Below are 57671 nucleotides of genomic sequence, written 5' to 3'. Positions count from 1 at the left end.
GGTTTTCTGATCAACCTGCCGGTGGTGAGCTATTTCGAAGTGGGCACGATGCTGACGCCCAATCACGGCCACGCGGCGATGATGGGCGTGTTTGGCATGCTGGCGGTGGCGATGATGGTGTTTGCTTTTCGCCACCTGACTTCGGAGTCGCAATGGCCGGCAATCGAGAAGTACGTGCGAGTTTCGTTCTGGGGCCTCAACGGCGGCCTGGCTCTGATGGTTGTGCTGACCCTTTTCCCCGGCGGCGTCTATCAATTGCGCGACGTGATCCGGCATGGCTACTGGCACGCGCGCAGCGCGGCCTTTGAGCTTAACGGTCCCATGCACATCATCGAATGGCTACGGCTGCCAGCCGATCTGACCTTTATTCTCCTGGGTACCCTACCGCTGGTGGTCGCGGCCCTGAGAGCTTACCGCGCCATGAAACCCGCGCCGGCGAGTGAAAGCCTTGGATCGGGAGCCGACGCGGCGGCCTGAGCCGCTCGCCGCCCACGGGCGCGCGGTATTCAGCGCAAGGCCAACGCCTTGAAGACCCGCACCTTAAGAAAGTCCACCGCGACCAGGTAGCCGGCGACCAGGAGCAGGAGCCCGCTCACCATGGCGGGCGCGATCGGGGCCATCAGAATCCCCTCGATGGCGAGCGTGCTGACCACCGCGATGTCGGCCAGCGAAGCGGTGATCAGCCAGGGGCCGGGTCGCGAGCGCCAGAAGTGCTCGCGCTCGCGGACCAGGTAAACGGTACCCTGGCCGCTGAACACCAGCATCAGGAAGATCAATGTCTGCAATTGCCCCAGAGGCAGATGTAAGCGGTCGCGGGCGGTAAAAAACACCGCGAAGGACAGTATCAGGATGGCCGCGGCGATCGTGGCGCCGTTGAGCAACAGGTTGCCGACGTGCCAGCGATCGGGCTTGCGGGAGAATGTGACGCTGTCGCTGGCGATCGACATGGTGACAAAGTCGTTGGTGAACAGCAGCAGCACGATCAGCAGCGGGGTAATGACGAACACTCGGGTGAGCATCACTCCGACGCTGAGAAAAACGGCGATCTCCAGGGTTTTGATGATCTTGTTTAGCGTATAGGTCAGCATCCGCTGATAGATCCGCCGACTTACCTCGACCGCCGCGATCACGTTGGTCAGCCCCGCCGCGGTGAGCACGATACTGGCGGCGGCGCGCGCCACGTCGGTGGATTCGGACACCGCGATCCCGACCTCGGCCTGCTTGAGCGCGGGTGCGTCGTTGACTCCGTCGCCGGTCATCCCGCAGACGTGGCCGCGGCCCTGGAACAACCGTACCAGGGCGAATTTGTCCTCGGGGAAGACTCCGGCGAAGACGTCGTGCTGGTCGAAGGAAGCGGGAGCCGGCCCGCGCAGAATCTGCGCCGGCGCGACGCGCTCGCCGATCCCGACCTCGGACGCGATCGCGCGCGCGGTGGCCTGGTCGTCGCCGGTCACCATCACCACGCGAACTCCCAGCGCCGACAGGCCGCCGATAAGCTCGCGCGAGTCGGCGCGGGGCGGATCGTGCAGCCCCAGCAGGCCCATCAATTGCCAATGCTTCTCGGGACCGGCCGCGACCGCCAGCACGCGATTTCCGCGCGCCGCCAGGGCGGCGATTTGGGCCTCGAGGTTCTCGCCCGGTGCGCACAGTTCGGTGATCGTTCGGGGCGCGCCCTTCGCCACTCGCCACGGCTCGCCGTCCATGAGAATCGAGGCTTCGGAGCGCTTGGTAGCGGGGTCAAAAGGGGTAAACCCAAGCCGCCGCGTGGAGGGTAAAAGTCCGCGCTGGCGCGCCGCCTTCAGGATCGCCAGGTCGATTGGATCCTGGGTGGCTTCGTCTGAAGCCAGCACGGCCAAATCCAAAAGCTGATTTTCCGAGACCTTGGCCAGCGGCACCATCGCGGCCAAGGTCAGGCGATTTTCAGTAATCGTGCCGGTCTTATCCACGCACAGCACGTCCATCGCCGCGGCCTCTTCGATCGCCGATAGCCGGGTAATCAACACGCCGCGGCGGGTCAGCTCCAGGGCGCCCAGCGTGGTCGCCAGAGTAAAGGTTGCAGGCAGCGCCACCGGCACCGAAGCAACCAGCAAGATGAGCGCGAAAGGCAGTGCGTCGGTGGCCGGCATCCGCGCGTAAACCGCATAGATGAGCAGTGCGGCCACCAGCACGGTATCGAAGGCTACCAGGTATCTGACGATGGCGAAGATCACTTCACCCAGGTGACTGGCGGTCGTCGCCGTGCTGACCAACTGAGCTGTGCGGCCGAAAAAGGTATGAGACCCAGTGGCTTTGATCTCGCCGCTGGCTTCGCCCCGTTTGACCACGCTGCTGGCGTACAAGGTGTGGCCGGCGCCGGCCTCAACCGGCAGAGATTCTCCGGTCAGCGCCGACTGGTCCAGCAGGACGCTGCCCTCGCTGACCGCGAGGTCGGCCGGAACTACGTCGCCGGCGCGCACATGCACGATATCGCCAGGAACCAGTTCCTCGGCATCGATCGAGCGCCAACTGCCGTCGCGCAGTACGCGGGCCCGTACTGTCAGCCGCTTGCGCAGCAGATTGAGGGCGCTGTGAGCGCGATCCTCCTGCCAAAAGCTCAGGGCTGAATTGAAAATCAGCAAAAACCCGATCACCACCGCTTCGGTGATTCTGCCCAGTCCCAGCTCCAGCGCGATGGTGGCCTCTAGCATCCAGGGAATCGGAGCCCATAGTTTGCCGAGATACCGCATCACGGGATGGTTCTTGGGCTCTGCCAGAGCGTTGCGGCCAAAGCGCGCTAACCGCACACTGGCCTCCTGGCTGGTGAGGCCGCCAGAATTGCCCGATTGGTTGACGGTTGGGTCAGACATGAGGTTGACTGGCGCAGCGGTGGTCTCGGCGCTCAACGCCGGCGCGAGCGTTGCAAACTGGTTTGGCGTATGTTCCCGGCGGCGCTTTTAAGAGTCAACAGGCCGAACATGGTTTCGGCTAGGCCGCGCCAGCCTGGCAAATAAGCGGATGTTGGCACGTACTGTGCTCTATGGGATTTGATTTTATTGCTTCGGGAGACCTCGCATGAAGAATCCTTTTGCTCGAATTTTATGCCCAGTTGATTTTGACGAGTATGCTGTCGGCGCCATGGAGCTAGCTTGCCGTCTGGCCGAGGACAGCCCCACTGTAGTCTACCTCCTGCATGTCCTGGTCCCGGTTATTCCGGCTCCCGAACAGATCGGGGTCCCGCTGGAACCTTTTCCGCTGAGCGAGCCCGAGGTGCGCAAGCAGTTGGAGCAACTCGCCCGCGAGCATCTGGCCGGACACGTCAAGTATGAGGTCCGCACCGGGATTGGCGACCCCGCACACGTGATCCTGGGGCGCATCGAGGAGATCGGAATCGATCTGGTAATCATGCCGACCCACGGCCGCCGCGGCCTTGGCCGTATGGTTCTGGGTAGCGTGGCCGAGCAGATCGTCAGGCGGGCGAACTGCCCGGTGATGACAGTCCGGCCAGCCTTGGCTGAGAAAGCGGCCAAGTCCACAGGGCGCTAGCTCAATGATGCGGCCGGGAAGAATAGCCCAGTGTGACCGGTCAGCGAGTGTTTCCTATGGAACCATTGCGCCCCGCCTTATGCTGCTATCGGCGTCAGCTCACGCCGCTCAAAGCAGCGCCGAGAGCATCAATTGATCCGATAACCGCCGATTTGATTGAGAGCCAAAAAACGCGTTCGGGCGGACGCTCACCGCGCTTTTTTCACCGGGCCGCAAATCTAACCGGCGCAAGATACCAAACCTGACCTCGGCTTTTTGGCCGGGACCTCGCGCGGGCGGGGACCGCGCACAGCGGAGCTGACTTTGGCGTACTGCGACGTAATTCGGCTACCCCCCTGGTAGCATTGGACCGGCCCGATCCCCAGCTTGCGCCGCAGGGCGTCGGCGTCGATACTGAAAAGTTCGCAAATGGTCTGAAAATCAAAGAGGAAATTGGTCTGCCGCGATTCGAACCAGCGGCGAACCTCCCAATACTCGTAGCAGCGCTTGCCCGAAGTCGAACCGCGGTTGGTCAAATAGGTGCGAAGAGCTTCTTGCAGCACCGCCATCAGCAATCGGTACTCGCCCCTCTGACCGGTGAGAAAACGATGCTCGTAGAACTGCTCCGGCAGCACCAGTAAGGAATCAAAGTGGATTGCCGAGTTCGAATCCTCAAGCGTCGCAATAGCAGCATCTTGGTCTGACATATTCCCGCCTTATCCAGTCGCCTTAGGTCTTGCGGTCAGGTTGAGAAGCGAAAAACGTGCCGTAGCCCGACGTGCGGCGCGCAAGTCTATCGCCGCCCGGGCTGCCGGCAAGCGTGGTTCTTGCCAAGTCTGGCGTGAAATTTGCGTCTTCTTGTTAGTCGGAGATAGCTCAAAGGCCAAGTGGAAAGGAAACTGCCATGATCACAGGCGCCCGAAATGTCCTATGTCCAATAGAGTTGGACGACAGTTTTGCCAGCGCGCTAGCCTTGGCCAAGATGCTGGTGGTGCGCAACCAGGGCAAGCTCTTTCTACTTCACGTCGTGGCGCCGGTTAACGACCCATTGTTGGTCGCCGGCTCGCTTAAGACCCATCGCGATCTGGCTGCCTCGGAGCGCGGGCTCAAGGAGATCGCAGCCCGCGAATTGGCCGGCGTCCCGCATGAGCTCGTGCTGCGTGTCGGCGACATCGTGGACGAGATTCTCAAAGCTGAAGTCGAGTTTGCGATCGATCTGGTCGTCATGCCTACCCATCGTCACAGCCAGATCTTTCGCCTACTCGCGGACGGGGTCTCGCAGCGCGTCGTGCGTGACTCCATCTGTCCGGTGACCACGCTGTCGGAAAAGGCCTGGACCAACGCTCGGTTGCTCAGCGACTTAACGTGACGTGGGAGTGCGGCTGGTGGCACCCATGTGCGACCTCGAAACCCGGGTCAGCTCCGCTTGCAACGTCACCGGCGAAGCCATCGCGACTCATCAGCGCGGCAATAAGTTGATCGACGCCTAGCCTTCCCGTCAAGTACGGGTGGGCGCGCGGTGCACGGCCTGTGCCGGCAGACGGTATTTTTCAAGGACGCGCGCCCCGCCGTTGATAGGCAAAGCAGCTCCCCGCTTTACAAGAGAATCTTCGCCCGGGAAGAAGCGATCGAACTTAGCGAAGCCTTCTCCGCCCGCTGCTTGAAAACTGAGGCCCGATTGGTAAACGGCAGGGCGCGTAAAGCTCCGCTCCCACAGTGATCAACGCAGTTTAGAGACCGCCTATTTGAGATTTCCCTGCCACTGCGACCGGTCGCCGCGCCAAGCTTACCCTCGCGACGTTACGATCAGAGCACGGCGCCCGCTCCCTCGACTATGCTCGCGATGACACTCCGGTGGAGCTTGAGACAACCCCGGCCTGACGTCCTCGCTGGCAGTCGTCGCTTTGCCCGGCGGAGCTACTTCAGACTGGTTGTGCGCCGATCGGAGCGGTGGGCTGGTTCGGGCCGAAGCATTGCTCCCTTTCAATGCAGCGACTGGTCACATTACCGCAATCCCGGTCGCTTAAGTCCACAATAAGACTGCCATCAAACCTCATTTTTTACCCGAATAATCGGCTGATTTCGCTCTCCTGCCACGGGCCGGTGGCCGCATCCGCGGGCACGGAAGATGCTGTTTGGCTCGGCGTGGGCGACATCAGCCACTGCGAGGAGCGGCTCAAATGCTGAATCAGGCGGAAAACGAACTGTTGTGTAGGGTGGGCGCGGGCACCGCGATGGGCGAGTTGCTGCGCGAGTACTGGGTTCCGGCGCTGCGCTCGGAGGCGCTGGAGGCCGACGGGGCCCCGGTGCGGGTGCGCTTGATGGGCGAGAATTATGTCGCCTTCCGCGCCAGCGATGGCCGGGTGGGTTTTTTCGACGAAGGCTGTCCCCATCGCTGCGCCTCGATGGCGCTGGCGCGCAATGAAGACAACGCGCTGACCTGTATCTTTCACGGCTGGAAGATCGACGTCACCGGCAAGGTGGTCGAGGTGCCCTCGGAGCCGGCGGAGCGGCGCGCAGAATTCGCCGCCAAGGTACGCGTGCGCCATTATCCGGTGCGCGAGGCCGGGAGCGTGGTGTGGGTGTACCTTGGGCGGCGCGATCAGCCGCCGGCTTTCTTGGACTTCGAGTTCAACCACCTGCCCTCAAGTCACGTCCTCGCGCGCCGCGCGATCATGCATTGCAACTGGTTCCAGGGACTGGAGGCGGTGCTCGACTCGGCGCACTTGGGAATTCTGCACCAAGGCTTTCTGCCGGTGGCGCAGGCGCGCGATGTCCCCGATTTGGAAATGGCCTGCGCCAACAGCGGCCCGAGCTTTGAGTTTGTGCCCACGCCCTACGGTTTTCGCGAGGGCGCTTTGCGCGCGCAGCGCGACGGCGGAATTTACGCCCGCATCCGCGAGATGGTCCTGCCCTTCTATTCGTTTATCCCGATGGGCCTGACTCAACCCTGCCTGATGATCTGCTCGATTCCGATCGACGATGAGTGGACCGCGCAGTGGTACTTCAATTACGACCCCAACCAGCCCCTGGGCGAATATCGTAAGCTCGCCTGCCAGGGCGACTCCGGCAATCCCGACAATTTCTGCTCCGATCTCGGCGGCTGGGACAACATGTGGCATCAGGACCGCAAAGCGATGAAGGAGGGGCATTGGACCGGCATCACGCGCCATCTGCCGTTCGAGGACTTCGTGGTTGAAGAGGCGATGGGGCCGATCGTCGACCGCACCCGCGAGTACCTGGGCTCCAGCGATACGATCATCATCCGCACGCGCCGGATGCTGTTGGAAGCGGCGCGCGCTCATGCCAAGGGCAAGGGCACCGCGTGGCTGGATCGAGGCGTAGACTACCGCCGCATTCGCGCCCTGGCGATCAAGTATCCCGAGCGCCAGAACTGGCGCGACATCGACCCCTTGAACCCGCCGGCGCCGATGGTCTGAGCAAGGCGAAGGCAACCAGCGGCTGCACAACGGGAAAGGATCGGAAGATGGGACTGTCACGGGAAGCCAACGATCAACTGACGCAGACCGGGCGCGGCACGCTGCTGGGCGATTTGATGCGCCGCTACTGGATACCGGCGCTGCTCAGCGAGGAGCTAGCCGAGCCCGATTGTCCGCCAGTGCGCCTGAAGCTCCTGGGCGAGCGGCTGATCGGGTTTCGCGATTCCCAAGGCCGGCTGGGAATCCTCGATGAGTTGTGCGCCCATCGGCGCGCCTCGCTGTGGTTCGGACGCAACGAGCAGTGCGGACTGCGCTGCGCCTATCACGGCTGGAAGTTCGACGTCGAGGGGCATTGCGTCGATCTGCCCTCGGAGCCGGAGGAAAGCGGGATGCGCCGGCGCATCCGGCTGAAGTCCTACCCGGTGCTGGAGCGCGGCGGCGTTATCTGGGCCTACCTGGGGCCGCCCGAGCAGCGGCCCGAACCGCCGGCGCTGGAATGGGCGCTGGTGGCGCCCGAGCGCCGCTTCGTCTCCAAGCGGCTGCAGGAGTGCAATTACCTGCAGGCGATGGAGGGTGGGATCGATTCCAGCCACGTCTCCTTTTTGCACTCGGGCGCGCTCAACAGCGACCCGCTGTTCGCCGGCTCCAAGGGCAATCAGTACAACCTGGGCGATCGGATGCCGCACTTCGAGGTGACGGAATTCGATGGCGGCCTGCTAATCGGCGCCCGCCGGCGCGCCGAAGGCGGCAAGTTCTACTGGCGCATCACACCCTGGATCATGCCGTTTTACACCCTGGTCGCGCCGCGCGCCGACCATCCGATCAACGGCCACGCCTGGGTCCCGATCGACGACCACCACTGTTGGGCCTGGAGCATTAGCTACCATCCCCATCGCGCGCTGAGTGCGGCCGAAGTGGCGGCGATGAAGGACGGCCAGGGAATCCACGCGCGCTACGTGCCCGGGACGTTCGTGCCTCGCGCCAATCAGGGCAACGACTACCTGATGGATCGCGAGGCCCAGCGCGCCGGCCTGAGCTTCAGCGGGGTGGAGGGGATCGCGATGCAGGATGCCTCGCTGCAGGAGAGCATGGGGCCGATCGTCGATCGGGCGGAGGAAAACCTGGTCTCCACCGACAACGGGATCATCATGGCCCGGCGCAAGTTGCTCGCCGCGGCGCGGGCTAATCGGCTCGGCCAGCCGATCCCGGGACTGAGCGCGGCCTCGCAACGGGTGCGTTCATGCGCCATCGAATTGCCCGACGAAGTTGATTTCAAGCATGGCGCCGAGCACGGACTGTTCGGCGATATCGGCAGCGCTCCGGTCAGCGTCTAGGCCGCGGTTGGCGGAGCACGGCAAGAACTTAGCCGAGGATAGGACGATGCTGAAAAAAGAGGACAACGAGCTTTTGTGCAGGGTGGGGCCCGGGACGGCGATGGGCTCGTATATGCGGGAGTTCTGGATTCCCGCGCTACGCGCCGAGCGGCTGGAGGCTGACGGCGCGCCGATCCGGGTGCGGCTGTTGGGCGAAGACTTCGTAGCCTTCCGCTCAACCGATGGTCGGGTGGGTTTCTTCGACGAAGGCTGTCCTCATCGCGGCCCCTCGCTGGCCTTGGCGCGCAATGAAGACAACGCGCTGACCTGCATCTTTCACGGCTGGAAATTCGACGTGTCCGGAGCCTGCGTCGAGGTGCCGTCGGAGCCACCCGAGCGGCGCGCCCAATTCGCGGCCAAGGTGCGGATTCGCCATTACCCGGTGCGCGAGGCCGGCACCATCATCTGGGTGTACCTGGGCAGCCGCGCCCAGCCGCCGGAGTTCCCTCGCTTCAACTTCACCGACTTGCCCCAGGGACACGTCACCAGCGCCTTGGCGGTCATTCCGTGCAATTGGTTCCAGGGGCTGGAGGGTCAGCTTGATTCCGCCCACGTCGGCATCCTGCATTCGGACTGGGTGCAGAAGAGTCTGTACCATGACACCGGTCCGCGCTTCGAATTCGAGCCTCAGTCCTACGGTTACCGCGAGGCGGCGGTGCGCCGGATGCCTGACGGGCAGCATTACGTCCGCGTGCGCGACTTCGCCCTGCCCTGGTATTCTTTCATCCCGATGGGCAGCCGCGCCGACGACCACATGCTGACGATGTCGGTGCCGGTGGACGATACCCATTCGGCGCAGTGGGACGTGACCTACAACTTTTCTCGTCCGGTCGCCCGCTATCGCCGCGCCGCACCGCAAAACCTCGACAATATGGCCGACGGCATGGCGCTGGACGACTATTACGGCCAGAGCCGGCCGCGGATGCGCGAGGGGAGCTGGAGCGGCTTTTCCTTTCTGCGCTTCGAGGACTTTGCCGTCGCGATTGCCCAAGGGCCGATCGTCGATCGCTCACGCGAGTACCTGGGCTCCAGCGATACCTCGATCAACCGGGCGCGCCGAATGCTGCTCGAAGCGGTACGCCGCCACGCCAAGGGCGAGCCCACCGTGGGGCTGCAGCAACCCATCCGCTGGGATACGCTGGAGGCTCAGGACGCGATCATCGCGGCCGATGCGGACTGGCGCGCGGTCGCACGATAAGCTTGGCTTCCTGACCTCGCGCGGTTGACGGAGCCAAGGCTGGCGCTTCGCTTGGCGCGAGGCACTTCCGACCGCGTGCCGGGCGAAGCGACCGCTGGGCGGAAGCGCAAGCCTGATGCTTTTTGGAGGGCCTTAGAGGTGAAAGTCTGTCTGGCGGGCGAAGGCGGAATGGGCCTGACCCATATGCAGGTGCTCTCCAAGCTGGAGGGTGTCGAAGTAGTGAGCCTGGCCGGGGGTATCGAGCAGGACACGCGGGCCTTTGCCGAGCAGTGGAAAATTCCCCACTGGTCGCTCGATTTGCGGACCTGCCTGAGACAACCCGGAGTCGAGGCGGTAATTCTGGCTACCCCCACGGGGCTGCACGCCGAGCAGGCGCTGCTGGCGATGTCCATGGACAAGCACGTGCTGTTGGAAATTCCGATGGCGCTGTCCCTGGCGGATTCAAAACGGGTGGTGGAAATGCAGCGTAAGAGCGGCCTGACGTGCATGGTCTGCCATTCGCGCCGCTTTTCCCCCGCCCATCGCGAGCTGCGCCGGCAAATGCACGAGGGACGCTTTCACCTCTATCACCTGGTGGTTGAAACCTATTTCATGCGCCGCACGGACTTGAACATGTTCGGCAAGCCGCGCACCTGGCGCGACCATCTGCTGTGGCATCACGCCTGCCATTCGGTCGATCTGGCAGCCTGGATGCTCGAATTCCCCCACTTCGAGGTTTGGGGCCAGCGGGGGCCGGATCACCCCAACCTGAAAATTCCAATGGACATGTCCATCGCGATGCGCTCGGCGAGCGGGGTCCTTGTCACGATGGCAATGTCGTTCAACAACCGCGGGCCCTTCGGCGCCTTCTACCGCTATATCGGCGAGGAAGAGACCTATCACGTCTTCCGCGACGAATTGGCCGACGGCGACCGCAAGCCCGTGACGCTGCAGGGGCTGGGCGCGTTCGAGGCTCAGGATCGCGAATTCTTCGCCGCCCTCCAAGGCGCGCGGCTCCCCGAGGCAAGCGTCGGGTCATGCCTGCCGGCGATGGCGCTGTTGGATCGTATCGAGGCCTGCTTCGCGCCTCGCTGAGCCACGGCTCTCTCCGGTTCGGCAAAGGCGCGGACCCGCGGATGGCAAGCGCCGGCGGCGGAGATAGGCAAACTACCTCCGCGCCTGACCGCGGCTTAATTCCAGCGCGCGAACGCAAGCCCGATCCCGGTGCCCGCGGGGCTGCGGTAGACCGGCACGTACTCGCACCAGCGCATCCGCAATCCCAGCCCGGCGATTGCGCCGCCCATCACGATCCAGTTACGGATTTCCGAATTACCCGAGTTAAGCAGCTTGGTGGGTAGGGTGCGCAGCGTGCGCTCATCTCCGTCGCACAACGCCTTGAGCACTTTTGCATCCAGGGTTTCGTCGGTCACGAAGTGGCTCAGCCCACCCGAGGCCAGAACCAGCACGCGCAACGGCTCGGGGTAGCTTTCGACCGCGCGCCGCAGCGCCCGGCCGAAATCGAAGCAGCGCGAGGGCGTAGGTTGGTTGGGCGGATAGAAGGTGTTGAGCAGAATCGGCACCACGGGCACCCGCCGTTTGCCCATCAGACGCAACAGCGGATAGGTGATGGCGTGGCCGAAACCTTGGTAGGGGCCACCGGCGGGTACGCCCCGGCTGCTGCTGACGTCGATGTTTTGCTCGATCAGGCTGGAAATCAGGGCGCGCGCGAATTGTGGCGCCGCCTCGAACTCATGATGGGAATCGGCACCGTAGCCTTTATCCGCATCCAGTACCCATTGCGGCGTGTTGCCTTGATGAGGCGTGCGCTCGGTTATTATCTTGTCGCCATAAAAGATCGATACCGCGGGCTGGTTGTTGGGACCGAACATTTCCTCCTGGTCGTCGCCCACAATCAGCACCAGGTCGGGCGAGAGCTCGTCCAGGTCTCGCGCCAGATGGTCGAGCGCGCGCTGGGCCCGATCATCCCATTGGATGAAATTGTCTACGGTGGCCACCGCGGCGTATCGATCTCCGACCTGCCGGGCCAGTTGTCGGTAGCTCAGGTGGTTGCCGTCGAGGTCGTAAAGATCCTCGGACTCCATTTCCTGGACCACGCGGTCGGGCCACTGCTGCGGCTTGATGACCAGAATTGGACTGTGTGATGTGCCGATCCCGGCGACGATTTTGGCCATCTGGGGAATCCTCCAATAGTCAGTGGCGCTCTTGCCGACCAAGCGAAGCACTCGCCATGCCAAAGCCCAGGCAGGTGACAGCCCAGGCTGATTCAGATTAGCCATTGCGGAGCTATCCGATGGGTCTTCTGGATGCGTCGATCAGAAACACTGTTCCCGATCGTGGCAGCGGGATCCGACCGCGAGGCACATCAGCCGATGACCCCGATTCGGCACGGCGCTTGCTGCCCAGGCGGCTGAATCTTCGGGTAACCGAAGCTGCGGAGGAGCAAGAAGATGAGAGCATCCGAGGTGACTTTGAGCGGGGTGATCCGGGAAGCGGGAGGGAAGCCGGCGGCGAGCTGCAAGATTGCTTTCCTGTGCGACTTCCAAATGGTCGGGGAGCAGTTTGTCGACGCCGTGACCAAGGAAGTGGTCACGGACAAGGAGGGCAAATTCTCCGTGATCTTCCCCCAGGGGGCCAACTTGCAGGTAATGCTGCCGGGTGGCGCGCGGGCGTCATTTACGCTGCCCGAAAAGACCCGGGCCGATCTTGATGAGTTGCTGAAGTAGCGGCCGTCGCGGGGGAGAGAGAAGCGCGACCACGGGGCCGCGCTTCTCCTTGTGAGAATGCCTTCGAGATATCCAGATATTTTTTCCCGATATCCGGACTAACTAGACCGACTAAGGCTACTAAACACGGAAGTAGGTAACGCCTCCGCAGACAGATTGAGCAAAGCCGAAGTCAGACATTCAAAAAGCTTCCCGAGCCGGCGGGACGAAGCGGGCTTGGCGAAGAGCCGCGCCTGGCAGAGGGACGCACAGCCGGCAGAGGCCGCGCCAAATCAAACAGGACAAGGGCAGGGCAGCCAAGCCTGCGCGGTTTCATCCAATCGGAAACAGCGCTATTTGCCTTGCTCCAGCTCTTTGCCGCGCCGCTGCATCAGTTGGCCCATCTGCTCCATCATCCGCCCCTGGATTTGCATCATCTGACCCCGCGTCTTGGCATCGGCGTTCATCATCAACATCATCATTCCCGGATCGCCCATCATGCCGTGCCCCATCGACCCGTGCCCCATCGGCGGCATCATGCCGCGGCCCATCATCATCCCGCCCATTCCTTTGGACATCATGCCGCGACCCTGCATCATCCCACCGCCCATGCCTCCCATCATACCACCTCCGCTAGTTGCACCGGTTTAGGGCGTGGCGCTCTGGGTGGAAGCTGGTTGGTCTGCGGCGAAAGCAGCCCCAAGTGCGGTTCCCAGGAGCGCAACAGTAATAATCATGGTAAATGCCAGTAATCGAGACCGTGCAGATTTCATTTCGGACCTCCTGTTAAAATAACCTCAATATCGTGCAGGCGGGCCTACTTTTATCGGCGTGGCAATCGCCGGCGAAGAAACAACGACAAGATAGGCATCGGTTGCACGCTTATAGCAACATTGTGACCGGGTGCGAGCACGATTGTCGTAGCATACAAGCTACCGGACGGTTGCACTACCAATACGGCGTCACACTTGGCGCATACGACGACTATATTTCACCTTTCGGACTTGGCCAATAACGAATCGTCGCAAGATTTTAGTGGTCCGTGTCGCTAATAGAGGCGACGGCGGAACAGCCATCCCGCCATCGCGAGGGTCGCAACTCCGATGACAAGCATCGGCCAGTATTGAGAGCTGAGCGACAAGGTCGAGGCCCCTTCCAGAAACACACCACGCACCACCACCAGGAAGTAACGCATCGGATTAAGAAAAGTGATGTCCTGAATTATAGGCGGCATGTTTGCGATCGGCGTGGCGAATCCAGAAAGTATTATCGATGGCACCATGAATAGAAAGGTGCCCAGCAACGCCTGCTGCTGCGTCACTGAAAGCGACGAGATCATCAGACCGATACCTATCACGGAAAGCAGAAACAGGAACAAGCCAAGGTAGAGCGCGACAAATCCGCCCCTCAGCGGTACGTCAAACCAAAGCACGCCGGCCGCGATGATGAAAGTGGCTTCGGCGCTGCCAATGAGCAAGCCGGGGATGCTCTTCCCGAGCAGGATGTCGATGGGACGCATTGGCGTGACGAGGAGTTGATCGAAGGTGCCGGCTTCGCGCTCGCGCGCCACCGAAAGCGCGGTTACCAATAGGGTGACGACTTGAGTAAGCAGCGCCACTATCCCCGGAACAATGAACCATCTGGATTCAAGGTTCTCATTGAACCTGGCGCGAATATCAAGCGTGGCCGGTGGTGTGTACCCGCCGTGGCGTGCCTCCCACCAGCTGTTGAAGTCGTTCACGATCGTGTTGGCATAGCCCATCACCAGCAACGCGGTGTTGGAATTGCGGCCGTCAAGAATCAACTGCACCGGACCGGGCGACCCCGCGAACAGATCCCGGCTGAAACGGCGGTCGATGTGCAAGACCATCAGTGCCTTGCGCTGGTCGATAAGCGCAGCGATCTCCTGATCGCTGTGAATGCGCGTCACCTCCTGGAAGGCGGGCGCGCCTTCGAATCGAGCGACCAATTCGCGTGAGGGTTGGCTCGGGTCCTCGTCGTAGACGGCGAAGGGTACGTGATTAAGGTCATAGGTCGCCGCGTATCCAAACACGACAAGCTGAATGATTGGCGGACCAATCAGCACCATCCGGCTCTTCACGTCTCTAAGGACTGCCAGCAGCTCCTTGACGACCAGGCCGAATACCCGATGCAACATCATGGCCTACTCCAGGCTCTTGCGCGCCGACCAGCGCGCCAGACCGAGAAACACCGCCGCCATCGCAATCAGCGCCAGGATGTTCGGCAACACCACCGGCCAGACGTTGCCGGCGAGAAAGAGGCTTTGCAATATGGTCACGAAATACCGCGCCGCCACAAGGTGCGTGATTAGCCGAATAGCCGCGGGCATGCTGCGGATGTCAAACACGAAGCCGGAAAGTATGAAGGCCGGCAGAAATGTGACGATAATGGCGATCTGACCGGCAACGAACTGGTTCTTGCTGACCGTGGAGATCAGCAACCCCATCCCGAGCGCACACAACAGAAAAGCCGACGACGACGCCATCAGCAGCCACAACGAGCCGCGCAGGGGCACGCCGAAGAGCCAGATAGCCATCGCTACCGAGAGCGCCATCCCGCCCATCCCAAGGACGAAATACGGAATCAGCTTGCTCAATATGATTTCGTGGATGCTGGCGGGGGTCACCAGCAATGCTTCCATCGTGCCCCGCTCCCATTCGCGCGTGACCACCATCGCGGTCAATAGCGCGCCGGTCAGAGTCATGATGACGGCTATGAGTCCGGGGACGAGGAAATCGGTGCTGGTGACCGCGGGATTGAACCAGACCCTTGCGTCAACCTGGACCGGAGTCTTGAGCGGCAGACCCCGGCTGGCCGAGAATCTCGCGATCCACCCCGCCCAGACCTGCTGCAGGTAGCCCTCGACGAGACGCGCGTTGTTGGCGTCGACGCCATTGACGATCAGACCGATGGGCGCGTTACCCTGGCTGAGCATTTGGCGGCTGAAGTCGCTGCGCAGCCATACGATACCGTCTACCAGTCGCGCTCGCATTGCCGCATCGGCCTCCTGTACGTTGGGGAAGAAGACCGGCACGAAATACGGCGAGCGGAAAAATCCCGCGGCGAAACTAGCGGTATCCGTGTTGGGTTGCTCCACGACCAGGGCCAGCGGCACCCGCTTGGCATCGAGCGACACCCCGTAGCCGAAGATCAGCAAGAGGATGACCGGCATGACGAAGGCGATCGCAATGCTGGAGGGGTCGCGCAGAATTTGCAGCGCCTCCTTGCGCAGCAATCCGCCTAGTCGCATGATCACCGCCCGGTTCATGCGGCTGCTCCCGTGGGATGATCTTCGCTTGCGCTGATGAGCGCGACGAAGGCGTCCTCCATGGTCGGATTGGGCAGCGCGCTGGAGCGAAAGCGCTCGCGCATCGCTTCAGAAGTACCTTCGGCCAGAATCCGCCCCTGTGCCATGATCACCAGACGATCGCAGTACTCCGCTTCCTCCATAAAGTGGGTCGTGACCATCACCGTGATACCGCCTTCGGCCAGGGCGTTGATGCGGCGCCAGAAATCGCGCCGCCCTAAGGGATCCACGCCCGAGGTCGGCTCGTCGAGAAACAGGATGTCTGGCTCGTGCATCAAGGCCACCGCGAGCGCGAGGCGCTGTTTGAAGCCCAGTGGCAGGTCGCGACTGGTAGAGTCGGCGAACGGTCGCAATTCGAATTGCTCCAGCGCCCAGTCGAGCCGCTGGCGTTGGCGCGCGCCCTTGAGTCCATAGGCGCTGCTGAAGAAGCGCAGATTTTGCAGCACCGAAAGGTCGCCGTAGAGCGAGAACTTTTGCGCCATGTAACCCACCCGCTCACGCGCGTGTGCCGCCGCATGCCGCAGATCCACGCCGGCGACCTGAAGCCTGCCTTCCGAGGCCGGCAGCAGGCCACAAAGCATGCGAAACGTGGTCGATTTGCCGGCGCCGTTGGCCCCCAGCAAACCGAAGATTTCTCCGCGCTTGACGCTGAAATTCACGTCGCGCACCGCGTAGAAGGCGCCGAAGCGGCGGCTCAGATTGCGGACCACGATCAGGTCTTCGTGGCTTGCCGCATCGGAGGCTCGCGTCGGACCGGGTGAGGGCGCTTGATTTGATGAAGCGGCGGGTTGAGAACCCTTCAGCAGGCTTACGAAACTGTCCTCGAAGCGCGGGGCGACGGGCGTGATCTCCAGATCATGCTCGCCGCTAAGCAGTTGGGTGGCGGTGGGCGCCGCCGGTTGTTCGGTGACGACTCTTACACGCGATCCCTGAATGATAGCGTCGAGGATGCCCGGCGCCCGGCTTACGCGCTCCTGTAATGCACGCTTGGAGATTCCGGGCGCAAAGATCTGAAAGCTCCGTCCCGCGAGCCGGCGCGTAAACACCGCGGGATCATCCTGGCCAAGCAGCTTGCCGTCGTGCATCAGGATGACTTCGGTGCAGCGTTCGGCTTCGTCGAGATAGGCCGTGCTCAGCAGCACCGTCGCGCGGCGCTCCTCGACCAGGCGATGAATGATCGACCAGAGTTCGCGGCGCGAGACCGGATCGACCCCGACCGTCGGCTCATCCAGCAGCAGCAGCGGCGGTGAGCCAACCAGCGAGCATGCCAGCCCGAGCTTCTGCTTCATTCCGCCGGAGAGCTTGCCCGCCAGCCTGCCTGTGAACGGTGCCAGCCCGGTCATGTGCATAAGATCGGCATAGCGGGCGGCACGCTCTCCTTGCGCTACCGCATGCAGGTCGGCGTAAAGGTCGAGGTTTTCCTGCACGCTGAGGTCCTCGTACAGACCAAACCTTTGCGGCATATACCCGAGCAATGACTGCACTCGCTGAGGCTGAGCGCGGACGTCGATTCCCAGTACGGCGATGTTTCCTTGGTCCGGGGCAAAGAGGCCCGCGATCAGGCGCATCAGGGTGGTTTTACCCGCGCCGTCGGGACCAATCAGGCCCGTGACCATGCCCCCTTTAACTGCAACGCTCACGTGGTCGAGCGCGCGGACGCTGCGACCGCCGGCATGGAAGCTCTTGCTGACTGCTTCGAGTCGCAAGGCAATTTGGGGGCGTAGGCTCACGGCTTTTCGCTGGCGTGATTGTGCTCTCCGCAGCCAAGGCCGTTAACCTGACTTGCGCTCGGGATGGGCTGGTCGAGCGCCACCGTCACCGTGGCCGGCATCCCGAGGCGCAATTCGTTTTGCGGATTGCATGCATACACCCGCACCTGGTAGACCAGGCGGGTCCGCAATTCCGGTGTCTCGACATTTTTCGGCGTAAACTCAGCGGTTGGAGATATGTATCCGATCCAGCCCTTGAAGACCTTGCCAGGAAAACTATCGGTCGTAATCGATGCTTTCATGCTCAGGTATATGCGGGCCATATAGGTTTCGGGAACGTACGCGCGCACCCATAGCGGATTTGTCAGCGCCATCGTAAAAGCTGGGACCCCGGGTGAAGCCATGTCGCCGGGTTCCAGAATGCGGTCCTCGATGATCCCGTCGGAGTGCGCATACAGCTTCGTATCGGCAAGTTCACGCTGCGCAAAGGCGAACGCGGCCTCGTCCGCTTTGAGCACCGCGCGGGCGTTCTCGATGTCCTCGATGCGCGGCCCTTTGACGGCCAGAATCCATGCTTGGCGGGCGGCATTGTAGTTGCCGGTTGTTTCCTTGAGTTTGGACGCCGCGTCGTCCAGCTCTTGCTGGGGGATAAGGTCTTTGCGCCGCAGCCTTACGTCGCGCTGGTAGGTTACCTCTGCGTCGCGCATCGTCGCGTGCAGGGCTTCCATCGTGGACCGCGCCTGCACGATTTCCTCGGGCCGCGAACCGTTTATCAGCCTGGCAAGCACCTGCTGCTGGGCCTCGATGTTGCGCCGCGCTTGCTCGGCGTTGGCCGCGTATCGACGGGCGTCAAGTTCGGCCAGAAGCTCGCCCGGCCTGACGAAGTCGCCCTCCTCGACCAACATCCGCGTGATTCGGTCGGAATCGTTGAAGGCAAGCTGGACCTCGCGAATATCGATGTTGCCGTACAGCGTAAGTAGAGTATGGTTTGCTCGATTGGCGCGAACAACCAGGAAAATTGCGGCCAAGGCCCCGACCGCCACCACCGCCAGCATCTCCAGAAACCTGCGCCTGCTCATGTTTACTGCTGCCGTTAATCGCCCATGGGTGGCTTCCCTGGCAACTTGCCGCAATCGATGTGCCAACTCTGGTCGGCGCTTCGCTTGGCGCCAGCGCCCACCATTTTTCTCGCGCGGCTAATGAACTGTATCCAACCGAAACAGCTATTGGAAAGCAGGGGAACCAGTGGGACGATTTGCGCCACAAAGAATACCCTCCTAACTCAAGGCTCGGGTAACGGTGCGAGCGTGAAAAGGCGTTAAATCAAAAGGTATGGGTTTTGCGACCTGACTTTACAGCGCGGCCCAAGGTGAAAGCGGACTGAAAGACCCCCGAAGCGCAACGGCGACTTTGATTGGCCAAGGATGGCAGCAGGCATCGGACCTCACTGCACTCAGTTAGATAGGTGACGAGAAAAATCGGGCATGAATTGTCCCCATCTCTGCTCAAAAGCCGGCGAAAAGAAACTTTCCATGAACGGCCGAAAACTGAGGAGACCAAGAGCGTTCGGGCGGTCTCAAATCGGTGCCGCCCTTGTCTTCTTGCTGGCGGGCTGCGCCGTCGGGCCCGATTTTGTTCGCCCCGCGCCACCTTCGGTCACCGCCTATACCCCGAAAGCGAAATTGCCGGCGTTGACGGCGGGCGGCAGCGAACCCTCCCAACGTTTTTTGAGCGCTTCGACGATCCCCAATGCTTGGTGGCAGCTTTTCCATTCAAGGTCGCTCGATACGGTGGTGCGAGAAGCAATCGCCAACAGCCCAAGCCTAGTAGCGGCTCAGGCCGCTTTCGCGCGGGCGCATCAGGCGGTGCTCCAGGCTGAGGCCCCGCTTTATCCCTGGATGGACTTCACCGCCATGGCCGAACGTCAGCGATGGGGTCTTCCGATGGGCCTCGGCTTTTCTCCCAGTAAACTCTATGCCTTCAATTATTACGCGTTTGGTCCTACCGTGAGCTACTCACCCGATCTGTTTGGCCTCACCCGCCGATACATCGAAGAGCAGCAAGCGACGGCGCAGAGTCAAGCATATCAGCTTGCTGCGGCCTATCTGACCCTTACCGGCAACGTAGTGGCCGAAGCGCTTACCATCGCTTCGACCCGCCTACAGCTTAGCGTAAGCCAACAGATCGTGGCCGTGGACGAGAAGAACTTGGAGCTCGTGCAGTCTGCATTTGAAGAGGGCCGAATCGCCAAACCTGACGTGCTGCTTGCCGAGAGCCAACTATCCAATGATCGGGCCTTGCTGCCGCCACTGCGCCAACAACTGGCGGCGGCCCAGGACGCGCTCACCATGCTGGTCGGGAAATTTCCCGCGCAATGGGAGGCGCCCTCATTTGCCATGTCCGACTTTACCTTACCCGGTGAACTGCCGGTCAGCCTGCCCTCCGCCTTGGTTCGCCAGCGCCCGGACATCCTGGCGGCGGAGGCTCAACTCCACGCGAGCAGCGCGGCAGTCGGGGTGGCAACGGCCCAGATGTACCCGAACATCACCTTATCCGCCTCCTTGACCCCCGCGGCACTAAGTCCCAACGGCGCGTTCTTCCAAGCATCGAACCTCTTCTGGAGTCTAATCGGAGGCGTTACCGTACCGGTCTTTCATGGTGGCGCGCTCCGAGCGCAAAAACAGGCAGCAATCGAGCAGCTTCGGGCTTCGTTCGCGATCTACCGCCAGGCCGTGCTGCAAGCCTTCCAACAGGTCGCTGACACCCTGCGCGCCCTGGGCCACGATTCCGAACTCATCCACGCCGAGCGCCGTGCGGTCGAAACCGCGCACAATTCACTGGCTCTTCAACAGGAGAGTGACGCGCTCGGCAAGACTGACATCCTGCAACTGCTCGACGCGCAGCGCAGCTATCACCAGGCGGAGTTGGGCTATGCACACGCCTTGGCGCAGCGCTACCTGGACAGTGCTCAACTGTTCGTGGCTATGGGTGGTGGGTGGTGGAAAGACACCACCCTTTGCGGTGACTGCGCCGATCGAGTCCGCTTCGAGGCATGGCCTGCTCAGACTGTTGAAATTTCGCCTTCGCGATAAAGGCCATAAGCGCATGGTTGGAAGCGACATGGCGCGGGTCAATTAGTGCGAAGCCGTCGGGCGTGGTGCCAGCGAACACCCGGTAAATCTGCCGTGTCGAGGTTGGCCAGCGGGCTATTTCCTACGAGCACCCGGAGGGGTCCGATGAAGGGAAAAGGTCATCCATATTCGCCTACCTCGCCTAAACCGCCAACATGCGAAAGACGCTCGACCGCCGCCGCTTCTCCAAAGTACGACTGCCTGTGCCATAACCAGATTCACGGCACTGAGTTGATTTCTTGACCATCGACAACTCCTTCTCCCCAAGCCAGCCTCGGCCCGCATCTTGCCCGGACTATCGCACTGCTAGCCCATCGCCAACCGCCCCCAGAGTCTCGCAATCATGATGTTGCAGCACGATCGCGTGCGCGATGAATCAGATCTTCGGTATCTGACGAGTGCGACGATAGAATCGCAGCCCAGACCATCGCTTGCGCGGCGACTCAACGGAACCACACAATCTGACGGGCCTCCAGCGGAACGCTTGCCTCCGGATGGTATGGTACGACGCGCGGAGTGTACTGATCCGCTGAACGGTCCTTCCCCACCGATGCTTGATAGGTCCAACCGTTGACCGCGCCCGTGATGGCCTCAGCACGTACCATTGGCACACGTACCAACGAAGCGCCGTCCAGTTCGTCCGCGTAAAGCTCTACTGCCACCCCCTCGGGGTTCATTCCTCCCAGGTATACCTGGACGCGCACGAGGCGTTGAGCTCCACCATCCTGCACAAAGAGGTTTCCGAAGCGAATCTCTGACCAATGGTTACTAAGCGAGTTATGCCACTGCTCGATACGACTTCCCAGACCTCCGTTATCGGCCGTGCGACGACGGTAACGTTGTGCCGCCGGAAGGTAACAACGCTGGGTATATTCGCGAACCATACGATTGGCTGAAAAGCGCGGTGCAAGGCCGCTCATGCTGGCGCGCACGCGGGCGATCCACCTAACCGGTATTCCGCGCGCGTCCCGCTCGTAAAAGGCTGGGACAATATCCTGTTCGAGAAGGCGATAGAGTTCCTGCGCCTCCCGAATGTCCCATTGCGGGTCTTCATGCTCCTGCCGGTCACCCAGCGCCCAGCCGACCTCGGGCGCGTACGCTTCCGCCCACCAGCCATCGAGTTCCGATAAGTTGAGGCCGCCGTTGACCAGGAGCTTCATTCCACTGGTGCCGCACGCCTCCCAAGGGCGTCGGGGGGTGTTGATCCACAAATCCACCCCTTGCACCAGTTCAGCGGCGAGTGTCATGTCGTAGTCTTCAAGAAAGATCACTCGGCCTCGCACTTCGGGTCGGCGCGCATATTCAACCCACTCGCGAACCATACGCCTGCCTTCTTCATCGGCCGGATGTGCCTTGCCAGCCACAACTAGTTGCACGGGATTGACGTTGTTGAGAATGCGAGTCAGGCGCTCAGGCTCCAAAAGCAGCAGATTTGGACGTTTGTATCCCGTGAATCGGCGGGCAAAACCAAGCGTGAGCGCATTGTAGTCGAGGTGGTCGGCGGTCCTCAGGCCCGTGCTGTCACCCAGCGCCACACGATGACGCTCGGCCCGCCGCCGCACCGCATCGACGAACGCGCGTCTACTGTTCATGCGAAGCGTCCAAAGCGCGTCGTCTCCAAGGCTGCCGATAGCATCTTCAACTTTCTCAAGCTCCCCCATCCAGCGGCCTTTGCCGCAGCTTTCAGTCCACAAGGCATCGGCCGCGGCGGAGTCCCACGACGGGACGTGAATGCCATTGGTGACATATTCGACCGGTACTTCGGCCTCCGGCCAGCGGATAAACAATGGTTGGAAGATTCGACGGCTGACCCGTCCATGCAGCCGGCTCACCGCATTCGCGCTACCGCAGCCACGCAAGGCAAGGTATGCCATATTGAAGGGTTCGCTCGAGTCCTCCGGATTGACACGGCCAAGCGCCAGCAACTGTTCTAAACCGATTGCGGCCGTGCGGGCATAGTCCGCGAAGTAAGCAGTCATCAGATCCTTGGAGAAGCGATCGAACCCCGCCGCCACTGGGGTATGCGTAGTGAAAACGTTTCCAACTCGGGTACAACGCAAAGCGACTAGAAAAGAGCACCCTGTCTGCTGCATAAAATCACGGGCTCGCTCAAGCGTCACGAAGGCGGCGTGACCCTCGTTAAGATGGCAAACCTCGCAACTTATCCCCAATTCTCGCAGTAAACGCCAGCCACCGATCCCCAGGACGATCTCCTGCTGCAGCCGCATCTCTGCGGCTCCGCTATAGAGTTCGCCCGTGATGCCGCGGTCCACCGGCAAGTTGAGAGGATCATTGCTGTCTAGTAGATAGAGCGTGATGTTTCCGACCCTAACCTCCCAGCCACGTAAATAAACCTGTCTTCCCGCCAGTTCCACTGCCACGCGCAGCCACTCACCTTTGGCATCGCGCACTGGAACTACCGGTAGCATGACCGGATTGTTATAAGGATAAATCGCGAGCTGACTGCCATCCGGTCCAATTGTCTGGCGAAAGTAGCCCTGCTGATAGAGCAGGCCCAACCCCACCAGTGGAACACCCAAGTCGCTCGCCGTCTTGAGATGGTCTCCCGCGAGGATCCCCAATCCACCGGCGTAAATCGGCAGCGCCTCGCTCAAGCCGAATTCCATACTGAAGTAGGCAACCGGCTTGAGCTGCTCCGCGCCGTGCGTCGTGGTAAACCACAGTTGACGTCGCGCAAAGTCCGCTCTCGACTCCTGTAGCCGGCGTAATTCCGCCATGAACGTGCTGTCGCGAGCCAGTCCCTCCAGGCGTGCCAGCGATACGCTCTGCAGGATTAGCCACGGGTTGCCAGTCGCCTCCCAAAGTTCGGGAGAGACTTTTTCCCAGAGCTGATCGGCTTCATGATTCCAACTCCAACGCATGTCGAGGGCCAACTCGCTCAATGCTTCCAGGCCTTGCGGCAGCGCTCGCGGAAGATAGTGCTCGGCCGCGTTCCGAATGCTTTTTATCCGATCTGTCATCTGCTTACCGTCGCGTCGTCAGCACTACCAGTGAGCGCTCTGCAAGATTTATTTTCGACCCGGCGAGCTGCGGTGCGGTATCGCCGGCCACGATATCCTCGGGAACCGCCGCAGCGGTGTCGATGGCACGCCACCATCGCGTATTCTCCGGGGGCGGCGGGACCCGAAACTCCACCGGCTGCGCTCCAGCGTGGGCCAAAAAGCACAGTGAAACGCCGCGCTGTTCCACGTCACGGATCATACAGCCGACGGTGGGATCAGGCGCGTTCCAATTTGGATATGCGCCCGAACGATCAAACCATATGACATCGTCTGCCGTATAGAACTTTTCGCGCGACAGAACTTGATGAGACTTGCGAAAGAAGATCAGCTCCCGAACAAAACGTAAAAGCTCGCGGTTACGATCCAGTAAACGCCAGTCGTACCAGGAAGTCTCGTTATCTTGGCAATAGGCGTTATTGTTGCCGCGCTGGCTGCGACCAAACTCGTCGCCACCAAGCATCATTGGAACACCGCGCGAGAGCATCAGTGTCGCAAGTAGATTCTTGGCCTGCCGCAAGCGCATGGACTGAATCGCCGGATTGTCGGTCGCTCCCTCGGCGCCATGGTTCCAACTGTAATTAGCGTCCGTGCCATCTCGGTTGTCTTCGCCGTTTGCCTCATTATGCTTGGTCTCGTAGCTCACCAGATCAGCCAGCGTGAAGCCATCATGGCAGGTGATGAAATTGATACTATTGAGCGGCTCCTTGCCGGTCCGCTGGTAGATATCGGCGCTGCCGCATAACCGACTGGCAAAGGCCGCTGCCATACCGCTGTCCCCCCGCCAGAAACGTCGCACATCGTCGCGATAACGGCCGTTCCATTCCGACCAGCGCCGGCCAGGAAAGCTCCCGAGCAGATAGGCGCCGCCAGCATCCCACGCCTCGGCAATAAGCTTTACGTCGCGCAAAATAGGTTCCTCGGCGATTCGCTCCAGCAGCGGCGGGTTGCTCGCGAGATTACCTGACTCATCGCGCCCCAGAATTGCGGCCAAGTCGAACCGAAAGCCGTCCACATGCATCTCGATAGCCCAATAGCGCAGACAGTCCAGGATGAACTCGCGCACCACTGGATGATTGCAATTGAGCGAATTGCCGCACCCCGAGTAGTTGCGGTAGCGGCGCCCACCGTCGGCGAGCAGGTAATAAATTGGGTTTTCCAGCCCGCGGAAGCTAAGCGTCGGGCCCAGCTCGTCGCCCTCGGCGGTATGCGTTAAGGCGATGTCGAGGATCACCTCGATGCCAGCAGCGTGAAGCGAGCGCACCATCTCCTTGAATTCCGTGACTTGGTGTCCAGATCCGCTCGAGGAGTAGCTCTCCTTCGGCGCGAAAAAATTTACACTGCTATAGCCCCAATAATTGCGCAGGCGCTCGCTAGTGAGCGGGTTGTAGCGGCTAATTTCGTTCTCGTTGAATTCCTGTACCGGCAGCAGTTCGATCGCGGTCACGCCCAGCATTTTGAAATACGGGATCTTCTCGATTACGCCGCGGTAGGTTCCGGGGTGCTTCACTGCGGACGACGGATGCACGCTAAGGCCACGCACGTGGGTCTCGTAGATAATCGTCTCTTCCCAAGAATGCTTGAGCGGCCGATCGCAGCCCCAGTCAAAGGCGCGATCGACCATTATTGCCCAGCACGCCGTTGCGCCATCATCCTCCCGAGAAAATGAAAGGTCCTTTTCCGGCGATTTGGGATCGTAACCAAACGCGCGTTCGAAGTCCGAAGAGGCAACCCCACTCAGGGCGCGAGCGTAAGGATCGACCAGTACCTTGTGATGATTGAAGCGGAATCCCGCTTGAGGCTGATACAATCCATCAACCCGATACGCGTAGTATTGCCCCGGACCCACGCCTTGCACCCAAACATGCCAAATATCTCCGGTACGATGTTGTAAAGGGTTAAGGTGAACAATTCTCGGCCGGTCGGCGCCATTCGATAATGGGTAGAGCAACAAATCTACGGCACTGGCATGGCGGCTAAACAGGGCGAAGTTGACTCCGTCACCGACCGCGTGTGCGCCAAGGGGCAGCGGGTCGCCAGGCATAATCCCGGCGCCAAGATCAGGCCCAGCGACCCGAGCTGGCATGCTGGTATCAGATGGCGCCATTTTCGTTGTCGGCTTTGATCTTCTATTAGTGTCGCTGGTCTTGTCCCTCATACTGCATTTTCTTTTGATTTCTGGTCCGACGGACAGAGCGATACAAGAACTAGTCGCTGCCAGAAGCGTCGCTCAATGCGTGGTGGTTTCGGCGAGCTGACGCAGGCTGGCGCGATTGCCGATCGCGACCAGCAGATCGCCGGGTGCGATCACGGTTTGCGAATCGGGGATTAGCGACAGCCTACCATTGCGCCGCAACGCCACAATCCGAAGCTGCGGATGGGCGTGCTCGAGCTCGCGGATGGCGCGGCCGAGGATCGGACTGAGCTGAGGTACACTGATCTCCTCCAGGTCGATTTCGTCGCCTCGCCCTGGCATTACCAGCTCCAAAAAATCGACCACCGAGGGGCGCAGGATAGTGGTTGCGACGCGGAAGCCACCCTGCTGGTAGGCGGTCACCACCTGGTCAGCGCCCGCCAGCGTCAGACGGCGGTGAGCTGCCTCGGTTTCGGCTCGGGCATGAATCCGAATCGCGGGATTTTTCTCCCGTGCCGACAGTGTGATGTAAACATTGTCGGCGTCCGAGCCAGTTGCCGCGACGAGCGCGCGGGCAGTGCCGATGGCGGCTTCGTCCAAAGTCGTATCTTCCAGCGCGGAGGCGTTGAGAAAGGGAATATCGAGCCGGGCCAATTCGCCGGCACGCGCCGCGTCGGGATCGATCACGACCAACGGCACGGAATTGCGCCGAAGCTCCTCGGCCACGGCGCGGCCGAAGCGGCCAAAGCCGCAGATAATTACATGCTGGTGGAAATGTTGAATCTTGCGATGCATCGCAGTGGCTCCCAGATGTTCCTTAAGGCGGCCTTCGATCAGCAACTCGGCAATCACCGCGAGCAGGTAAAAGGAAGTGCCCACCCCGGTGACGATGAAGATAACCGTAAAGATCTTGCCGGCGGCGTCCAGTGGTCGCACTTCACGGTAGCCCACCGTCGAAACTGTGATAACCGCCATGTACAGTGCGTCCAGGGCCGAATAACCCTCGAGCAAAACATAACCCGCCATCCCGACCAACGTTACCAGCACCATTCCGGCGACGGCGAAGACGAAGCGTCTGGCCGGACTACTCATGCGAGTGGCTGTGCCGCCCTTCCCAACGCCTCCAGGCGTCGCTAAGGAGCCAAATAATGCTCACGCTTGGCACCCGCGATACGAACAACAGGCTTTTCATGACCAACAGGATAAAGCCAGATGAAACAATTATCCAAGAGGAAAACTTAATAAGCAGGGAAATTATAGACGGATAAAAACGCGTCGGTTATCGCTGAATTGCGCAAGCTCGCTCCGAGGACCTAGCGGGAAGTAGGAGTTACGCTGCTGTCTTTTGTGAGCAATCAATTGGAGCGCGCTCATGTTCACTCGCGATTCGAAGCCGTCGCGAGAATTGTCGCCAGACGTGCTCGCCGCTCAAGCAGATCCGCAAGGGTGTAACGGTCGAGCGTGGCAGAGAAGTTGTCGCACGCGGCGCGAGCTTCGGTAAGGCCGCAGAAATTCGCGATCACGCTTCGGTTGCGTTCCCAATCGAAGCATTCCACCGCCCTTGTGCACCTCAGCTTGTATCGCACAGCCTCGTCGATGTTGACTTTGGCGTGCTTGCGCGCCAGTTCGATGCCGCCGCCCTTGCCGCGGTGACTCTTGATGAAACCGCCGCGTGCGAGATTGTGCACCAGCAAGTTCTTGCGATGGCCCTTGACCGCTGCCGGTGAAGATGTACACTAGATACAGATTTAGGCTGCACCCCGTAAAGGTAACGGCGAAGAACGCCGGAAGAGCAGCAACATGAACATTTTGCCTGAGGCAATCCGCAAACACCATCTGAATTTGGCCAAGACCTTAGAAGGGCACGTGCAAGCAGTCGGCGGCGACGGGGCGCAGATGCAGCGTGACGCCTTGGTCGCGTTCCTGGAGAAGGACCTGCTGCCTCATGCCCACGGCGAAGAACGGCACTTATACCCGCTGGTGGACACCTTAGTCCAAAAGTACGGCAAACCGACCGCCACGATGGTGGTCGATCATGAATTTATCGCCGCCTACGTCGCCAAAATCGAGAAAGTCGCGCAGGAGCTTGCAAGTGCGACGGCTAGGGATCAGCGCGGCCGTCTTTTGCGCCGGTTACGGGGCCTTGCCCTTCGGCTTGATGCGATCGTGGAACTTCACCTTGCCAAGGAAGAACAAATCTATCTGCCGCTCATCGAAGAGCGCGTAGGTGAAGAGCGGCAACGGGCGGTGCTTCGCGCGATTCACGATGCTTACGGCAAAGACAAGGTTGTCGTTACGAAGAGGAATTCTTCCGGCGCTGAAGGCAGTACTCGATGAAGAGCAAGTACAGAAGCCGCTCGCAGATCGCCAGCGTGCGATCGACGCCGCGCGACATCTCGTGCCGCTCGTCGCGCACAACGCGCTTACCAAGCAAAGCGCACAAGCGGCTGACGCGCATGCACGCAGCCTCCTTTCACACGCCTTTACGTGCAACGGCCTCTCGATTATTTCCGAACTATCTATTGCCGGAGCAAACAATGCAGCGGGTTTTAAACATGCGCGACCGATCGGCTCTGGCGATTTGCTGCCTTAACACGAGCCGCCACCCTACTCAATCTCAAAGAGATCAACATGCCTTGGGTAATAACACGACTTTGTATTGACTGTCTCGATACCGGATGTGTGAGTGTTTGTCCGGTTGATTGTATTTATGAGTATACAGGAGACGATCGGCAGCACTTTCCTAATCAGCTTTACATAAATCCCGACGAATGCATAGAGTGCGGAGCCTGCGAACCCGAATGCCCCTGGCAGGCGATTTACGAAGAACCCGCGGTTCCTGAACCATTTCGCAGTGATGTCGCGCTCAACGCCAAGACAGTCGAAGCGCCCGATCGGTTTCGAATCAAGACATTTGAGGACAAGCCTGCTCCCACTCCGGAGCAGGTAGCCAACAACAAGCGCAAGTGGCAGCTCGTTTCGGACAAGTGAACGTCGATTGGTAAGGAATCAAGACAAACGCAGCGTGAATACGTACGCTGGGCTAACCACCCTGAGGTGCTGTTGATGCGTCTGTGGTCATTTATATTTCTGAATTATGCTCGCGGATAGGCACCTAGACGAGAGGTTATCGGAGGCCACTCACTTATCGGAGGCCACTCACAGTGATGGAAGACAATCATGAATGGTTATGCCAACAGATCGTCGACAATGCCAGTGATGCGATCATTTTTGCCGATGGCGGCGGGGTGGTGCGATTGTGGAACGGCGGCGCCGAAACAATGTTCGGTTTTCGTGCCGAGGAAATGGTGGGGCAGTCGCTGGACCGGATTATTCCCGAAAGCCTGCGCGAGCGTCATTGGGTAGGATACACCCAGACGATGAAAACGGGGCGCACCCAGTACAACCGGAATCTGTTGGCGGTACCCGCGCTTTGCAAGGATGGAACCCGTATTTCGATCGAGTTTACCATCGCTCTGATCCGAGGCGCGGACGGCAAGGTGTTGGGGTCGGTCGCGATTGTGCGCGACGTGACGGCCCGGTGGAACCGAGACAAGGAGCTTAGGAAGCGGCTTACAACCCTTGATGCTCAGGTGAAGAAGCTCAGCTCAGAACCGATTTCATTAGCCGCCGATAGCGCGGCCGATGATGGATGCCCGGACCGATTGTCACTGTTGCGGTGAGGGATGGTGGCGGGCGTTAAGTAGATGAGATTACATTAGCGAAGGAGTTAACAGGTAGGCCCCTGTGTGCGGCCGCAGGCGCGATGCGGCCAGTCAAAATTATTGTTGCGCTGCTGGCGGAGCTGCTGCGCCTTGGCTGGAGCTTGCCGGCTTTTTCAACTTGGGCTCTATATCGACCATGGTTTGCTGATGGTCTGCGCCTTTCTGGAGTATTCTGATTAGTTTGAAGCGCTTTGTAGCTCCACCGGCCGTGTTGATGTTAGTTGGCAATACCGTGCGCTCAATCGCGATGGCACCGTTTGGACGGAAGCGGCGCGCAGGCGCATTGGCATCGGCGATGCACGGCTGGAAGGGCTAGTGCTATGCACCATAGCAGACCCGCTTTGGTCTTGTACGAACGGATCGAGATTGCTGAACGCGATTGGCTCATCTGTGGGCTTCTCTGGATCGCGATCGGAATACTTGGGGCGAGTCCTTTAGGCATGGTTGCTCGTGTGGGGCGAGGGCTTTTCGCTTTCACTCTCGGTATTCACACGACTCAAGCCGTATATGTGGCCTTTCGCGCTTGGGCGGCGGGACTTGGTGCGCGGAGGTGGTTTCTCAGAACGATGGTGCTTGGTGCGTTTGCTCTGCTGGCGGTCGAGGCTTATCTCCGCGGAGTGCCCCGTAGGAGGTTGTTGAAGTGAACTATCGATGGTTCGTAGCGGCATAGTGTGCTGCACCTCCGTGCGATCGTGATTTGGATAGGAGGCATAGCGGCAGTCACCACAGTAATATTTCCGACTATGCGGCGGACAGATTCCTTCCTGACTTTTAGGGCAGACAGACCGTACTCCCCTGCTGCAAACAAGCCACGTTTGGTGTCAGCACGGGTCCCGCTACTCCGATAAATTCCGTCACCCCGCCAAACGTACCCGCTGCCCCGGCCTCGTTGGTTACCCAAACATCGCCGGAAGCGTCAATTGCAAGGCCGAGTGTGGCGCCCATGCCCGGACCAGTGAAACCGCCCGACGGAGATAGCGAACAGCCGGTGTCAGTGGGGCCGGGTGCGGAAGGACAGGAAGCGGGTGGCGTGTTGCCGCCTACTAGCTCGATGAGACTGACCCCGCCGTGCGTTAACCAGGCCTCGCCCGACGAATCAATCGCGACCGCGTAGGGAGAATTCAGACCGGTGTCATAACCGCCGCCCGGAGAAATCGGCACACCCGAGGAGCTGAACTCGCTGACCGTCGTGCTGGGGCTACTGACGCTTCCACCGTTGGCGACCCATACGTTGCTCGCAGCGTCGAGGGCAAGAAATTGCGGACCGTTCAAGCCGCCGCCGCTGAAGGGGGAACCCGACACCGGGCTGCCCGAAGAAGTGAATTTGCTCAGCGTAGCGGGGCTGATTTGGTTGCTTATCCAGAGAGCGAGCGAACCATCGATAGTAAGGCCAAACGACGAGCTGAGCCCACCTCCCGTGAAACCAGTCGCCGGCGAGATCGGGCATCCGGTATCACCCGTACTTGGCGGAGAAGGGCACGAGGCCGGCGGCGTGTTACCGCCCATCAATTCGCTAACGCTGCCGCTCACCCCGTTATTTGCGATCCAGACATGGCCCGAGGCGTCGATCGCGATGCCGAGCGGAGCGTTAATACCGCCACCCGTGTACCCCACGGAAGGCGATAACGGGGTCCCAGCCGAGTTGAATTCGCTGACACTGTTGCCGCCGTTGTTGCTTACCCATGCGTTGCCAGCGATGTCCAGCGCGATAGCCTGGGGTCCGTTCAAACCCCCGCCTGTAAACCCAGTCGAGGGGGAGATTGGTGTGCCTAAGGGATTCAACTCGGTCAGGGTGTTGCCACCCGAGCCCCCGTGCTCGTTAACGACCCAGGCGTCGCCCGCAGCGTCGATCGCCACCGCGTCAGGGTAGTTTAGACCGCCGCCAAGATAGTTCAGCGCGATTGTAAAGGCCGCGGGCGAAGCTGCTAGGGCGGGTTGGAAGAGACTCATTCCTGCGGGTGGCGTGATCGCGAAAATAGCTGCCACGTTTCGGGCTGGACTGCTCGCGATCGCGTGAGCCGCAGCCAGCGTCGTCGTGGTAGCGCCGGCGGCGCCCAATAACGCGCTGCATTGCGGCGAACTTGGACCGTTGGTGTTGATGCAGGAGGCCAGGATGTTGGCAAGCGTGTCCAGCCTCTCCAGTCCATCGCAGTTGACCGCCGGAGAACCGCTGCTGCAACTGGCAACGGTGGCTCCGGTATTAGCCCAAAACGCGGCCGGGATACCGGTATTGCCGCTATTGCCCCCTGATGACATGTAGCTAACCACCAGGTCCTCGGTCGCAAGTGTCACTGCGTTGGATATACCAGTTGCATTGGTCGACGAGGTTCCCACGACCGTGCCAGTTGAATCGGTAAAGCGGGCCAGCGCCCATTCGGCCGCAACGGTGGTCAGTTCGTTGACAACAACGAAACTTGCAGCAGTGAGGCCATTGCACGGCCCCGTCAGGGCAATCAAACCTATAGCTGAGTTGCTGCCAACGCCAGTGCTGCCACCGCTGGCTACCACATATGTTGGATCGGCACCGGCCCCGGTCGGACAGTTGGCGGGATTAAAGCTCAAACTGAACGCCCCGGAGCTGTTTGATGTTCCCTGCGCCAGCTGGAGCGCATGTGCGCCGTAGCATGACACGCCGCTGCAGGTAGTCGCTGCCGGACCCATGCTGTACAGCGTTACGGTCGAACCGCTCACGGGATTTCTGCCGGCGCTGCTAAGAACCTCGCCGTTAAGTGAGACCACAGCCGGCGTTGCGGTTGGCGTGGGAGTAGCGGTTGATGTAACGACCGAGGTCGGCGACGCGGTGGCTGTGGAAGTCCGGGTCGGGACCGCGGTTGGAACTGGCGTCGGACTCGGCGGTGCCGAAGGCCCCGAACCCGATGAATTGCAGCCCGAGATCGCGCCCAACCAGATGACCAGCCCCAGCCATACGCCAGCACGGCACCCTTTCGAGAAAACCGACATACCCTGGGCCTCCTTGTTTGGATTACAAAGAGACGATTCCGTCAATCGCGACTTTTAGGCGTCGGAGTGCCAAAGCTACTTCTTTTTTGCCGAATGGAGCTATAAGCCAAAAAGTGTCGTAGTACAAGGTTTAGCCGCGCGAGCCGCCCGGCTCAGCCGGTTACCTGTACAGGCAAAGCGCCGGCTCGAACCGGCTGAGTTCGAAGTTCGCTGAACAAATAATCGTTCAAATCGCTGACGTTTTTGCCGAAACGTATTCTGCGAGTCTCTAACTCAGGGCATTTGTGCACCGACCAGCCTCAAGCGTATAGTTCCCCAACATGGCGCAGAAGTCACAAAGACGCCTTCTGGCATTGAATCGAAGCCTTCCGCCAGATGTCCCACCGTTTAAAGAGGCACGCTTCAGCCACGATGGCCTTTGGTGGCAGGCACCCGAGAAGTATCCCGCCGCAATCTGTGACGCCCATGGCTTTGTTCGCGTGGAAAACGCCGGGGAGATCAAACGCTGCGGCTTTGCGATTTCGACAAGCACAAAAGGCAGGCGATACCTACACGTAAGGTTAGCCGGGCTGCCGGCCTACAGGCGCGTTGGTGACGGAGTGATGTGACAAGGGCGGCTCCCAGCGGCCGAGCGGCGACCTTGGCTGGCACAGCGCTTGCCTGCTCCTTGTCTCCCGGTTCTCCCGCTACCCTTCCGCTACCCTAAAGACAAGTTGAGGACCAGCCTCTTGTCGGGTTGCGTGGAAGTACACCTAAGCCCTTGTGGACCGGCAAGGCCCAGCGCCAATTAGATGGCTAATGCTACCCAAGATATCACTGGGAATACGTTGAGGAGCAGGCACCAACCCAATGCGACCATCCGTAGCCCGGGTAAACGGGCTGCGCGAACGCCGCGCATACGTCGCGCTCGTGAATTGCCGCTTCGGACAACTTTTCGGACAATCACGCTGTCCGATGCTGTCCAAAACCGAAAAAGCGCTTGATTTTACTGGTGGAGCTGAGCGGGATCGAACCGCCGACCTCCTGAATGCCATTCAGGCGCTCTCCCAAACTGAGCTACAGCCCCACCGCGTGGGGAAGGATTACAACTAAGCGAAAGGGTCCGGCGGAGTCAACCTACCGCTCAGATGAGCGGAGCGACGGACACAAGGCATCGATAAGGGAGCCGACCGTGCCGGCGCGGCGCGCAAGGCGCCGAGGCGCGAAGGCCGGCCCGGCGGGCGGAAAAAGACGCAAGTGAAAACCGGGCGCGAGGCAGGGCGCCGCTATTGCTGGGCGCGCGCCAAAAGCTCGCGGGCGGCGCGCCGAAAGCGCTCGCTTATCGCCTCACCTCCTAGCATCCGGGCCAATTCCTCCACCCGCCGCCCGCCATCGAGCTGGCTCACCCGGCTGACCGTCATCGTATTCACCTCCTCCTTCTCGACCAGGAAATGGCGGTCGGCGAAGGAGGCGATCTGCGGCAGATGAGTGACGCACAAGACCTGGTGATAGCGGGCCAACTCCTTGAGCTTGCGCCCTACCACCTGTGCCACTGCGCCGCCGATTCCGGCGTCAACTTCGTCGAAAATCAGGGTTGCCACGCCGCGCTGGCGCGCCTCCAGCCGCTTGAGCGCTAGCATTACCCGCGACAACTCGCCGCCCGAGGCGATCCGCGCCAGCGCCATCGCCGGCGCGCCCAGGTTGGGCGCCAGGTAGAACTCGCCCTCCTCGGCGCCGTCGGGCCCGAGTCGCACACCGTCGCATTCAAGCTCGGGATCGCCCCGCGAAAGCCCGGCCAGGCGCACCTCGAAGCGCGCGCTGCGCATCTCCAGCGTCCGCAGTTCCGCCGTCATCTCCTCGCACAGTCGCGCGGCCGCCTGACGGCGCCCCTGACCCAGCGCCTCCGCAGCCGCCCGCGCCATCATGCTTGCCTCGCGCGCCGCGCTCTCCATGGCGGCCTGGCTCTCGGCGAAATTTTCCAGCTCGGCAACCTCCGCGCGGGCCCGCTCGCGCGCGGCGATCGCTTCTTCCAGGCTACCGCCGTACTTGCGTTTGATGCGGTTGAGTTCCTGGATGCGATTGTCAATTTGCTCCAACCGCGCCGGATCGGTCTCGATGCGAGCGGCATAGTCCTGCAGCAGGTGGGCGGCCTCCTCCAGGTTCAGCCGCGCGCCTGCGATTAATTCCGCCGCCTCGCCCAGCCTTGGATCGAGCGCGACGGCCTCCAACAGCATGTTTTGGGCGCGCCCCGCCAGCCCGATCGCGGCGCCGTCCTGACTTGCGATCAGCTCCTCGGCGGCGGCGGCGGCGGCACCCAGGCGGCTGGCGTTGGCCAAAATCGCCCGCCGCTCGGCAAGCGTGCTCGCTTCCTGCAGATCGAGCTGAGCCTGTTCCAATTCCGCAAGCTCGAAGCGCGCCAACTCCAGCCGTCGCTGGCGCTCGTGAACGCGCGCGCGAAGTTCCGCCAGTCGCGCCAGGGCCGCGCGTGCCTGGGTATACGCCGCGCGATAGCGCTCGGCCTGCTCTTCCAAGGCGCCGTAGCGGTCGAGAATCGCCAGGTGAGTTTCGGTACGCAGCAGCGATTGCTGTTCATGCTGGCCGTAGATCTGGACCAGCGCGCCGCCGATTTTGCTCAGGCTCTGTACAGTGGCCAGGGAGTCGTTAATCAGCACCCGCGAGCGGCCACCTTCGGCGATCGTACGGCGTACCAGCAATTCGTCATGCTCGCCGATCGCGGCACGCACCTCCTCGGACAGATGCTCGCCCGCCAGCTCGAAGCGCCCCTCGACCGCCGCCTCCTTCTGCTCAGCCCTAATCAAATCAGGCGAGGCGCGCATCCCCAGCAGCAGGCCCAGCGCGGTCATGATGATGGTCTTGCCGGCGCCGGTCTCGCCCGACAGCACGTTGAGTCCGGGGGCGAACTCTAGCGCCGCCTGTTCGATCAGGGCAAAATTGCGGATCCTCAGTTCAAGCAGCATCGCCTGCCGCCCCGGCTCATCCCGCCTTCATCCCCACTTGAGCTTGTCGCGCCAAATTTCAAAATAGGAGTAGCTGGATTTAACCAGCGCAATGGCATGGGCATCCTTTCGGATCACAACCTGGTCCCCCGGCTCCAACGCCATTCCTTCCTGCCCATCGATCGAAATAATTGCGTCATACTCATCGCTGCGAGCGCTTATCGCCAGCGTGCAGGTATCGGGCAGTACCACGGGACGGTTGGTCAGCGTGTGGGGGCAAATCGGGGCCAGAATAACCACGCCCAGGGTGGGAAAGATGATAGGCCCGCCTGCGCTCAAAGCATAGGCGGTTGAGCCGGTGGGCGTGGCTATGATCAGGCCGTCGGCGCGATAGGTGCAAAAGCGCTGCCCGTCGGCCAGCACCTCCATCTCCAGCATTCGGCCCGGTTGGCGTTTGCTGATCACGATATCGTTGAGCGCACGCAGCGGAGTAATTGCGGGCGAGGGCGCCGGGCCGCCGTCCGCACCCAGCGTAGCGCACAACGCGATACGCCGATCGATCGCGAACTCGCCGCCCAGCACTTGTTCCACGGTGGCGCGCGCCCGGCCGCTAGTGGCCTGGGTAAGGAACCCCAAGCCGCCCATATTTATGCCCAGGATCGGCGTTTCGCGCGCGTCGGTGAAGCGAGCGATGCTTAGCAGGGTACCATCTCCGCCCAGCGAGATGATCAGATCGGCGCGCGCTGCCAATTCTGCCTTCTCGCAGGGCTGCGCGTCCAGCGCCGCTGCCTCGGGCGGTTCTGCCAACACCGTAAGCCGCCGGCCGCGCAAAAACGCGGCCAACTCCAGGGCCAATAAGCGGGCAGCCTGGCTGTCGCGCTTGATGACCAAGCCCACCGATCGAATATCGCGCACCACAGGTGCCTTTCGAATATCACGCGCGGTGGGTGTCGGCAACGCGACTCCCGGCAGGCGAGGCGGTCAAGGACGTTCTGGTTCCAGCACCAGAACTCCGATGACGCAGTAATCCCACCAACCGTTGGTCGAGACCAAGCTTGATCGCCTCGGACAGCTCGCTCCCATGGCCGCCGGTCGCCAGGCGCAGCAGCCAGCGCCCCATCCCAGCGATAATTTCGGCCAGTACCAGTACAATCACTCGCCGCTGACGGCTGGCCCGCTCCACCGCCTTCCGGCGCTGTAATCCCAGGACCCATGCACTACCAGGCGCAAGAGCGCCATGAGAGCTGCACCACCCAACCCGGCTCCGACACCGGTCAAGATCAGGAGGGTCCAAAAGCGCGGATCCAAGTCATACTTCGAGCCCTTAGGGGAGCTGTTGGGTTGCGGCGATTGCGTCACGAATCACGCGCGGATCGCACGTCGCTTCCAACTTTAGCATCATTGGAACGCACCCAGCGCACAAAGCTGCGCAATCGGGGCCACCAGGGCTTAAGACTCAGAACAGCGCTCGAGGGATTGGAGGGTACGATCGATGAATTCAGTCGTCGATCCCAGGTAGGAAGCAGGATCGACCATCCGGCCGATTTCTTCTTCCGATAGATGGGCCCGCACGTTGGGATCTTCGCTCAGGATCTCGCGCAGCGAGCGCTGCTCGCCCAGCGCCCTGGCGCAGGCTTGCTCGACTGCATGATGGGCGGCCGCGCGCCCCATCGCGCGAGTCAGCGCAGATGAGGCCGCTTCGGCCATGATCAGGCCGCCGTCCAGCTCCAGATTGCGCCGCATCCGGGCCTCATCGACGGTCAGCCCCTCCGCGACCTGACGCGCTTGAGCAAGCGCGCCAGCGGTCAAGACAAAGCATTGCGGCAGTGCTAGCGGCTCGCTCTGCCAGGGGCCGCTAGCCCGTTCGTGGTCGGCGATCATCGCACCCATCATCACAGGGACGAGGGCGTGAACCGCGCGAGCGGCGGCGAGGATGAATTCACTGGCGATGGGGTTGCGCTTTTGAGGCATGGTGCTAGATCCACCGCGGCCGGCCTCATAGGGTTCGGCCACTTCGCCGACCTCGCTTTGCATCAGCAGCATCACGTCGAAGGCAAACTTGCCCAGGCTGCCGCAAATCAGCCCCAGCATTGAACAGAGCTCGGCAACGGTGTCGCGGGTCGCATGCCAGGGCAGATCGGGCAGCTCCAACTTGAGCTCCTCAGCCAACGCTCGCGCCACCGCGATGCCATTGGGGCCCAATGGCGCCAAAGTTCCGGCCGCACCGCCGAATTGGATCTTGGCGGCACGCCGCCAGGCCTGATCCAAGCGTTCGACATGGGCCACCAGCGGCGCGACCCACACCGCGCATTTGAGGCCGAAAGTGATTGGCACCGCCTGTTGCAAATGGGTGCGTCCCGCCATCGGCGTGTCGCGATAACGGCGGGCCAGGCGGCCCAGAGCCTGCGCCGTGGCGACCAGGTCGCGACGAATCGCGGCAACCCCGGAGCGCATCTGCAGCACCAGCGCAGTGTCCAGGATGTCCTGGGTGGTCGCGCCCAGATGGATAAAGCGTGCCGCCTCGCCCCCGGCCGCGCGGCCCAGTTCGCGCACCAGCGCCACCACCGGATAGCCAACCTTGACCGTGCTGCGCGCGATCTCATCCAGGCGTAGATTTTCCACTTTCGCCGCGCCGGTGACGGCGTTTGCCACCTCTTGCGGTACCAGACCCAGCCCAGCTTCGGCGCGGCTGAGCGCGGCCTCGACGTCGAGCATCGCCTGGAGGTACGCCTGCTCGGAGAAAATCGCGCGCATCTCTTCGGTGCCGAACAGCGCTCCGAAGATCGCCGAATCGATCGGTAGCACGCCCGCTACTCCCTTCAGACGTCGAAGAAGACCGTTTCGTTTTCGCCCTGTAGCTTGATGTTGAACTGATAAACCGCCGCGCCCTCGCGCGTGCCGGCGGCCTTGGCAATCAAGGTATGGCGCCGCTCGGCGGGCGCCGCGTTGAGATAATAGTCGGTGCGGTTGAGCGGCTCTTCGGGAAAATAGATTCGGGTATAGAGGTGCTGCAAGAGGCCGCGCGAGAAGACGATTACGTTGATATGCGGCGCTTGCAACTTGTTCTGGGGTCCCGCCACTGCGCCGGGCTTGATGGTATAAAAACGAAAGCGTCCTTCCGTATCGGTACCGCAGCGGCCAAAGCCGTGAAAAGTTGGATCCAGCAGCCGCTCCTGATGATCCTCGGGATGGTTGTAGCGTCCCTCGGCGTTGGCTTGCCACAATTCCAGCATTCCGTCGGTGGTCAGCGGCTTATTGTCGCCGTCGATTACCTGGCCCTCGACGATGATTCGTTCGCCGCGCGTCTCGGGCTTGACCATCCGACTCCAGCTCGGATCTAGGATCGGATGGAAGAAGGGACCTATAGTCTGGGAACTGGTCAGTGTGCGTGCCATCTCTGTCTCGCTCCGTCCTTAGATACCGGTGGGAGTGGCGTTGCGGCCGCGCAGCACGATATCGAAGCGATAACCTAGGGCGCTTTCCGGCACCGTCACCGACATGTCCAGATCGGCCAGCAAGCGTTGGCGCGCTTGCGCATCAGGCACGCTGTTGAAAATCGGATCGAGCGGCAGCAGCGGGTCGCCGCTGAAATACATCTGAGTAATTAGCCGCGTAGCCAGCCCGGCGCCAAAAATACTGTAGTGGATATGGTTGGGACGCCAGGCGTTGTAATGATTGCGCCAGGGATACGCCCCCGGCTTGATGGTGACGAAGCGGTACTCGCCGTTGCCATCCGTGACCACCGCCCCTTTGCCGTAAAAATGGGGGTCCAGTGGGGCGTCGTGCTGATCGCCGTCGTTATGGTAGCGGCCGCAGGAGTTGGCCTGCCAAATCTCCAGCAGCGCGTCGCGCACCGGCCGCCCGTCTTCGTCCAGGACGTGTCCGGTCACAATTATGCGCTGACCTACCGCCTCACCGCCATTGTAATGGGTCATGTCGAGGTCGCCGGGCCGCAGATACTCCTTGCCCAAGTTGGGCCCGGTGATCTCCGACAGCGTGGGCTCAACCTTGACAAGAGGCTGCTTGGGACCTCGCTTGACGGTCGATTCGTAGCCCGGAAAGATGCGCGGCGGATTAATTCCTTCGGCGGGATGGCGGTAACCATTCAACTCGCTCATGGTTTGCTCTCCTTGGCGGCCAGCTCAGTGAAAATTTCCTTGGCGATGCGAAAGGCGGTGTTGGCCGCCGGCACCCCGGCGTAGATCGCAACGTGAAACAGCGCCTGCTTGACGTCGCCGGCGGTGGCCCCGGTGTTGGCGCTGGCGCGCAGATGCAAGCGCAGCTCCTCCTCGCGCCCCAAGGCCGCCAACAGCGCGATGGTGATCAGGCTGCGGATGCGCGGGGGCAGCTCGGGGCGCGCCCATACCTCGCCCCAGGCATACTTGGTGATGTACTGATGGAACTCCTGGTCGAAGTCGGTGGCATTGTTCAAGGCCCGATCGACATGGGCATCGCCCAGCACCTGGCGGCGCATCTTGATGCCGGTTGGATCGTATAAAGCGTCTTTGGGACTGGCCATAGGTGTCGCTGACTCCTGATCTAGCAGGCCGAGGAAAAACTCTCCACAGCCTATCTCCTCTTTCTTATTTGGTCAGGGGCGAAGAGGGCCGAAGCCCTCCTTCATGTATGGCCAAATCTGCCGGCACCGGCGCAGCAATCGCTTGGCTTCTTCCCTGCTAGACCCGCTCAAGCAGCATGGCAAAGCCCTGCCCTACCCCGATGCACATAGTGCATAGAGCATAGCGCGCTTGACGGCGGTGAAGCTCGGCCAGCGCCGTGGTTACCAGCCGCGCGCCGCTCATTCCCAACGGATGGCCCAGCGCGATGGCGCCGCCGTTGGGGTTCACATGCTCGGCGTCATCGGGCAGCCCCAGTTGGCGCAGCACGGCCAGGACCTGGGCGGCAAAGGCCTCGTTGATTTCTACCACGTCGATTTGCTCGATCCGCAAGCCGCTGCGCGCCAGCACCTTACGCGTAGCCGGCACCGGTCCGATCCCCATGATTCGCGGCGGTACTCCGGCCGCAGCGGCGCACAGCACGCGCGCCCGCGGGGTCAGATTATGGGTCTTGAGCGCGGCTTGGGAGGCCACCAGCATCGCGCACGCGCCGTCGTTGATCCCCGAGGCGTTGCCCGCCGTCACCGTGCCCCCTTTGGCCAGCGCCGGCAGCTTGGCCAGCGCCTCTAAGGTGGTGTCGGGGCGGGGATGCTCGTCGCGCGACACGCTGACACTCTCGCGCCGCAGCGTGACTGTCACCGGCACGATCTCTTCGGCCAAACGTCCGGCGGCCACCGCGGCCTTGGCGCGCATCTGGCTGCGGAAGGCGAACGCATCCTGGTCGGCGCGCGAGACATTGAAATCCTGGGCCACGTTGTCGGCGGTCTCGCTCATCGAATCCACGCCATAGCGCTCCTTCATCTTGGGATTGACGAAGCGCCAGCCCAGCGTGGTGTCATAGACCTGGGTATCGCGCGCATAGGCGGCACTCGCTTTGCCGAAGACGAAGGGCGCGCGTGACATGCTTTCCACCCCGCCGGCCATGATGAAGTCGGCATCACCAGCCTTAATCGCGCGCGCGGCCGTGGAAATCGCCTCGATACCCGAAGCGCACAGCCGATTGACAGTCGCACCGCTGATTTCCAGCGGCAGACCGGCCAACAGCAGCGCCATCCGCGCCACGTTGCGATTGTCTTCGCCGGCTTGATTGGCGCAGCCCATGAGCACGTCGTCCAGGCGGCTGAAATCAGCCTTGGGGTTGCGCTCAATCAGTGCTTTCATCGGCACCGTGGCCAGATCGTCGGTGCGCACCGGAGCCAAAGCCCCGCCGTAGCGGCCAATCGGGGTCCGAACCGCGTCGCAGATGAATGCCTCAGCCATGAGTGGGAAACTCCTTTGGGTGCCGCTCGACTTTCAGGCGTCAGCGGCGTGGGCACGCGCCGTACGCGCGTTTAGATCTCTCAGCACCCGCAACTCTTCCGCCGTCGGAGGTGGAGTTTGGGCCAGCTGCGCGGCCACCTTCAGCGGCCATCCGGTGGCGGCTTGCACCTGCTCCACGCTGACCCCGGGATGGATGCTGGTCAGAGTCAGCTCGTTGCTCTCCGAAGCCGGCGTCAGGATACCCAGATCGGTAATGACCGCGGTGGGGCCACGTCCGGGCAGGCCCAGGCGGTGGCGGCTGTCTCCGCCCTCCAGATGACCGGCGGAGGTGATGAAGTCAACCTTGGGCACGAACGCTCGGTTGCTCTGGCGCAGCATGATCAAGACTTCACGCGCCGAGGTGGCGATTTCCGGCGCGCCGCCGGCACCGGGCAAGCGCACCTTGGGTTGATCGTAGGCGCCGATCACAGTGGTATTGATATTGGCGAAGCGATCGACCTGAGCAGCGCCCAAAAAGCCAACGTCAACCCGCTGTCCTTGCAGCCAGTAGGCGAAAATCTCGGGAATGGAAACGATCAAGTCCGCGGTTTCGGCCAATTCACCGTCGCCGATCGATAGCGGCAACACCGAAGGCTTGGTCCCGATCGTGCCCGATTCGTAGATCAGCACCAGGTCGGGAGCGTGAGTCTGGCGGGCCAGGTTGGCGGCCGCACTGGGCAATCCGATCCCGACGAAGCAGACCATCCCGTTTTGCAGGCGGCGCGCTGCCGCCACCGTCATCATTTCATCCGCGGTGAAGGAATTCTCCGCCATCCTGATACTCCACGAAGCTTACTGGGCCTGGCGATTGATGCTTCGCATGAATTGCGCGAAATCGGCGCTTTGCATGACGTGGCGATCCATCCAGGCGCGGAATTTTTCGCGGTCACGCCCAATCTCATCCCAGGTGCGGTAAAAGGCGTTGTAGCGCTTGTAATATCCCTGCGCATAGGAGGGAAATGCGCCGCCGGAAACCTGGCAGACCGCGCTTACCACCCAGCTCGGCAAGACCACGGCGTTGGGCGGGGCATCCAGCCGCTCGACTATCTCCTCCACCGTGACGATCGAGCGCTTGGCGGCCAGTACCGCCTCTTTTTGGATCCCCACGATCCCCCACATTAACACGTTGCCGGCGCGATCCGCCTGCTGGGCGTGAATCACCGCCACATCGGGACGTACCGCTGGCACCGCGGCCAACCGCTCGCCCGTAAACGGGCATTCGATGAACTTGATGCGGGGGCTGAAGCGAGGCAAATCCGTGCCGCTGTAACCCCTCAGTACACCGAAGGGAAGATTGGCGGCGCCCGCCGCATACGCGGTCGCCATCCCCGCGTGACTGTGCTCCTCGATCTCCAATTTGCAGGGCCAGCCATGCTCTACCGCGTCGCGCAGGCGGTTGAGCGAGCCGACACCGGGATTACCTCCCCAGGAAAAAGTGAGCTTGCGCGCGCATCCCATTCCAATGAGCTGGTCGTAGATGAGGTCGGGGGTCATCCGGATGAGATGCAGGTCACGTCGGCGCTGACGAATTACTTCGTGCCCGGCGGCATGCGGAATCAGGTGGGTGAACCCCTCCATGGCGATGCTATCGCCGTCATGGACAAGTTCGGCAACCGCTTCTTTGAGGCTGAGCAGCCTCGCCATGGCCTCACGCTCCTGACTGTTTTAGTGCCTGGCAGCTCGCAGCTCGAGCACACCCAATGCGATCAAAATCATTAGACCGCTGGCGACTGCCATGCAAACACCTGCAGCCTCACACCGAAGGGCACAACCGCCTATAGCCAGCGTCGATTTGCGATCCGCGTGATGCGAAAATGCTTTTTGCATTTTGCGCGACCATGCGAGGTGTCGGAAAGAGCGCCCCAACTCCCCACAGCCGGGCAGCATCGTTTTGCTCGCAGTTGAAAACCCTAAGGATGACATTGATCTTTTTACTTACGCGGGCGCCTACGAGAGTCTGCATCAGGGTCGCAGGGCTGGGCCTTTCCGAGCCCGCAACGAGGCTGAAGGCTTAAGAATAAGTTGCTCGCGGATGGCCCGAGGTTTGCTTAAGACATGGTTGAGCAGATTAAACGGAGGCAACCAGAATGTTTCCTGAAGTAGGTTGGGCTTATGCCTGGGCGTTGAGGCAGGAAGCGATTGCCAAGCGGCGTGCGCAGCAACGCAAGGCGCAGGAAAACAGCACTATGGACAAGCAGGAATCCAGCCGTCGTCCCGCCGGAAAGTTGGTCAAAGAAGCGGTTCGCTAGGCTGTTCAAGGCGAATGTCTTCGTATTCCGCCAGGTCATACTTAAAGGGGAGACTGAGCGGCAGCAGAGAGCCGGGCGCAGATTAAGCCTGCGCCCGACTGACGATTACCACTTCGACTAAGGAGCCCCGGCACCGCCACCTGCACTGCCAGCGCCGCCGCCCGCTCCGGCCCCAGCACCACCAGCTGGGCCGCCCATGCCGCCCGAGTCGGCGCCGCCAGCTCCCATCCCGCCGCTACCGTAGCCACCCGCCGGTGCGCCAGTTCCGACGCCACCGGTGACCCCGGCTGCGCCGTCACCGCCCTGGTCACCCATTATGCTCCCCGAGCCTCCGTCGGTGGCCGCACCCGAGCCGGTACCACCTCCATTGGTTCCCGCACCGCCCATGGTGCCACCGGTGACCGGGCCTCCGGCACCACCGCTACCCATGCCCGCGCCGCCGGCCTGGGCCAAGCGCAGGTTGGCCATCTCTAGACGGCTGGAGGGATTATCATTGCTGGCCCCCGGGTTGTTGCCATTGTTTTCCATGCCATTGCGATGGCGCGAGCCACCCGCCATCCCGAGGGCCTTTTCGGCCCGGCTGAAATGGCGCATTGCACTCTTTTCCTCGCCTCGCTTCAAAGCTCTCTCACCCAGCCGCTGCTCGCGCTGAGCCTTAGTAACATTCTTGCCCTGGTTTTTGGCTTGATCGATTTCGTTGGCGATCTGGGTGGCGCGTTGCTCGGCGCCGCTGTTGGCGCCCGTCACGCCTTCGTTCATGGTAGCAGCGCCGCCGCTGGCTCCGCCGTTCGCACTATTGACGCCAGAAGGATTGTTGGGATTAGCGGCCGGATATTCCATCGTGCCATTGGCGGCCGGATTCCCCATTTCTCCGTTCTGGGCCTGCACCAGCGGCGCGAACGCCACAAAAGACAGCGCCAGCCCTGCACCTGTGACAGCCATTCGTATATTCATACGTTGCTCCCGTGATTTGCCTTCGAAAAAAGCCTCTTTCCATTTCATGGCGAGGACTGCGCGGCTGCAAGCAAAAAGGTGATGTCGTTAAGATTGCGGCTTAATGACGCATTGCGAGGATTGCGCTTAGCAATAACAGCTATTTGCCCAGTACAACTATCCTCACGTGCCCCCCTTTTCGTCCATGGTTGGGGAGAAGTCTTGATGAGGCTGTGATCCATCTTCCCAACGTAAAGGGGGAGAACGCGGAGAAATGGAGTCCGCCGAGGCCGCGGAGAAGGTTACGCGGGATGTCCTGGCAAAGGCCGAGCCCGCCGCCCACCGCCGTCCCTCCGCCGTGGCATATCCGGAGAAAGGGGCCAGAGGGCGGCCCCACGTACCGCGCCCGGGCCCAGGGCTCAGGCGGCCGAGCGAGCTAAAAGGGCGGCCAGCAACCGCGGCGGCGAGATTGGCAATTCGGTTATCCGAACTCCGGCCGCACGATAGATAGCGTTGGCAGTAGCCGCTACCGGCGGCACAATCGAAGCTTCACCCACGCCCCGAATACCCAGTGGATGATTTGGATTAGGCACTTCGATAATAATCGGCTCGATCATCGGCAAGTCCAGACAGGTCGGCATCCGGTAGTCTAAAAATCCGGTATTACGCAACCGGCCTTGTTCGTCATAGCAGTACTCCTCATTCAGCGCCCAGCCCAAGCCTTGCGCTGCCCCGCCTTGCATCTGACCCTCCACATAGCTGGGATGAATGGCGCGGCCGGCGTCCTGAGCAATGGTGCAGCGCAAAATCTGAGACTTTCCGGTTTCCGGATCCACCTCGACGTCGACCAGGCAACCCGAGAAGGAGGGACCGGCGCCGCGCGCGTTGACACTGGCCCGCCCCACGATCGGTTGGCCGGTTGCTCCGTACTTCTCCACTAGTTCCTTTAGAGTAAGCGGTGCTACCCCGTTGTTGCGCGACACCACCGCGCCATCGCGATAGTCGACATCCTCGGGCTTGAGTTCCCACACCCGCGCCGCCCGTTCTTTGAGCTGGCGTACCGCGTCATGGGCCGCTTCGTAAATCGCCAGGCCGGTTGCGAAAGTGACTCGGCTGCCGGCGGTCAGATCGGTATAGCCAATGGAATCAGTATCTGCCACCACGGCATGCACGTCTTCGGCGCGAAGTCCCAGCACCTCCGCGGCGATCATCGCGCTGGAAGCCCGGCTGCCGCCAATATCGACCGAGCCGGTGACGACGCTGGCGCTCCCGTCGGGATTTAGGTTGACGGTAGCCGAGGATTGCAGCCCGACGTTGAACCAAAAACCGAAGGCCACTCCGCGACCGCGATTGGCGCCTTCCAGCGGGGCGCGATAGTGGGGGCTGTCGCGCAGCGCCTGACAGACCTCAATGAAACCTACCGGTCCAAAGGTCGGGCCGTAGGCCGCGCGAACACCCTGTTTGACCGCATTGCGCAAGCGAAATTCGATTGGATCCAGGCCACAGCGCTCGGCCAACTCGTCGATCACGCATTCGGCGGCAAACTCGGAATTGGTCGCGCCGGGCGCTCGGTAAGCATTTACCTTGGGTCGATTGACCACCACGTCATAAGCTTCGATCAGAAAGTTGGGGACGTCATAGGGCGCTATCGCGCACATCGCCGCCGGCCCCACGGGCGAGCCCTGAAAGGCCCCGGCCTCATAGGCGATCCAGATTTTGGCGGCGGTCAACTTACCCTCGCTGGTGGCACCCATGCGGACTTTCATCACTCCACCCGAGGTTGGTCCGCTGGCGCGTAGGACTTCGCCGCGAGTCATTACCATCTTGACCGGCTGGCCCGTGCGTTGAGATAGCAGCAGGGCCAACGGCTCCAGATAAATGGTGGTCTTGCCGCCGAAGCCGCCGCCAATTTCCGCCGGCACCACGCGAATCTTTCCCAACGGCATCCCCAGGATCAAACTGGTCAGGCGGCGCACGTCAAAGGGCGCCTGCGTCGAGGTATAAATCGTTCCGTTGCCGTCGGAATTGTAGATCGCCACCGCGTTGTGCGGTTCGATGTAGCCCTGATGGACGGTGGCGGCGCGAAACTCACGCTCGACGATAACGTCGGCGCTCTTGAAGCCCACCTCCAGATCACCGCGAGTAAACTGCACACGCCCGGCCACATTGGTGGGCGGCTCGCCCTCCTTGCCCAGGTCTTCATGCAGGATCGGCGCACCGGGCGCCATCGCTTGCTCGGCGGTCATCACCGGTGGCAGAACCTCGTACTCGACCTCGATCAGCTCCAACGCCTGCTCGGCGATATGGGGCGAGGTGGCGGCCACCGCGGCGACCGCGTGGCCGTCATAGAGCACCTTGTGGCGGGCCAGGATATTCCACGAAATGTCGCGCGGATTGGCCGCGACCTCGCCCACCGCCATCTTGCGGTTGGGCGCGGGCGGCAGATCGGCGCTGGTGATAATCGCGCGCACGCCAGGCAGCTTGAGCGCCTGGTCAACTTTGATCGATTTTATAATCGCGTGCGCGTGCGGGCTTCTCAGCACCTTGCCGTGAAGCATGTCGGGGAAGCTGTAGTCAGCGCCGTAGCGCGCGCGCCCGTTGACTTTTTCGATCCCGTCGGGGCGCACCGGACGAGTCCCAATCACCTTGAATTCGGGAGTAGCAGCGGCCATCGGATTGTTTCTCCTTAACTACAGGCGGCGAGCCGGTTTATGGAAGCCGCAGCCCGCCTGCCCGCGGCGACGGGCCAGCTTAATCCTAGAAGACCGGCCGCTTGCCGACAAGCGTGCCGGCGGGTTGCGCCGCAGCCAGGTCGCTGCGATGATCGGAACTTCCCTTTGGGCCAATGCCGCGCGGGTGCGGCCGAGGCTTGATTAATCAGAACGGGAAGCAAACAAGCGGAGGACTCTGTGCACGCGTTCACCTATCAGGCCGCCACAAGCATTGCCCAGGCGGTGGAATTGCTGGCGCGCGAGGGCGAGCAGGCGCGAGTGCTGTGCGGGGGCACCGATCTGCTGATTCAGATGCGCAGCGGTGCTCGCCGTCCGCGCCTGCTGATCGATGTAAAGGGCATCCCGGAATTGCGCGCGTTGAGCTACGACCCCAAGGCGGGTTTGTGCCTGGGCGCGGCGGTCTCTTGTATCGAGATCAGCGAAAGCGCGCTGATGCGCCGGTATTATCCCGGACTCAGCGAAGCGGCCCATCTCATAGGCTCGCTGCAGATTCAGCAGCGCGCTTCGGTGGGCGGCAATCTGTGCAACGCCTCACCGGCCGCCGACACCAGTCCGGCGTTGCTGGCACTTGATGCGCGGGTGCGCATCGCCGGTCCCGGCGGCACGCGCGAACTGCCGGTCGCGCAGTTTTTCGCCGGCCCGGGCCGCAACGTGCTGGGCGCAGGCGAATTTGTCACTCAAATCCTCATCGCCCCGCCTGCCGCACACAGCGCGGATAGTTACTTGCGCCTGATTCCGCGCAACGAGATGGATATCGCTATCGTGGGCGCGGGGGCCGCAGTCACGCTAGAGGGCGACCGTTGCATCGCCGCTCGGATCGCGCTGGGCGCGGTGGCACCCACACCGATCCTGGCTCCCCAGGCCGCTGCCGCCCTGGTCGGTCCCCTGGACGAGCGCGCAATCGAGCGCGCCGTAGCCCTGGTGCGGGCCGCCGCACAACCGATTAGCGACATGCGCGGTACCGCCGATTATCGACGCCAAGTAGTGGGCGTGCTGGCGCGGCGCGCGATCCTTAACGCCGCGGCCCGCGCGCGCGACAATTAGGAAGCGGAAGGCATTGTCATGGCGCAAAAGCAGTTGGTGGAAAGCCTGGTCAACGGCCAACAGACCGAGTTTTTGTGCGAGCCCCGGCAAAGCCTGCTCGAGGTGCTGCGCGACGTGCTGGGATTGACCGGTAGCAAGGAAGGTTGCCTGACAGGGGATTGCGGCGCCTGCACGGTATTGTTGGACGGCCGCCCGGTCTGCAGTTGCCTGGTGCTGGGCGTTGAAGCCCAGGGGCATACCGTGCTCACCGTCGAAGGCCTGGCGCAGGGCGCCAAATTGCATCCGCTGCAGCAGAAATTTCTCGAAAACGCCAGCCTGCAATGCGGCATCTGCACGCCCGGCTTTCTAATGTCGGCCAAGGCCCTGCTCGATCGTAATCCCCACCCCAGCGAGGCCGAAATCCGCTACGCGCTAGCCGGCAATCTGTGCCGCTGCACGGGCTACGACAAGATCGTGCGGGCAGTCCAGGACGCCGCACGGATATTGGCAGGCTAAGTTGCCGGCGCCGGCGATTCTAACTCAGACGCAAGCATGATAAGGTAAAGACATCGCTATTTAACCGTTTGGTTTGGGAGGAGCGCAGATGAAGCTTTGCATCGGTACCGCCAAGGGAGTTGCACTGTTGGATCTGGGCGGCCGCCCTGACGTAATCAGCCAGGGCCCCAGCACCGCGTTTTGCGTGGCTCGCGACCATTTCGATTCCAAGCTGCTGTACGCCGGCAAGGCTAGCCACAGCCGCTCGAACTTCGACGGTCGCGACGTGCTGTCGCGCTCCCGCGACGGCGGCCACACTTGGCAGCCAATCGGTATGCGCGAGCTGCAGAAGGAAGAAGTCTGGGCAATTGCCACCGCGCCCGACAAAAGTGGCACGGTCTATGTTGGGGCCTCTCACGGCCGCATCTTCAAGAGCACCGATGGCGGAGATAGCTTCGAGGAATGCGTCAGTTTTCTCAAGATGCCGGGACGCGACCATTGGTCCTTTCCACCGCCGCCCCACGTTCCGCACGTCCGCTCGATAGCATTCGATCCGTCCGACCCTGCAACGTTCTATGCCGGAGTCGAAGAGGGCGGCATCTTTCGCACCCGTGACCGTGGCGAAAGCTTCGAGCCACTCAACGAGGGGCTCTACGATGACGTCCACGTGGTGCGGGTCGACCCGCATGACTCCACCCGCCTGTACGCCACCACCGGGCGTGGCTTCTACCTCAGCGAGAATAGCGGCACCAGTTGGCGGCAGATCACCAACGGGGTGCACGGCTATACCGTGCCACTGCTAGTGAGCAACGGCGGCCAAGTGCGCATCTATATCGCCGAAGCTAATCAGGCTCCGCCGGCTTGGTACGAACGCGAGACCGGGGCCGAGGCCGCACTGCTACGCAGCCTGGATCGCGGTCAGAGCTTTGAACGCGTAGCCGTACCCAGACTGGCCAACGGCGCGATGATCATGAGCTTGGCTGAAAACCCGGAAGGCGGTTTCTTTGGCGCCCTTAACGACGGCAGCGTGGTCGCGGCACATGGCGACAAGGTTGACGTGGTCGCCGAAGGCTTGCCCCGCGCCTACGATCTGGTCGTGCTCGCTTAAAGCGGGTGACTATTGTCCAAGCCCACCGGTGGTTGGATAAAAGCCAACCGCAACACTAAAGCGGCTCAGGGTCGAGGGGGCGCGGCGGTGAGTAAGCCTAAGCGGCAGCCGGCGATGGTTCAGAACGCGGGTGTGTTCAGCCACGCCGGCTGAGTCCTTGGGCAGACCTTTGCCCCGGCGCAAACCGGCGCCTCTCCCGACCCAATCGCGCCGGGCTAAAAGTGCGGCGTTTGCAATATACTTGGCCCTCGCGATATTCGTCGCGGCCGTGCCAATCTTGGCCAACCCGGCCAGGCGTCACATCGGCTTTGGCAGTGACCCTTCGGTAATGATGTGGTGCCTGGTGTGGTGGCCACACGCCATCGCTCACCACCTCAACCCCTTTATCTCTCGCGTGATCTGGGCGCCATCCGGCTTCAACCTGACCTGGGCTACGTCGATTCCCGCGCTTGCTTTCGTGCTGTGGCCAATAACCTCACTTTTTGGCCCAGTCGTCGCCTACAACCTGGCCGCTATTTTGGCTCCAGTGCTCGCGGCATTTGCAGCCTTCCTGCTGTGCCGCAAACTGACCGGGCGCTTCGCCGCGGCCTTGGTCGGAGGGGCAATCTACGGCTTTTCCCCCTATGAGATGGGCCATCTGATAGGTGGTCACCTCAGTCTGACCTTTACCTTCGTGCCGCCGCTGTGCGTGCTGCTCTTCCTTCTGCTGCTCGATGGTTCGATCGGGGGTCGGAAGTTTACCCTCGCCTTGGCCGCCTTGCTGGTCGTGCAGTGCCTGCTCTCCAGCGAGATCCTCGCCACCATGACGGTCATCGCCGCGGCGACCTTGCTCGGCGGCTTCCTGCTGCTTGGGTCTTATCGGCGCGCCTTATGGGTGAACCTCGGACCGTTGGCGGCCGGATACCTGCTGGCGGCTATCGCATTGGCACCCTTTGTATATCTTGCCTTGGCCCATCATGCGGCCCCGCGCCGACCCCTGTTTCCGGACGCATTCTTCTCGGCCGATCTGCTCGGCTTCGCTCTGCCAACCCAGCTACTGCTGATTGCGCCCGCACGGGCCGTGACTCTGACTTCACGCTTCACCGGCAATCTGGCGGAGAACGAGTTTTACCTCGGCCTACCGATGCTCTTGCTACTGGGGTGGTTCTTCTGGACCAGACGCGCCCAGCCTTGGGCGCGTCTGGTGCTGTTTGTAATGGTAACGGTCATCGTCCTGGCGCTGGGACCGGTGCTGCATGTGGCCGGCCACCGAATCGGGCGGATGCCTTGGAGCAAGTTTTTTGACCTGCCACTGATCAAAAACGCGCTGCCGGTGCGCGTGGCCAACTACGGCTTTCTGCTGGCCGCAATCGTTGTCAGCACCTGCTGGGCGGCGCCGGGCGCAAGGCTGAGCCGTATCGCCGCGCTATACGCAGTGGCCGCGCTCTTGCCCAAGCCACTCCTGTTGCAAGCCGCTGGATATCCGCAGCCTGCCTTCTTCAGCGCCGGCCTGTATCGCCAGGTGCTGCATCGCGACGAAAAGGTCGTAGTTATTCCCTATGGAGTGAACGGTCCGAGCATGTTGTGGCAGGCGCAAACTAGGATGTATTTCTCCATGGCTGGCGGCTATATCGGACCAACCCCCGAGGAGTTCGCACGCTGGCCCGCGGTCAACTCGGCCCTGTTTTCGCTACCCCTGGCCGATGCCGAAACTCAGTGGCGCAGTTTTCTGGTTGCGCATCAGGTCGAGGCGATCCTAATCGCCGACGGCGCGGCGACATCGACCATACCCTTGCCCGCAAACCCGGTCCGAATCGGCGGCGTCTCCGTGTATCGGGTTGATAAGACCGGTAACGTACCGGCCGCGCAGCTCGAAAGCCTGCAACAGAGTGCCGCCCAGCAGTGGACGGCAATGATGCTGCGCGCAGCTTTGCAATTCATCGATTCGGGCGGCAGCCTCTCCCAGCTCAACCCACGCCGCTTGCATGATCTCGGCCTGCTACCCGACTCCAAGTGGGCGGCGCGGCTGGACTGGCTCCTGGCCGGGACCTCGCATGGGGCCAGCACCGGCCTATGGGTAGGCCTAGGAAGCGACAGCACGCTGGCAGTGGGATTGTTCGCGTCTCCCAAGGTGGCCGCGGCCCTGGCCGCGCGCTACCGCGCAGCAGCGGCAAAAATTCTTTACCCATTTCCCCAGCGCTACCGAGCCGACGAGGCATCGCCTGATAAGATCGATTTTTTGCTGATGAACCTTCGCCCTGAAGCCGCCAGGCGCGCCCTCGGTACGGAAGCTTCGTCAGGCCCGCGCGCGGGCTAAAGCATCATCCCAACGGGGTGGCAAATCCGCGCCTAAGATGGTCCAACGCAGGAAGCTGTTGGCGCGCGTGCGCGGCGCCATCACTTTCATGATTCGAACATGCGGGAGGGTACGCACAAACGCCTGCAGCGTCAGTTCGTCTTCCCAGGCCGAGAGCGTCCAGAAACGCTGGCTCAAAAGCTCGGCGCGCAGTGAATAGCCCACCAGCCCGCGGCTCTTGCGCAATTGGCCCCAAATTCGCCAGGTGTGCCAAAAAAGCAGCGGGACGTCTCGTGCGCGCTGCAGCCCCAAGGCTGTAAGCAGGGCCACGTATTGCCGCCCCGGATCGGGTTGGCTCAACGATCGCCAGGGAGTGAGCACCTGTTCCTCTCCGCTTTTCCGACTGACCGGCGGTTTGATCTCCAATCTAACTTCTTGGCCGGATAAGTAGTCCTCCTGCAGTGCGCGGGCCGATGGCGCTATGCGAAAGCAGAAGGCAAGACCGCACTTAACGCCTCACGCCAAGGGCGGCCAATCAACCCCGTTCCGCTAGCCCCAGCAGCGTCATCGCATTGCGCTCCAGGATTTGGTCGATAGCTGCCTGGGGCAGGCCCGATTGCTGAATATGGCTGACCGCACCACGGTACCAATCCGCGCGCATGTAAGGAAAATCGCTCCCCAACACGATGCGGTCCGTGCCCAGCGTATCGCAGGCGCAGCGCAACGCCGCAATCGAGTTGTGCGCGACGGTGTCGTACCACATTCGGCGCAGGGTGGTAAGTGGTGGCTCGCCCAGCTTGATCTGGGTGTAGCTGGGCATCAGATGCTCCAGGCGCGCCGCCAGCATCGGTAATGCGCCGCCCAAGTGAGCCAGGATGATTTTGATATTGGGAAAGCGCACGGGTATTTGGCGGGCGACCAACTGCAGCGCAATCACGGTGTCCTCCACCGGCGCCCCAATCGCCCATTCCAGCCCGTAGTCCAAAATGTGCGCCGAGCAGGCCCCAACGCCCGCCGGATGGATAAACAACGGCGCGTGACGCCGATCGAGTTCGGCGAAAAAGGGCTCGAATTGAGGATCTACCAGGGGCTTTTGCAGCACCGAAGTGGTAGCTGTTACCCCCACCATCCCCAATTCATCCAGCGCTCGTTCCAACTCGCGCATGGTCGCATCCAGATGCGGCAGCGGGACCGAAGCAAAGACGTCAAAGCGTTTAGGATGGCGGGCCACAAGTTCGGCATAGAGATCGTTGGCTACGCGCGCTCCCTCCACCGCCTCGTTGACGGCGGGAAAGTAAGGTCCGCGCGCGGCAGTGGAAAGAATTTGCATCTGCACTCCGGCGGCGTCCATGTCCGCCAACCGTGCCTCGACCTGTCCCGAGGCGTCGCCGGCACCCATGTCTTGAGCGTCGCGAGGACTGCGCCGGGCCATGATCTGGTTGAAGCGGGCGGGGAAATAATGGGCATGCACGTCAATTTTCATCGCACGGCGACCTCCCTGGTGGGCGCTGCTTGTTAACCCTTGGCAAAATAGTGCTGATGGTACTCTTCGGCGCGGTAGAAGGGTTTGAGTGGGACTACCTCGGTCACAATGGGGCGGGGATAACGACCAGCCTGCCGCAATTTTTCTATCGCTTCCTGCGCCGCCAGCCGCTGCGCTTCGGAATCGTAGAAAATCGCCGAGCGATACTGCGTGCCGATATCGGGGCCCTGGCGATTGAGGGTGGTGGGGTCGTGCAGCTCAAAGAATATCTCCAACAAGCGTTCGTAGGAGACGCGGTCCGGATCGTATTCCACTTCCACCGTTTCGGCATGACCGGTGCGATCGCTGCAAACCATCTCGTAGGTGGGGTGCGGCACCGAGCCGCCCATGTAACCCACGGTGGTGGCAATCACTCCCGGAACACGGCTGAAGACTTCTTCGACATGCCAAAAGCAACCGGCGGCAAAATAGGCTTTGTTGGACTGCCCGCTCATGCATAATTCTCCTGCGCGACTTTTACACTAATAAAAGGCCAACCGAAACCGCCTCTAGGCGCCGCTCAATCCTCGGCGTTTTCGGATTGATGGCTTAGGACCGGCTGCACCTGCTCGCCGTCGCGCGCCGCCTGGCCCACGTCAATTGCGATGAGCTCGTCGTAATGCACACCGCTGGTGGCCTCGACCTGCACACCATTGTCGTAGCCCAAAGTGATTTCAACCAGACGCAAGCGGTTGTTGCGCACCACCGGCACATAGACCCGGTTGTTGCGAAAAATCAACGCGTCGTCGGGCACCAGCGGCGCGCTCACCGGCATGCGGACCACGAATCGGGCGGTCCCGTACATCCCGGGATAAAGCGCTTGATCGTCATTGGGCAGATCGACTTCAACCAACATGGTGCGAGAGTCGGGTGATAGGGCCTGGGGATGACGCGTGATAGTGCCCTCGAAAATGCGGCCAGGATAGTTGCGCACTGTAATGGTGGCCTGATCGCCATTGTGAATAAAGGTGGCGACGTCCTGTGGCACATAGGCGAAGACGCGCAGCGGCTTGAGTCGAGCTATGCTGATTATCGCATCGGTGGTGCTGGTAGCGGCGGTGGCTTCTGGCACCAGGTGGCCGGGATCGACGTTGCGCGCCGTGACGATTCCGTCAAAAGGTGCGCGAATGATTTCGTAGCCCTGCAGCGCCTCGTACTGAGCCAGGGTGGCGCGTGCCTGCAACATCAGAGCATGCTGATCATCATAGGCTTGGCGGGAGATTACGCCTTTGCGCCACAACTCGGCGTCGCGATCGTCGGTGACCTTGGCCAGCAGATAATTGGCCCGGTAGTTGGCCACCTGCTTGTCGGTCTCCGGCGATTCTATCCGGGCCAAAATCTCACCTCTTCTGATTCGGTCCCCCTTATCCACGTACAAGGCACGCAGATAGCCGGGAACCTTGGCATAAATCTCGGTCTCGTCGAAGCCACGCGTGAGAGCCGGCAGCACCAGGGTGCGGGTGGGCGCGGTGCGCCCGATTGGCACCACCAATACTCGCGGGCCGGCCGCCACTTGGCGTTTGAGGGCCGCGCTCTGGCGCATGATCCAGTGCTCGCGCGCCAGGACGAGACCCGCGGTGATGACCAGCAGCAGCACGATTGACACCAAGCCGCCGATTAGGAACCACCTGCCCGGCGGCGGCACGGAAAAATTGCGCGAATCCTGCTCCATCTAATCTCGGTGCCGGCCGTCAGGCTTAAGGCGCGCGGTTAAGCGGTCGCTCATGTTAGACCGGGTTGCGCAACTGACGCTCCACGCCTTCGACTTCGGCGTCGCGTTGCTCCTTGCCGATCAGGTGGCGGCTGAAAATCGAGTACACAGTGGGAACCACGAACAGGGTCATCAGGGTGGCCGCGATCAGGCCGCCAATTACCGCACGTCCCAGGGGCGCGTTCTGTTCGGCGCCGGTTCCCAGTCCCAGCGCCATCGGCAGCATCCCCAAAATCATCGCCAAGGCGGTCATGATGATCGGACGTAGGCGGATACGGCCAGCCTCGATCGCCGCCGCGACCGGACTATAGCCTTCCTCGCGCAGATCGTTGGCAAAAATGATCAACAGGTTGCCATTGGCCACACCCACCCCCACCGCCATGATGGAGCCCATCAGCGACTCCACGTTGATGGTGGTACCGGTGATCGCCAGCATCCATAATACCCCGGCCAGCGCTCCAGTCACCGCCAGGGTGATAATCAGCGGCTCCAACCAGGACTGAAAGTTGGCCACCATCAACAGGTAGACCAGGATAATGGCAAGGACTAACCCTTCGCCCAGGGTGGTGAAGGAGTCCCTCATGGCTTGGCTCTGTCCGAGGATCTGAATGGTTGTCCCCGGCGGCAATTTGCCCAAACTCTGGATCGCCTGTCCAACCGCTCGGCTGACGCTACCCAGGTCGCGCCCCTCGACCGCGCAGTCGACGTCGATCACGCGTTGCACGGTGTAATGGGCCACGACCGCGGGATCCCAGGAGCGATGGAAACTGGCGATATTGCCCAGCAATTGCGGCTGCGGGCTGATGGTCTCGGCCGCCATCTGATCGGTGGTGGCGGGCGGACTGGTGCTCAAGGGGATGTTGGCCAACTCCGGCATGGCATCCATTTTTTCCTGGGGAGTTTGCGCGATGACTTCGTAGTTGACCCCGTTGACCGGATCCAGCCAGAAATTGGGTTGCAACAGATACGCGCCCGACAAGGTGGCGAGCACGCTGGAGGCAACCTGCTCCTGAGTTACGCCGAACTGCAGCGCCTTGGTGCGATCCACTTCGACGTTGATCGCGGGATAGTCCAGAGGCTCGGCGATGCGCAGATCGCGCACCCCAGGAATAATCTGCATGCGTTGCTTCAGGCGCAGCGCCCAGTCGTAGTCCGACTGCAAGTCGTAGCCTTGGACCTGGGCGTCGATTGCCGCCGGCAGGCCGAAGTTGAGGACTTGGCTGGTGATATCAGCGGCCTGGAAGTAGGTCACCACGTTGGGAAAACGCTGAGCCAGCAGGGTCCGGATGCGCTCCTGATAGTAGGCGGTGGGACGATGGCGGGGCTGGAGCTGAATGAGAATATCGGCGTCTTGCGGGCCGGTGCTGTCGGTCTGGTAGAAGGCCAGGTCGTAGGAGAGCGGCAGACCGATATTATCGCTGATACTTTCCAGCTCCGCAGGCGGTATCACCTGGCGAATCGCGCGCTCGACGTTGTCCACGATGACTTCGCTGCGCTCGATCCGGGTCCCAGTGGGTGCCCGCACGTGCAACCGCATCATCCCTGCGTCGACGGCCGGGAAGAAATCCTCCCCCACCACCAGCACCAGCCCCGCCGAAATTACAATCGCCGCCGCGCTGACCGCCAATGCGGTTGTGCGCCGCGCGATAAAAGCGCCCAAGGCCCAGCGGTAGTTCTCACGCAGCCGCGCGAAACCAGCCTCGAAGCGGAGCACGAATCGGCCCCACCAGCTATTGACGTCTGGCTCGCTGTGCTGCTCGGGCAGCAGGTAGCGGGCCATGGTCGGCACCAGGGTGCGCGAGAGCAGGTAGGAGGTGAGCATCGCAAACACCACCGCCATCGCCAAGGGCGTAAACAGGAAGCGCGCCACCCCGGTCAGCAGCACCACCGGAAAGAAGACGATACAAATCGCCAGGGTGCCAACCAAAGTGGGGGTGGCGATTTGGCTGGCGCCGTCCAGGATCGCCACCAGCAGCGGCTTGCCCAGCGCCTGGTTGCGATGAATATTCTCGATTTCCACCGTCGCATCATCCACCAGCATCCCCACTGCCAGCGCAATCCCGCCCAGGGTCATGGTGTTAATCGTCTGGCCGGCCAGCTTGAGCCCGACGATCGCGGTCAGGATCGAGAGCGGAATCGAGGTGATTACGATCAACATACTGCGGGGCGAGCCCAAGAAGATCAGCACCATGAGAGCCACCAGCGCTGCCGCCGTAACCGCTTCCTGGACCACGTCCCACAACGCCGCACGGACAAACTTAGATTGATCGAAGGTCAGCGAAACCTCCATCCCCTTAGGCCCGGTGGCCCGGATTAGGGGAATTTTGGCGCGCACCGCATCCACCACCGCCAGAGTAGAGGCGCTGGCATGTTTGATCACCATCAGATAGGTGGCCTGACGCCCGTCCACCCGCACCACGTTGGTTTGCGGCTGATGAGAGTCCGTGACATGAGCCACGTCGCCCAGAAACACCGGCGCGCCATTACTCCATTTGATCGGAAGGCGATTGAAGTCAGAGACCTTGGGCACGCTCATGTTGATGTCGACGT

At 61.7% G+C, this 57671-nt stretch carries 48 protein-coding genes and 1 tRNA gene (1 of these 49 running past the window's edge); 17 read left to right on the top strand and 32 right to left on the bottom strand.

Annotated elements, in window-relative coordinates; genetic code table 11:
* Nucleotides 1–477, top strand: partial view of a cbb3-type cytochrome c oxidase subunit I gene (locus VKV28_17665; protein ID HLH78631.1) — the final stretch only. 1773 nt of this gene lie to the left of the window's left edge; the window shows 477 of its 2250 coding nt (coding positions 1774–2250); its start codon lies off the left edge, out of view; its stop codon occupies nucleotides 475–477.
* 29 nt (nucleotides 478–506) lie between these two features.
* Here VKV28_17665 and VKV28_17660 read toward each other — a convergent pair whose 3' ends face one another.
* Nucleotides 507–2846, bottom strand: a complete 2340-nt coding sequence (locus VKV28_17660; GenBank protein ID HLH78630.1) for a plasma-membrane proton-efflux P-type ATPase — start codon at nucleotides 2844–2846, stop codon at nucleotides 507–509.
* 205 nt (nucleotides 2847–3051) lie between these two features.
* On the opposite strand from VKV28_17660, the gene VKV28_17655 reads away from it, so the two are divergent.
* Nucleotides 3052–3522, top strand: a complete 471-nt coding sequence (locus tag VKV28_17655; GenBank protein ID HLH78629.1) for a universal stress protein — start codon at nucleotides 3052–3054, stop codon at nucleotides 3520–3522.
* A gap of 218 nt (nucleotides 3523–3740) precedes the next feature.
* On the opposite strand, the gene VKV28_17650 is transcribed toward VKV28_17655, so the two are convergent.
* Nucleotides 3741–4208, bottom strand: a complete 468-nt coding sequence (locus tag VKV28_17650) for a hypothetical protein (GenBank protein ID HLH78628.1) — start codon at nucleotides 4206–4208, stop codon at nucleotides 3741–3743.
* A 197-nt stretch (nucleotides 4209–4405) separates the two neighbouring features.
* Between VKV28_17650 and VKV28_17645 the strand changes: the two genes are divergently transcribed.
* The 5 genes from VKV28_17645 to VKV28_17625 all read left to right on the top strand — a co-directional run bounded on the left by VKV28_17645 (nucleotide 4406) and on the right by VKV28_17625 (nucleotide 10586).
* Nucleotides 4406–4870 carry a universal stress protein gene (locus VKV28_17645; protein HLH78627.1) on the top strand — a complete coding sequence of 155 codons (465 nt, stop codon included), beginning with the start codon at nucleotides 4406–4408 and terminating at the stop codon, nucleotides 4868–4870.
* A gap of 811 nt (nucleotides 4871–5681) precedes the next feature.
* Nucleotides 5682–6941: a Rieske 2Fe-2S domain-containing protein gene (locus VKV28_17640; protein HLH78626.1), complete on the top strand. Its 1260-nt coding sequence runs from the start codon at nucleotides 5682–5684 to the stop codon at nucleotides 6939–6941.
* Between the two features lie 47 nt (nucleotides 6942–6988).
* On the top strand, nucleotides 6989–8275 hold the full coding sequence (locus VKV28_17635) for a Rieske 2Fe-2S domain-containing protein (GenBank protein HLH78625.1): 1287 nt from the start codon (nucleotides 6989–6991) through the stop codon (nucleotides 8273–8275).
* Nucleotides 8276–8321: 46 nt separating this feature from the next.
* Nucleotides 8322–9512 (top strand): Rieske 2Fe-2S domain-containing protein, encoded by a 1191-nt coding sequence (locus VKV28_17630; protein ID HLH78624.1) that lies wholly within the window; start codon nucleotides 8322–8324, stop codon nucleotides 9510–9512.
* Between the two features lie 138 nt (nucleotides 9513–9650).
* A complete protein-coding gene (locus VKV28_17625; protein HLH78623.1) occupies nucleotides 9651–10586 on the top strand; it encodes a Gfo/Idh/MocA family oxidoreductase in 936 nt (311 codons plus the stop codon).
* Nucleotides 10587–10681: 95 nt separating this feature from the next.
* On the opposite strand, the gene VKV28_17620 is transcribed toward VKV28_17625, so the two are convergent.
* The gene (locus VKV28_17620; protein ID HLH78622.1) at nucleotides 10682–11683 is read right to left on the bottom strand and encodes a hypothetical protein; all 1002 of its coding nucleotides are present in this window, start codon (nucleotides 11681–11683) and stop codon (nucleotides 10682–10684) included.
* A gap of 276 nt (nucleotides 11684–11959) precedes the next feature.
* Between VKV28_17620 and VKV28_17615 the strand changes: the two genes are divergently transcribed.
* Nucleotides 11960–12235 carry a hypothetical protein gene (locus tag VKV28_17615; protein HLH78621.1) on the top strand — a complete coding sequence of 92 codons (276 nt, stop codon included), beginning with the start codon at nucleotides 11960–11962 and terminating at the stop codon, nucleotides 12233–12235.
* A gap of 332 nt (nucleotides 12236–12567) precedes the next feature.
* Here the strand turns inward: VKV28_17615 and VKV28_17610 are convergent, their stop codons facing one another.
* The 5 genes from VKV28_17610 to VKV28_17590 all read right to left on the bottom strand — a co-directional run bounded on the left by VKV28_17610 (nucleotide 12568) and on the right by VKV28_17590 (nucleotide 18330).
* Nucleotides 12568–12837: a hypothetical protein gene (locus VKV28_17610; GenBank protein HLH78620.1), complete on the bottom strand. Its 270-nt coding sequence runs from the start codon at nucleotides 12835–12837 to the stop codon at nucleotides 12568–12570.
* Between the two features lie 425 nt (nucleotides 12838–13262).
* A complete protein-coding gene (locus tag VKV28_17605) occupies nucleotides 13263–14375 on the bottom strand; it encodes an ABC transporter permease (protein HLH78619.1) in 1113 nt (370 codons plus the stop codon).
* Nucleotides 14376–14378: 3 nt separating this feature from the next.
* Entirely contained in the window at nucleotides 14379–15503 is a 1125-nt protein-coding gene (locus tag VKV28_17600) for an ABC transporter permease (protein ID HLH78618.1), read from the bottom strand.
* Nucleotides 15500–17182, bottom strand: coding sequence for an ATP-binding cassette domain-containing protein (locus tag VKV28_17595; protein ID HLH78617.1), 1683 nt, complete (start codon nucleotides 17180–17182; stop codon nucleotides 15500–15502). Before VKV28_17595 ends, VKV28_17600 begins: the two co-directional genes overlap by 4 nt.
* A gap of 86 nt (nucleotides 17183–17268) precedes the next feature.
* On the bottom strand, nucleotides 17269–18330 hold the full coding sequence (locus VKV28_17590) for an efflux RND transporter periplasmic adaptor subunit (protein ID HLH78616.1): 1062 nt from the start codon (nucleotides 18328–18330) through the stop codon (nucleotides 17269–17271).
* A 405-nt stretch (nucleotides 18331–18735) separates the two neighbouring features.
* Here VKV28_17590 and VKV28_17585 point away from each other — a divergent pair, with 405 nt between their 5' ends.
* On the top strand, nucleotides 18736–20343 hold the full coding sequence (locus tag VKV28_17585) for an efflux transporter outer membrane subunit (GenBank protein HLH78615.1): 1608 nt from the start codon (nucleotides 18736–18738) through the stop codon (nucleotides 20341–20343).
* A gap of 482 nt (nucleotides 20344–20825) precedes the next feature.
* Here VKV28_17585 and glgP read toward each other — a convergent pair whose 3' ends face one another.
* The 4 genes from glgP to VKV28_17565 all read right to left on the bottom strand — a co-directional run bounded on the left by glgP (nucleotide 20826) and on the right by VKV28_17565 (nucleotide 27224).
* A complete protein-coding gene (gene glgP, locus VKV28_17580; protein HLH78614.1) occupies nucleotides 20826–23363 on the bottom strand; it encodes an alpha-glucan family phosphorylase in 2538 nt (845 codons plus the stop codon).
* Between the two features lie 4 nt (nucleotides 23364–23367).
* Complete coding sequence (gene glgX, locus VKV28_17575; protein HLH78613.1) at nucleotides 23368–25560, bottom strand: glycogen debranching protein GlgX; 2193 nt, start codon at nucleotides 25558–25560, stop codon at nucleotides 23368–23370.
* A 72-nt stretch (nucleotides 25561–25632) separates the two neighbouring features.
* Nucleotides 25633–26628: a potassium channel protein gene (locus VKV28_17570; protein ID HLH78612.1), complete on the bottom strand. Its 996-nt coding sequence runs from the start codon at nucleotides 26626–26628 to the stop codon at nucleotides 25633–25635.
* Nucleotides 26629–26912: 284 nt separating this feature from the next.
* On the bottom strand, nucleotides 26913–27224 hold the full coding sequence (locus VKV28_17565; GenBank protein ID HLH78611.1) for an Rrf2 family transcriptional regulator: 312 nt from the start codon (nucleotides 27222–27224) through the stop codon (nucleotides 26913–26915).
* A 112-nt stretch (nucleotides 27225–27336) separates the two neighbouring features.
* Here VKV28_17565 and VKV28_17560 point away from each other — a divergent pair, with 112 nt between their 5' ends.
* The 3 genes from VKV28_17560 to VKV28_17550 all read left to right on the top strand — a co-directional run bounded on the left by VKV28_17560 (nucleotide 27337) and on the right by VKV28_17550 (nucleotide 29219).
* Nucleotides 27337–27873: a hemerythrin domain-containing protein gene (locus tag VKV28_17560; protein HLH78610.1), complete on the top strand. Its 537-nt coding sequence runs from the start codon at nucleotides 27337–27339 to the stop codon at nucleotides 27871–27873.
* Between the two features lie 294 nt (nucleotides 27874–28167).
* Entirely contained in the window at nucleotides 28168–28527 is a 360-nt protein-coding gene (locus VKV28_17555; protein ID HLH78609.1) for a ferredoxin family protein, read from the top strand.
* A 176-nt stretch (nucleotides 28528–28703) separates the two neighbouring features.
* Nucleotides 28704–29219 carry a PAS domain S-box protein gene (locus VKV28_17550; GenBank protein HLH78608.1) on the top strand — a complete coding sequence of 172 codons (516 nt, stop codon included), beginning with the start codon at nucleotides 28704–28706 and terminating at the stop codon, nucleotides 29217–29219.
* An 813-nt stretch (nucleotides 29220–30032) separates the two neighbouring features.
* Here VKV28_17550 and VKV28_17545 read toward each other — a convergent pair.
* The 13 genes from VKV28_17545 to VKV28_17485 form a co-directional block, all read right to left on the bottom strand.
* A complete protein-coding gene (locus tag VKV28_17545) occupies nucleotides 30033–31823 on the bottom strand; it encodes a hypothetical protein (protein ID HLH78607.1) in 1791 nt (596 codons plus the stop codon).
* 163 nt (nucleotides 31824–31986) lie between these two features.
* Nucleotides 31987–32187: a hypothetical protein gene (locus tag VKV28_17540; GenBank protein HLH78606.1), complete on the bottom strand. Its 201-nt coding sequence runs from the start codon at nucleotides 32185–32187 to the stop codon at nucleotides 31987–31989.
* Between the two features lie 1024 nt (nucleotides 32188–33211).
* Nucleotides 33212–33288 (bottom strand) — tRNA-Ala (locus VKV28_17535).
* A gap of 199 nt (nucleotides 33289–33487) precedes the next feature.
* Nucleotides 33488–35179, bottom strand: coding sequence for a DNA repair protein RecN (gene recN, locus VKV28_17530; protein HLH78605.1), 1692 nt, complete (start codon nucleotides 35177–35179; stop codon nucleotides 33488–33490).
* Nucleotides 35180–35206: 27 nt separating this feature from the next.
* Nucleotides 35207–36073, bottom strand: a complete 867-nt coding sequence (locus tag VKV28_17525) for an NAD(+)/NADH kinase (protein HLH78604.1) — start codon at nucleotides 36071–36073, stop codon at nucleotides 35207–35209.
* Nucleotides 36074–36092: 19 nt separating this feature from the next.
* On the bottom strand, nucleotides 36093–36341 hold the full coding sequence (locus VKV28_17520; protein ID HLH78603.1) for a hypothetical protein: 249 nt from the start codon (nucleotides 36339–36341) through the stop codon (nucleotides 36093–36095).
* Between the two features lie 266 nt (nucleotides 36342–36607).
* Nucleotides 36608–37963, bottom strand: coding sequence for a 3-carboxy-cis,cis-muconate cycloisomerase (pcaB, locus tag VKV28_17515; protein HLH78602.1), 1356 nt, complete (start codon nucleotides 37961–37963; stop codon nucleotides 36608–36610).
* A gap of 14 nt (nucleotides 37964–37977) precedes the next feature.
* Nucleotides 37978–38553 carry a protocatechuate 3,4-dioxygenase subunit alpha gene (pcaG, locus tag VKV28_17510; protein HLH78601.1) on the bottom strand — a complete coding sequence of 192 codons (576 nt, stop codon included), beginning with the start codon at nucleotides 38551–38553 and terminating at the stop codon, nucleotides 37978–37980.
* Between the two features lie 18 nt (nucleotides 38554–38571).
* Nucleotides 38572–39276 carry a protocatechuate 3,4-dioxygenase subunit beta gene (gene pcaH / locus VKV28_17505; protein HLH78600.1) on the bottom strand — a complete coding sequence of 235 codons (705 nt, stop codon included), beginning with the start codon at nucleotides 39274–39276 and terminating at the stop codon, nucleotides 38572–38574.
* Nucleotides 39273–39677, bottom strand: a complete 405-nt coding sequence (gene pcaC / locus VKV28_17500) for a 4-carboxymuconolactone decarboxylase (GenBank protein HLH78599.1) — start codon at nucleotides 39675–39677, stop codon at nucleotides 39273–39275. Before pcaC ends, pcaH begins: the two co-directional genes overlap by 4 nt.
* A gap of 157 nt (nucleotides 39678–39834) precedes the next feature.
* On the bottom strand, nucleotides 39835–41034 hold the full coding sequence (pcaF, locus tag VKV28_17495; GenBank protein ID HLH78598.1) for a 3-oxoadipyl-CoA thiolase: 1200 nt from the start codon (nucleotides 41032–41034) through the stop codon (nucleotides 39835–39837).
* Nucleotides 41035–41067: 33 nt separating this feature from the next.
* A complete protein-coding gene (locus VKV28_17490; GenBank protein HLH78597.1) occupies nucleotides 41068–41847 on the bottom strand; it encodes a CoA-transferase subunit beta in 780 nt (259 codons plus the stop codon).
* Nucleotides 41848–41865: 18 nt separating this feature from the next.
* Nucleotides 41866–42717: a CoA-transferase gene (locus VKV28_17485; GenBank protein ID HLH78596.1), complete on the bottom strand. Its 852-nt coding sequence runs from the start codon at nucleotides 42715–42717 to the stop codon at nucleotides 41866–41868.
* Between the two features lie 443 nt (nucleotides 42718–43160).
* On the opposite strand from VKV28_17485, the gene VKV28_17480 reads away from it, so the two are divergent.
* Complete coding sequence (locus tag VKV28_17480) at nucleotides 43161–43322, top strand: hypothetical protein (GenBank protein ID HLH78595.1); 162 nt, start codon at nucleotides 43161–43163, stop codon at nucleotides 43320–43322.
* Nucleotides 43323–43439: 117 nt separating this feature from the next.
* On the opposite strand, the gene VKV28_17475 is transcribed toward VKV28_17480, so the two are convergent.
* Complete coding sequence (locus tag VKV28_17475; protein ID HLH78594.1) at nucleotides 43440–44276, bottom strand: hypothetical protein; 837 nt, start codon at nucleotides 44274–44276, stop codon at nucleotides 43440–43442.
* A 398-nt stretch (nucleotides 44277–44674) separates the two neighbouring features.
* Nucleotides 44675–46927 carry a xanthine dehydrogenase family protein molybdopterin-binding subunit gene (locus VKV28_17470; protein ID HLH78593.1) on the bottom strand — a complete coding sequence of 751 codons (2253 nt, stop codon included), beginning with the start codon at nucleotides 46925–46927 and terminating at the stop codon, nucleotides 44675–44677.
* Nucleotides 46928–47164: 237 nt separating this feature from the next.
* Here VKV28_17470 and VKV28_17465 point away from each other — a divergent pair, with 237 nt between their 5' ends.
* From VKV28_17465 to VKV28_17450, 4 genes are all read left to right on the top strand, one after another.
* On the top strand, nucleotides 47165–48031 hold the full coding sequence (locus VKV28_17465) for a xanthine dehydrogenase family protein subunit M (protein ID HLH78592.1): 867 nt from the start codon (nucleotides 47165–47167) through the stop codon (nucleotides 48029–48031).
* A gap of 18 nt (nucleotides 48032–48049) precedes the next feature.
* Entirely contained in the window at nucleotides 48050–48526 is a 477-nt protein-coding gene (locus VKV28_17460; protein ID HLH78591.1) for a (2Fe-2S)-binding protein, read from the top strand.
* A gap of 88 nt (nucleotides 48527–48614) precedes the next feature.
* Nucleotides 48615–49613: a hypothetical protein gene (locus tag VKV28_17455; protein HLH78590.1), complete on the top strand. Its 999-nt coding sequence runs from the start codon at nucleotides 48615–48617 to the stop codon at nucleotides 49611–49613.
* Between the two features lie 241 nt (nucleotides 49614–49854).
* On the top strand, nucleotides 49855–51909 hold the full coding sequence (locus tag VKV28_17450; GenBank protein ID HLH78589.1) for a hypothetical protein: 2055 nt from the start codon (nucleotides 49855–49857) through the stop codon (nucleotides 51907–51909).
* Here the strand turns inward: VKV28_17450 and VKV28_17445 are convergent.
* The 5 genes from VKV28_17445 to VKV28_17425 all read right to left on the bottom strand — a co-directional run.
* The gene (locus VKV28_17445; GenBank protein ID HLH78588.1) at nucleotides 51889–52314 is read right to left on the bottom strand and encodes a hypothetical protein; all 426 of its coding nucleotides are present in this window, start codon (nucleotides 52312–52314) and stop codon (nucleotides 51889–51891) included. The two genes, VKV28_17450 and VKV28_17445, sit on opposite strands and share 21 nt — an antisense overlap.
* Before the next feature lie 109 nt (nucleotides 52315–52423).
* The gene (locus tag VKV28_17440; GenBank protein HLH78587.1) at nucleotides 52424–53371 is read right to left on the bottom strand and encodes an amidohydrolase family protein; all 948 of its coding nucleotides are present in this window, start codon (nucleotides 53369–53371) and stop codon (nucleotides 52424–52426) included.
* A 32-nt stretch (nucleotides 53372–53403) separates the two neighbouring features.
* Nucleotides 53404–53865 carry a peptide-methionine (S)-S-oxide reductase MsrA gene (gene msrA / locus VKV28_17435; protein HLH78586.1) on the bottom strand — a complete coding sequence of 154 codons (462 nt, stop codon included), beginning with the start codon at nucleotides 53863–53865 and terminating at the stop codon, nucleotides 53404–53406.
* Nucleotides 53866–53930: 65 nt separating this feature from the next.
* Nucleotides 53931–55082 (bottom strand): efflux RND transporter periplasmic adaptor subunit, encoded by a 1152-nt coding sequence (locus VKV28_17430; GenBank protein ID HLH78585.1) that lies wholly within the window; start codon nucleotides 55080–55082, stop codon nucleotides 53931–53933.
* Nucleotides 55083–55137: 55 nt separating this feature from the next.
* On the bottom strand, nucleotides 55138–57671 hold a 2534-nt coding region (locus VKV28_17425), incomplete at its 5' end, for an efflux RND transporter permease subunit (GenBank protein HLH78584.1).

This window comes from Candidatus Binataceae bacterium, from assembly GCA_035294265.1.
Lineage (GTDB): Bacteria > Desulfobacterota > Binatia > Binatales > Binataceae > DATGLK01.
The sequence above is the reverse complement of the archived record's forward strand: the minus strand, read 5'-3'. Positions and strand labels throughout refer to the sequence as shown.

Coding starts and splice junctions, on each gene's coding strand:
- VKV28_17655 (HLH78629.1), top strand. CDS start 3,052: ATGAAGAATCCTTTTGCTCGAATTTTATGCCCAGTTGATTTTGACGAG.
- VKV28_17605 (HLH78619.1), bottom strand. CDS start 14,375: ATGATGTTGCATCGGGTATTCGGCCTGGTCGTCAAGGAGCTGCTGGCA.
- VKV28_17440 (HLH78587.1), bottom strand. CDS start 53,371: ATGAAAATTGACGTGCATGCCCATTATTTCCCCGCCCGCTTCAACCAG.
- VKV28_17570 (HLH78612.1), bottom strand. CDS start 26,628: ATGAGTAGTCCGGCCAGACGCTTCGTCTTCGCCGTCGCCGGAATGGTG.
- VKV28_17490 (HLH78597.1), bottom strand. CDS start 41,847: ATGGCGGAGAATTCCTTCACCGCGGATGAAATGATGACGGTGGCGGCA.
- VKV28_17600 (HLH78618.1), bottom strand. CDS start 15,503: ATGAACCGGGCGGTGATCATGCGACTAGGCGGATTGCTGCGCAAGGAG.
- VKV28_17620 (HLH78622.1), bottom strand. CDS start 11,683: ATGGCCAAAATCGTCGCCGGGATCGGCACATCACACAGTCCAATTCTG.
- VKV28_17550 (HLH78608.1), top strand. CDS start 28,704: ATGGAAGACAATCATGAATGGTTATGCCAACAGATCGTCGACAATGCC.
- VKV28_17560 (HLH78610.1), top strand. CDS start 27,337: ATGAACATTTTGCCTGAGGCAATCCGCAAACACCATCTGAATTTGGCC.
- VKV28_17470 (HLH78593.1), bottom strand. CDS start 46,927: ATGGCCGCTGCTACTCCCGAATTCAAGGTGATTGGGACTCGTCCGGTG.
- VKV28_17660 (HLH78630.1), bottom strand. CDS start 2,846: ATGTCTGACCCAACCGTCAACCAATCGGGCAATTCTGGCGGCCTCACC.
- pcaH (HLH78600.1), bottom strand. CDS start 39,276: ATGAGCGAGTTGAATGGTTACCGCCATCCCGCCGAAGGAATTAATCCG.
- VKV28_17430 (HLH78585.1), bottom strand. CDS start 55,082: ATGGAGCAGGATTCGCGCAATTTTTCCGTGCCGCCGCCGGGCAGGTGG.
- VKV28_17455 (HLH78590.1), top strand. CDS start 48,615: ATGAAGCTTTGCATCGGTACCGCCAAGGGAGTTGCACTGTTGGATCTG.
- pcaG (HLH78601.1), bottom strand. CDS start 38,553: ATGGCACGCACACTGACCAGTTCCCAGACTATAGGTCCCTTCTTCCAT.
- VKV28_17460 (HLH78591.1), top strand. CDS start 48,050: ATGGCGCAAAAGCAGTTGGTGGAAAGCCTGGTCAACGGCCAACAGACC.
- VKV28_17590 (HLH78616.1), bottom strand. CDS start 18,330: ATGAGCAGGCGCAGGTTTCTGGAGATGCTGGCGGTGGTGGCGGTCGGG.
- VKV28_17540 (HLH78606.1), bottom strand. CDS start 32,187: ATGGCTGGGGCTGGTCATCTGGTTGGGCGCGATCTCGGGCTGCAATTC.
- glgP (HLH78614.1), bottom strand. CDS start 23,363: ATGACAGATCGGATAAAAAGCATTCGGAACGCGGCCGAGCACTATCTT.
- VKV28_17480 (HLH78595.1), top strand. CDS start 43,161: ATGTTTCCTGAAGTAGGTTGGGCTTATGCCTGGGCGTTGAGGCAGGAA.
- VKV28_17485 (HLH78596.1), bottom strand. CDS start 42,717: ATGGCGAGGCTGCTCAGCCTCAAAGAAGCGGTTGCCGAACTTGTCCAT.
- VKV28_17640 (HLH78626.1), top strand. CDS start 5,682: ATGCTGAATCAGGCGGAAAACGAACTGTTGTGTAGGGTGGGCGCGGGC.
- VKV28_17635 (HLH78625.1), top strand. CDS start 6,989: ATGGGACTGTCACGGGAAGCCAACGATCAACTGACGCAGACCGGGCGC.
- VKV28_17610 (HLH78620.1), bottom strand. CDS start 12,837: ATGATGGGAGGCATGGGCGGTGGGATGATGCAGGGTCGCGGCATGATG.
- pcaC (HLH78599.1), bottom strand. CDS start 39,677: ATGGCCAGTCCCAAAGACGCTTTATACGATCCAACCGGCATCAAGATG.
- VKV28_17650 (HLH78628.1), bottom strand. CDS start 4,208: ATGTCAGACCAAGATGCTGCTATTGCGACGCTTGAGGATTCGAACTCG.
- VKV28_17475 (HLH78594.1), bottom strand. CDS start 44,276: ATGAATATACGAATGGCTGTCACAGGTGCAGGGCTGGCGCTGTCTTTT.
- VKV28_17585 (HLH78615.1), top strand. CDS start 18,736: ATGAATTGTCCCCATCTCTGCTCAAAAGCCGGCGAAAAGAAACTTTCC.
- pcaF (HLH78598.1), bottom strand. CDS start 41,034: ATGGCTGAGGCATTCATCTGCGACGCGGTTCGGACCCCGATTGGCCGC.
- VKV28_17615 (HLH78621.1), top strand. CDS start 11,960: ATGAGAGCATCCGAGGTGACTTTGAGCGGGGTGATCCGGGAAGCGGGA.
- VKV28_17630 (HLH78624.1), top strand. CDS start 8,322: ATGCTGAAAAAAGAGGACAACGAGCTTTTGTGCAGGGTGGGGCCCGGG.
- VKV28_17645 (HLH78627.1), top strand. CDS start 4,406: ATGATCACAGGCGCCCGAAATGTCCTATGTCCAATAGAGTTGGACGAC.
- recN (HLH78605.1), bottom strand. CDS start 35,179: ATGCTGCTTGAACTGAGGATCCGCAATTTTGCCCTGATCGAACAGGCG.
- msrA (HLH78586.1), bottom strand. CDS start 53,865: ATGAGCGGGCAGTCCAACAAAGCCTATTTTGCCGCCGGTTGCTTTTGG.
- glgX (HLH78613.1), bottom strand. CDS start 25,560: ATGAGGGACAAGACCAGCGACACTAATAGAAGATCAAAGCCGACAACG.
- VKV28_17555 (HLH78609.1), top strand. CDS start 28,168: ATGCCTTGGGTAATAACACGACTTTGTATTGACTGTCTCGATACCGGA.